The organism is Stenotrophomonas koreensis (assembly GCF_001431525.1).
Taxonomy (GTDB): Bacteria; Pseudomonadota; Gammaproteobacteria; order Xanthomonadales; family Xanthomonadaceae; genus Stenotrophomonas; species Stenotrophomonas koreensis.
This window is the reverse complement of sequence record NZ_LDJH01000008.1, coordinates 1-55,862: the sequence shown is the minus strand read 5'-3', so window position 1 is coordinate 55,862 and position 55,862 is coordinate 1. Positions and strand designations below refer to the sequence as shown.

The 55,862-nt window shown below is 65.8% G+C and carries 51 protein-coding genes (1 of these 51 running past the window's edge); 19 read left to right on the top strand and 32 right to left on the bottom strand.

What is annotated here, in order from left to right; genetic code table 11:
* A protein-coding gene (locus ABB25_RS05405; RefSeq protein WP_057664728.1) for a 30S ribosomal protein THX crosses the window boundary here: on the top strand, positions 1–86 show its end. Its footprint begins 139 nt before the window's first position; 86 of the gene's 225 nt are visible here — the last part of the coding sequence; its start codon lies beyond the left edge, outside the window; it ends in the stop codon at positions 84–86.
* Positions 87–154: 68 nt separating this feature from the next.
* Here the strand turns inward: ABB25_RS05405 and ABB25_RS05400 are convergent, their stop codons facing one another.
* On the bottom strand, positions 155–1,399 hold the full coding sequence (locus tag ABB25_RS05400) for an alkaline phosphatase family protein (protein ID WP_057664726.1): 1,245 nt from the start codon (positions 1,397–1,399) through the stop codon (positions 155–157).
* A gap of 120 nt (positions 1,400–1,519) precedes the next feature.
* Between ABB25_RS05400 and ABB25_RS05395 the strand changes: the two genes are divergently transcribed.
* A complete protein-coding gene (locus tag ABB25_RS05395; protein WP_083488124.1) occupies positions 1,520–2,677 on the top strand; it encodes a hypothetical protein in 1,158 nt (385 codons plus the stop codon).
* On the opposite strand, the gene ABB25_RS05390 is transcribed toward ABB25_RS05395, so the two are convergent.
* Positions 2,650–3,168: a methylated-DNA--[protein]-cysteine S-methyltransferase gene (locus tag ABB25_RS05390; protein ID WP_057664724.1), complete on the bottom strand. Its 519-nt coding sequence runs from the start codon at positions 3,166–3,168 to the stop codon at positions 2,650–2,652. The two genes, ABB25_RS05395 and ABB25_RS05390, sit on opposite strands and share 28 nt — an antisense overlap.
* Positions 3,169–3,655: 487 nt before the next feature.
* Between ABB25_RS05390 and ABB25_RS05385 the strand changes: the two genes are divergently transcribed.
* Both ABB25_RS05385 and ubiM read left to right on the top strand, forming a co-directional pair.
* The gene (locus ABB25_RS05385; RefSeq protein WP_057664876.1) at positions 3,656–4,180 is read left to right on the top strand and encodes a DUF4019 domain-containing protein; all 525 of its coding nucleotides are present in this window, start codon (positions 3,656–3,658) and stop codon (positions 4,178–4,180) included.
* A gap of 87 nt (positions 4,181–4,267) precedes the next feature.
* Complete coding sequence (gene ubiM, locus ABB25_RS05380) at positions 4,268–5,431, top strand: 5-demethoxyubiquinol-8 5-hydroxylase UbiM (RefSeq protein WP_057664722.1); 1,164 nt, start codon at positions 4,268–4,270, stop codon at positions 5,429–5,431.
* A 37-nt stretch (positions 5,432–5,468) separates the two neighbouring features.
* Here the strand turns inward: ubiM and ABB25_RS05375 are convergent, their stop codons facing one another.
* Complete coding sequence (locus tag ABB25_RS05375) at positions 5,469–5,687, bottom strand: RNA-binding S4 domain-containing protein (RefSeq protein WP_057664720.1); 219 nt, start codon at positions 5,685–5,687, stop codon at positions 5,469–5,471.
* A 199-nt stretch (positions 5,688–5,886) separates the two neighbouring features.
* On the opposite strand from ABB25_RS05375, the gene ABB25_RS05370 reads away from it, so the two are divergent.
* From ABB25_RS05370 to ABB25_RS05360, 3 genes are all read left to right on the top strand, one after another.
* A complete protein-coding gene (locus ABB25_RS05370; RefSeq protein ID WP_057664719.1) occupies positions 5,887–7,893 on the top strand; it encodes a DEAD/DEAH box helicase in 2,007 nt (668 codons plus the stop codon).
* A gap of 180 nt (positions 7,894–8,073) precedes the next feature.
* The gene (locus ABB25_RS05365; protein ID WP_152981036.1) at positions 8,074–9,723 is read left to right on the top strand and encodes a GGDEF domain-containing protein; all 1,650 of its coding nucleotides are present in this window, start codon (positions 8,074–8,076) and stop codon (positions 9,721–9,723) included.
* A gap of 53 nt (positions 9,724–9,776) precedes the next feature.
* Positions 9,777–10,499, top strand: coding sequence for a pseudouridine synthase (locus ABB25_RS05360; RefSeq protein WP_057664715.1), 723 nt, complete (start codon positions 9,777–9,779; stop codon positions 10,497–10,499).
* A gap of 53 nt (positions 10,500–10,552) precedes the next feature.
* Here the strand turns inward: ABB25_RS05360 and ABB25_RS05355 are convergent, their stop codons facing one another.
* The gene (locus tag ABB25_RS05355) at positions 10,553–11,458 is read right to left on the bottom strand and encodes a DMT family transporter (protein WP_057664714.1); all 906 of its coding nucleotides are present in this window, start codon (positions 11,456–11,458) and stop codon (positions 10,553–10,555) included.
* A gap of 108 nt (positions 11,459–11,566) precedes the next feature.
* Between ABB25_RS05355 and rraA the strand changes: the two genes are divergently transcribed.
* A complete protein-coding gene (rraA, locus tag ABB25_RS05350; protein WP_057664873.1) occupies positions 11,567–12,079 on the top strand; it encodes a ribonuclease E activity regulator RraA in 513 nt (170 codons plus the stop codon).
* An 8-nt stretch (positions 12,080–12,087) separates the two neighbouring features.
* Complete coding sequence (locus tag ABB25_RS05345; RefSeq protein WP_057664871.1) at positions 12,088–13,647, top strand: serine hydrolase; 1,560 nt, start codon at positions 12,088–12,090, stop codon at positions 13,645–13,647.
* 80 nt (positions 13,648–13,727) lie between these two features.
* On the opposite strand, the gene ABB25_RS05340 is transcribed toward ABB25_RS05345, so the two are convergent.
* The 4 genes from ABB25_RS05340 to ABB25_RS05325 form a co-directional block, all read right to left on the bottom strand.
* Entirely contained in the window at positions 13,728–14,240 is a 513-nt protein-coding gene (locus tag ABB25_RS05340; protein WP_057664711.1) for a DUF1993 domain-containing protein, read from the bottom strand.
* A gap of 139 nt (positions 14,241–14,379) precedes the next feature.
* A complete protein-coding gene (locus tag ABB25_RS05335; protein WP_057664709.1) occupies positions 14,380–16,176 on the bottom strand; it encodes a DUF885 domain-containing protein in 1,797 nt (598 codons plus the stop codon).
* An 85-nt stretch (positions 16,177–16,261) separates the two neighbouring features.
* Positions 16,262–16,558 carry a hypothetical protein gene (locus ABB25_RS05330; RefSeq protein WP_057664708.1) on the bottom strand — a complete coding sequence of 99 codons (297 nt, stop codon included), beginning with the start codon at positions 16,556–16,558 and terminating at the stop codon, positions 16,262–16,264.
* Between the two features lie 103 nt (positions 16,559–16,661).
* Complete coding sequence (locus ABB25_RS05325) at positions 16,662–17,597, bottom strand: peptidylprolyl isomerase (protein WP_057664706.1); 936 nt, start codon at positions 17,595–17,597, stop codon at positions 16,662–16,664.
* Between the two features lie 212 nt (positions 17,598–17,809).
* Between ABB25_RS05325 and ABB25_RS05320 the strand changes: the two genes are divergently transcribed.
* Entirely contained in the window at positions 17,810–18,169 is a 360-nt protein-coding gene (locus tag ABB25_RS05320; protein WP_057664704.1) for a PadR family transcriptional regulator, read from the top strand.
* Between the two features lie 55 nt (positions 18,170–18,224).
* Positions 18,225–19,088, top strand: a complete 864-nt coding sequence (locus tag ABB25_RS05315) for a sensor domain-containing protein (protein WP_244477760.1) — start codon at positions 18,225–18,227, stop codon at positions 19,086–19,088.
* Positions 19,089–19,181: 93 nt separating this feature from the next.
* Here the strand turns inward: ABB25_RS05315 and ABB25_RS05310 are convergent, their stop codons facing one another.
* Entirely contained in the window at positions 19,182–20,495 is a 1,314-nt protein-coding gene (locus ABB25_RS05310) for a polyhydroxyalkanoate depolymerase (protein WP_057664702.1), read from the bottom strand.
* A gap of 64 nt (positions 20,496–20,559) precedes the next feature.
* Positions 20,560–21,156 (bottom strand): class I SAM-dependent DNA methyltransferase, encoded by a 597-nt coding sequence (locus ABB25_RS05305; RefSeq protein ID WP_057664700.1) that lies wholly within the window; start codon positions 21,154–21,156, stop codon positions 20,560–20,562.
* Positions 21,157–21,220: 64 nt separating this feature from the next.
* Between ABB25_RS05305 and ABB25_RS05300 the strand changes: the two genes are divergently transcribed.
* Positions 21,221–21,676, top strand: coding sequence for a CopD family protein (locus ABB25_RS05300; RefSeq protein WP_057664698.1), 456 nt, complete (start codon positions 21,221–21,223; stop codon positions 21,674–21,676).
* A gap of 10 nt (positions 21,677–21,686) precedes the next feature.
* Here ABB25_RS05300 and ABB25_RS05295 read toward each other — a convergent pair whose 3' ends face one another.
* Positions 21,687–22,250, bottom strand: coding sequence for a DUF922 domain-containing protein (locus ABB25_RS05295; RefSeq protein WP_057664696.1), 564 nt, complete (start codon positions 22,248–22,250; stop codon positions 21,687–21,689).
* A gap of 83 nt (positions 22,251–22,333) precedes the next feature.
* On the opposite strand from ABB25_RS05295, the gene ABB25_RS05290 reads away from it, so the two are divergent.
* On the top strand, positions 22,334–23,278 hold the full coding sequence (locus ABB25_RS05290; RefSeq protein ID WP_152981034.1) for a hypothetical protein: 945 nt from the start codon (positions 22,334–22,336) through the stop codon (positions 23,276–23,278).
* 22 nt (positions 23,279–23,300) lie between these two features.
* Here the strand turns inward: ABB25_RS05290 and ABB25_RS05285 are convergent, their stop codons facing one another.
* From ABB25_RS05285 to rpsB, 17 genes are all read right to left on the bottom strand, one after another.
* Entirely contained in the window at positions 23,301–24,260 is a 960-nt protein-coding gene (locus tag ABB25_RS05285; RefSeq protein WP_057664692.1) for an acetyl-CoA carboxylase carboxyltransferase subunit alpha, read from the bottom strand.
* Positions 24,261–24,345: 85 nt separating this feature from the next.
* A complete protein-coding gene (gene dnaE / locus ABB25_RS05280) occupies positions 24,346–27,936 on the bottom strand; it encodes a DNA polymerase III subunit alpha (RefSeq protein ID WP_057664689.1) in 3,591 nt (1,196 codons plus the stop codon).
* Between the two features lie 120 nt (positions 27,937–28,056).
* Positions 28,057–28,704: a ribonuclease HII gene (locus tag ABB25_RS05275; protein ID WP_057664688.1), complete on the bottom strand. Its 648-nt coding sequence runs from the start codon at positions 28,702–28,704 to the stop codon at positions 28,057–28,059.
* Positions 28,704–29,867, bottom strand: a complete 1,164-nt coding sequence (gene lpxB / locus ABB25_RS05270; RefSeq protein ID WP_057664686.1) for a lipid-A-disaccharide synthase — start codon at positions 29,865–29,867, stop codon at positions 28,704–28,706. The genes ABB25_RS05275 and lpxB overlap by 1 nt, the downstream gene beginning before the upstream one ends.
* A complete protein-coding gene (gene lpxA, locus ABB25_RS05265) occupies positions 29,864–30,655 on the bottom strand; it encodes an acyl-ACP--UDP-N-acetylglucosamine O-acyltransferase (protein WP_057664684.1) in 792 nt (263 codons plus the stop codon). The genes lpxB and lpxA overlap by 4 nt, the downstream gene beginning before the upstream one ends.
* Before the next feature lie 22 nt (positions 30,656–30,677).
* A complete protein-coding gene (fabZ, locus tag ABB25_RS05260) occupies positions 30,678–31,136 on the bottom strand; it encodes a 3-hydroxyacyl-ACP dehydratase FabZ (protein ID WP_057664682.1) in 459 nt (152 codons plus the stop codon).
* The gene (gene lpxD / locus ABB25_RS05255) at positions 31,133–32,146 is read right to left on the bottom strand and encodes a UDP-3-O-(3-hydroxymyristoyl)glucosamine N-acyltransferase (protein ID WP_152981053.1); all 1,014 of its coding nucleotides are present in this window, start codon (positions 32,144–32,146) and stop codon (positions 31,133–31,135) included. Before lpxD ends, fabZ begins: the two co-directional genes overlap by 4 nt.
* Before the next feature lie 119 nt (positions 32,147–32,265).
* Positions 32,266–34,692, bottom strand: a complete 2,427-nt coding sequence (bamA, locus tag ABB25_RS05250; RefSeq protein ID WP_057664678.1) for an outer membrane protein assembly factor BamA — start codon at positions 34,690–34,692, stop codon at positions 32,266–32,268.
* A gap of 78 nt (positions 34,693–34,770) precedes the next feature.
* The gene (rseP, locus tag ABB25_RS05245) at positions 34,771–36,123 is read right to left on the bottom strand and encodes an RIP metalloprotease RseP (RefSeq protein ID WP_057664676.1); all 1,353 of its coding nucleotides are present in this window, start codon (positions 36,121–36,123) and stop codon (positions 34,771–34,773) included.
* A gap of 28 nt (positions 36,124–36,151) precedes the next feature.
* Entirely contained in the window at positions 36,152–37,345 is a 1,194-nt protein-coding gene (locus tag ABB25_RS05240; protein ID WP_057664674.1) for a 1-deoxy-D-xylulose-5-phosphate reductoisomerase, read from the bottom strand.
* Position 37,346: 1 nt separating this feature from the next.
* Positions 37,347–38,168, bottom strand: a complete 822-nt coding sequence (locus ABB25_RS05235; RefSeq protein WP_057664671.1) for a phosphatidate cytidylyltransferase — start codon at positions 38,166–38,168, stop codon at positions 37,347–37,349.
* Entirely contained in the window at positions 38,165–38,911 is a 747-nt protein-coding gene (gene uppS, locus ABB25_RS05230) for a polyprenyl diphosphate synthase (RefSeq protein ID WP_057664669.1), read from the bottom strand. The genes ABB25_RS05235 and uppS overlap by 4 nt, the downstream gene beginning before the upstream one ends.
* 13 nt (positions 38,912–38,924) lie before the next feature.
* Positions 38,925–39,482: a ribosome recycling factor gene (gene frr, locus ABB25_RS05225; RefSeq protein WP_057664668.1), complete on the bottom strand. Its 558-nt coding sequence runs from the start codon at positions 39,480–39,482 to the stop codon at positions 38,925–38,927.
* A gap of 82 nt (positions 39,483–39,564) precedes the next feature.
* Positions 39,565–40,293 carry a UMP kinase gene (pyrH, locus tag ABB25_RS05220; protein ID WP_057664664.1) on the bottom strand — a complete coding sequence of 243 codons (729 nt, stop codon included), beginning with the start codon at positions 40,291–40,293 and terminating at the stop codon, positions 39,565–39,567.
* Between the two features lie 109 nt (positions 40,294–40,402).
* Positions 40,403–41,911, bottom strand: coding sequence for a GGDEF domain-containing protein (locus ABB25_RS05215; RefSeq protein WP_057664662.1), 1,509 nt, complete (start codon positions 41,909–41,911; stop codon positions 40,403–40,405).
* A 147-nt stretch (positions 41,912–42,058) separates the two neighbouring features.
* A complete protein-coding gene (gene tsf / locus ABB25_RS05210; protein ID WP_057664661.1) occupies positions 42,059–42,943 on the bottom strand; it encodes a translation elongation factor Ts in 885 nt (294 codons plus the stop codon).
* A gap of 137 nt (positions 42,944–43,080) precedes the next feature.
* Complete coding sequence (rpsB, locus tag ABB25_RS05205; RefSeq protein WP_057664659.1) at positions 43,081–43,884, bottom strand: 30S ribosomal protein S2; 804 nt, start codon at positions 43,882–43,884, stop codon at positions 43,081–43,083.
* A 335-nt stretch (positions 43,885–44,219) separates the two neighbouring features.
* Here rpsB and map point away from each other — a divergent pair, with 335 nt between their 5' ends.
* The 5 genes from map to dapE all read left to right on the top strand — a co-directional run bounded on the left by map (position 44,220) and on the right by dapE (position 50,609).
* Positions 44,220–44,996 (top strand): type I methionyl aminopeptidase, encoded by a 777-nt coding sequence (gene map / locus ABB25_RS05200; protein WP_083488123.1) that lies wholly within the window; start codon positions 44,220–44,222, stop codon positions 44,994–44,996.
* Positions 44,993–47,611, top strand: a complete 2,619-nt coding sequence (gene glnD, locus ABB25_RS05195) for a [protein-PII] uridylyltransferase (RefSeq protein ID WP_057664655.1) — start codon at positions 44,993–44,995, stop codon at positions 47,609–47,611. The genes map and glnD overlap by 4 nt, the downstream gene beginning before the upstream one ends.
* A gap of 119 nt (positions 47,612–47,730) precedes the next feature.
* On the top strand, positions 47,731–48,945 hold the full coding sequence (dapD, locus tag ABB25_RS05190) for a 2,3,4,5-tetrahydropyridine-2,6-dicarboxylate N-succinyltransferase (protein ID WP_057664869.1): 1,215 nt from the start codon (positions 47,731–47,733) through the stop codon (positions 48,943–48,945).
* Positions 48,946–49,008: 63 nt separating this feature from the next.
* A complete protein-coding gene (locus tag ABB25_RS05185) occupies positions 49,009–49,368 on the top strand; it encodes an arsenate reductase (protein ID WP_057664867.1) in 360 nt (119 codons plus the stop codon).
* 113 nt (positions 49,369–49,481) lie between these two features.
* Positions 49,482–50,609 carry a succinyl-diaminopimelate desuccinylase gene (gene dapE, locus ABB25_RS05180; RefSeq protein ID WP_057664653.1) on the top strand — a complete coding sequence of 376 codons (1,128 nt, stop codon included), beginning with the start codon at positions 49,482–49,484 and terminating at the stop codon, positions 50,607–50,609.
* 40 nt (positions 50,610–50,649) lie between these two features.
* Here dapE and ABB25_RS14880 read toward each other — a convergent pair whose 3' ends face one another.
* Both ABB25_RS14880 and ABB25_RS05170 read right to left on the bottom strand, forming a co-directional pair.
* Complete coding sequence (locus ABB25_RS14880; RefSeq protein WP_244477756.1) at positions 50,650–51,654, bottom strand: hypothetical protein; 1,005 nt, start codon at positions 51,652–51,654, stop codon at positions 50,650–50,652.
* Between the two features lie 32 nt (positions 51,655–51,686).
* Positions 51,687–52,148 carry a hypothetical protein gene (locus ABB25_RS05170; RefSeq protein WP_083488130.1) on the bottom strand — a complete coding sequence of 154 codons (462 nt, stop codon included), beginning with the start codon at positions 52,146–52,148 and terminating at the stop codon, positions 51,687–51,689.
* Between the two features lie 470 nt (positions 52,149–52,618).
* Between ABB25_RS05170 and asnB the strand changes: the two genes are divergently transcribed.
* Entirely contained in the window at positions 52,619–54,316 is a 1,698-nt protein-coding gene (gene asnB, locus ABB25_RS05165) for an asparagine synthase B (RefSeq protein ID WP_057664651.1), read from the top strand.
* A 79-nt stretch (positions 54,317–54,395) separates the two neighbouring features.
* On the opposite strand, the gene ABB25_RS05160 is transcribed toward asnB, so the two are convergent.
* Positions 54,396–55,514, bottom strand: a complete 1,119-nt coding sequence (locus ABB25_RS05160) for an alkene reductase (RefSeq protein WP_057664649.1) — start codon at positions 55,512–55,514, stop codon at positions 54,396–54,398.
* A 163-nt stretch (positions 55,515–55,677) separates the two neighbouring features.
* Positions 55,678–55,862 (bottom strand): hypothetical protein (locus ABB25_RS05155; RefSeq protein ID WP_152981030.1); only part of this gene is annotated, 185 nt, incomplete at its 5' end.

The window sequence follows — 55,862 nt, the reverse complement described above, 5'->3', positions numbered from 1 at the left end:
CGGCAGCTCCGGCAGTGAAGAAAGCCGTTGCCAAGAAGGCGGTCGCCAAAAAGGCGGCAGTGAAGAAATCCGCGGCAGCGGAGTGATCCTGCAGATACGGCATAAAAAAACGCGGCGCACAGCGCCGCGTTTTTTTATGCCTTGGCTTGCTTGATCAATCGGCCAGTGCGTTGGCGGTGGCTTCCAGCTCGCCGTCACCATGGGGCAGCTCGATCTGCAGCAGTTTGCCCAGCAGCGGGAAGATGTCGACATTCTCGATCGGCTCGATCACCGTGCGCTGACGGAAGGCCGGGCCGATGGCGATGAACGGTGAGCGCATCGATGGCAGGGCGTTGTCGTAGCCATGCGAGCCGCGCACTCCCGGCCGGCGCTTGGCCAGCACCTGACGGGTGTTGGCATCCCAGCCCTCGTGCATCTGGCAGATGATCGCCGGAATCCGGCGATGGCTGCCGAATTCCCAGCGCTCAGGCAGTTGTTCGCGGGGCCAGCAGTCGTAGTTGCGGTGCTGGCCAACCAGAATCTGCCGCGCCTTGTCTGCATTGCCGGGGGTAGGAGCAAAGCTGATCAGCTGCCCGACGCTGACCGCGCGGGCCAGCTCGGGAGCGATCATGTCTTCCACCGCCACGGTATTGCCGTCCGGCACTTCGGCCATGCCATGGTCAGAGACAATGACCAGGTTGGTATGGGCCAGCATGCCGCGCTGCTCCAGGCCTTGCACCAGCGTGCCGATGGCCGCATCGATCAGTTCGATGGCGCTGGCGTACTGCTCCGAATTGGGGCCGTAGTAATGGCCGGCCTTGTCGACGTGCTCGAAGTAGCCGGCAACGAAATCCGGCCGCTGCTCCTGTTCCAGCCACTGCAGCATCAGTTCGATGCGTTGCTGCGGTTGCATGGATTCATCGTAGGGGTGCCACAGGTCGGCGCGCTGGCCGTCTATGGCGACCTCGCCGCCGGGATAGCTCAGGCTGGCCGTGCGGCGACCGGCACGACTGGCCAGCACCCAGATCGGCAGTGCATCGGACCACCAGCCGGGGGTGCGCACGGCTTCCACATCACTCAGTTCAAAGCGCCCCAGCTCGGGATCTTCCATCTGGTTGTGCACGATGCCGTGGCGGTCCGGGCGTAGTCCGGTGGCCATCGTGTAGTGGTTGGGGAAGGTGATCGAGGGATAGGAGGGTGTCATCCAGCGCGCCTGGACCCCGGCGGCGGCGAGCCGGTCCAGGTTCGGCGTATGCCCCTTGCCCAAGGCACTGGCATTCAAACCGTCGATGGAAAGGAATACCACGCTGCTTCTGGTGGCGCTGGCCACAGTGGCGGGGGCGGAACCGGGGGAGGAGAGGCTGGCGCAGGCCGAGAGCAGCAGGGCGGCCAGGCCGGTCAACAGGTAAGACGCTTTCATCGCACAAGGATACTCGGCTTGCCCGGGAACAGGCATGTGACGATAGTTCAGTCTGTCTGCATTGCAGTCAGGCGACAGCGCCTAGACTGACGGCTGGCACCAAGTTGTGGATGGACCTGGATGAAGCGCGTTGTGCATTGTCTTTTGCCTTTGCTGCTGCTTGGCGCATGCAGTGTCCCGGAGGCCGGGCTGGAGAACCTGACCGACGCCGCGCTGCGCGCGCAGGCTGCTGATGGCGAGCACATGGTCTCGATCAACAGCGCCGACGCGCCGCCATTGCCGCCGCGTCCGCAGACCGATCAATGGCCGGAGGTGGCGCTGGAAGGCAACTCGATCCTGGTCAGCTGCGATGTCGATTACGCCCTGGGTGGCGATGGCCAGGCCTTGGAGGACCTGTCGCGCCCGGCAGTGGAACAGGTGTTGGCACCCTGCCAGGAACGTGGGCTGTTGCGGGTGCGCTATGAGGGCAAGATCACCGGGGTATTTGTCGAGGCGATGTGGCGCATCACCGAAGTGGCCGATGCGCTGCAGATCACCCGCCGGGTGCTGGATCTGGATTCCAGCGGTGGCCAGGTGGAGGCGGCCATCCGTGCCGGCGACCAGATCGGTGAATCGGGATGGACCATATGGGTGCGTGAAGGCTCGGTCTGCCACAGCGCCTGCGTATTCGTGCTGGCGGCCGGTGATAACCGCCTGCTGGCCGGCAAGGTCGGCATCCACCGGATGATGCGCATCTCCTCCAAGGCCACCTCGCGCGCCGAACTCAACGAAGAGCTGCAGCAGGTCTATGCGCGGGTCAAGGATTACCTGCAGCGCAATGGGGTGGCCATCGGTGTGGCGGACCTGATGATGACCGTTCCCAACCGCAGCCTGCGCCTGCTCACCGCCGAGGAGCTGCGTCAGTTTGGCCTGGATGGCACCAATGCGGTGCAGGACGATCTGGAGCGGATCCGGCAGATGCGCAAATGCGGTGCCGATTTTGTCCGCCGCAAGGATGCGTTCCTGGTTTCCTTTGACCAGCGTTGCAAGAATGGCCGCAATGACCTGGAGGCCCTGACCAGCTGTGGCCAGGCGCTGAAGGAACGTTTTGGTTTCCCCGATGCCAGCTGCCCGGAAGAGAGCCCGCTGGCGGAAATCGACAATGGCTCCGACGCGTTGTTGCTGCCCCCGCTGGAACCGGCGGTGGAGGGCGAGGATGCCGATACCGGGGAGGACGGGCAGGCCAGTGCGGCCGCGCCCGAGGCCCCGGCTCAGGAGGGCAGCGCAGCGGGGAATTGAGCCCCGGTGTGGCGGCGTTCCAGCGACAGCAGGGCCTGTTTGACGGCCAGTCCACCGGCAAAGCCGGTCAGCGCGCCCTGGCTGCCGATGACACGGTGGCAGGGCAGCACGATCGGTAGCGGGTTGCGGCCGATGGCCGCGCCCACCGCACGCACCGCCGTGGGCCGGCCGATCTGCCCGGCCAGCTGACCATAGCTCCAGGTGCTGGCAAACGGAATCTGCGCCAGGGTCTTCCATACCTGCGACTGGAAGGGCGTGCCTTCTGGGGCCAGCAGCAGCTCGAAGTGGCGGCGCTGCCCGTGCAGGTATTGAAGCAATTGCCGGCGCGGCTCGATCAATACCGGCGCGTCGGGAGCATGTTGCCAATCGGCCTGGCCCCTGGCCGGGTAACGGTGCTGGGCAAACAGCACCTGGCGCAGGCCGGCCTGATCGGCGGCAATGGTGAGTGTCCCGATCGGGCTGTCAAAGCAGTCGTAAAATACAGTGCTCATGGCGTTGTGGCGGCTTCGGAACAGTGGTGGGGCGAGGCCGTGTTGCCTTGCCGACAGGGCAAGGGTAGGGCAATCGCGCGTGGCCGGTGGTAACGACGACGGCGGGCCAGCAAGCTGGCCGCTGCCAGGCCAGCTTGCTGGCCCGGAGCCGATCATGTCAGCCAGGGACTGCGGCCGGGTGCCGAGGGTGCGGGGGCCGGCCGGGCGGGCGGATCGCAGTGTGTGGCTGCTGGTGCCGGCCGGGAGCGCCAGCAAGCCGGCGAGCTGGCACCGCCTGACCCTGCCATTGCCGTGTCGCGCCCGGAGGTGTGCGACAGCGCGGATGACGCACGGCGCAACATCCTGCCGCCAGTACGGATGGCGGTTGCCGGGAGTGCCGTTCCTGCGGCATGGGCCGGATCGGCAGCGGTGCTTTATGCTGGCCGGATCAGGATGAGCCTGGTCGCCATTGCCGTGGGTAATGGCGTTTTTGATGATCACGGAGTTGATGATGCGTTCGATGTTGTCCATCGTGTTCAGTACCGTTTTGCTGGCAGCGCCGGCGCTGGTGGCGGCGCAGACCACCGCAGGGCCTGCCCGGCCAGCGACTGCACCGGCAGCCGCGCCGGCCGTTGCCGATGCGCAACAGCGTGAGGCGCTGGCGCGGCAGGATGCGCAGATGTCCGCGGCGGCGGCGCGGGTTGCCGGTCTGATCGATGCCGGAAATGCCGGTCAGGTGTGGGACGGCGCGGCGGAAGTGATGCGCAAGGCCACCTCGCGGCCGGGGTTCATCCAGGCGATGGCCGCTGACCGCCAGCGCCTGGGGGCGGTGGTCCAGCGTGGCCAGCCCAGTGTCACCCGGGTCCAGTACGCGGCCGGCGGTGCGGTCCCGCAGGGGGTGTACCTGAATGTCAGTTTCGCCACCCGTTTTGCCAACAGCGCCCAGCCGGTACGTGAACTGGTCTCCTTCCGTCTGGACGAGGACCGTACCTGGCGTGTGTCCGGCTACAGCGTGCGTCCGGTCGGGCAGTAACGTGCGGCCTGCCCGGCGCTGATCCAGATCAAGGCCCGTCCACTCGGTGGCCCCTAGGCTGGCGGCTCGGATTTTTCGGAGCGCTGTATGGACAAGGTGGATGTGGCGATCATTGGTGCCGGCCCGGTCGGGTTGACCTTGCTCAACCTGCTGGCCGGTAGTGGCCTGCGCCTGGCCGTGGTCGAGCAGCAGGCCGCTGCCCTCCTGGCACAGCCGGCCTTTGATGGCCGCGAGATCGCGCTGACCCACGCTTCGCGCAACTGGCTGGAGCAGGCCGGGATCTGGTCCCGGCTGGATCAGCAGGCGATCTGGCCGCTGCGCAAGGCCAGTGTGCGTGACCGTCATCTGCCGTTCGCGCTGGATGTCGACAACCGTGGTGCCCACGACAGTGCACCGCTGGGCTGGCTGGTGTCCAACTGGCGGATCCGCAAGGCGGCCTGGGAGGCTGCCCAGGCCGTAACCGGCTGGTCGTTGATCGACGGCGTGGCGTTGCAGGCGGTGCGTCGGGAAGCGGCTGGCTGGGTGCTGCAACTGGCCGATGGCCGCAGGCTGCAGGCCCAGATCGTGGTCGCCGCCGACAGCCGCTTTTCTGCGACCCGGCGGATGCTCGGGGTGGGCGCACGCAGCCATGAGCACGGTACGGCGATGGTGGTGCGCAACATGCACATCGAGCGCGACCACCAGCAGGTGGCCTGGGAATGGTTCGGCCAGGGGCATACGCGGGCGTTGCTGCCGCTGCAGCCCGGGGTGGCTTCGGCGGTGGTGACCCTGCCACTGCCGCGGGCAAAGGCCTTGATGACGCTGGATGAGCCGGCGTTTGCCGATGCCGTCAGCGGCCTGTTTGAACACCGCTGGGGGCGGATGCGGCCCTGTTCGTCGGCCCATCTGTATCCGATGGTTACCGTCTACGCTGATCGTTTTGCCGGTCCGGGCTTCGCGTTGGCCGGCGATGCCGCCGTGGGCATGCATCCGGTCACCGCCCATGGTTTCAATCTGGGGCTGCGCAGTGCCGGTGCCCTGGCCGGGGCGTTGCGCGCCGCGGGCGTTGGAGCCGCCGCTGACAATGCCCTGCAGCGTTACGCGCGTGAGCATCGTCTGGCGACCGCGCCGCTGTTTGCTGCCACCGGGATGGTTGCCGGCCTGTTTGCCGATACCCGCTGGCCGGCACGCATCGCACGCGGTGGTGCGATGGCTCTGGCGGCGTCGATGCCGCCGTTCAGGCAATTGTTGCGCAGCCACTTGACTGGCTGAGCGGCGCGGCGCGGTGTTTCCGGCCGCCGGCCCGGGTTCAGGGCGCTTCGATCAGGATCCGGGTACCGGCGAACTCGACCACCTGGCCAAGACGGATCTTGCAGGCCTTGCGCGTCTCGACCTGGCCATCCACGGTAACCTGCCCGTCGTCGATGACGACCTTGGCCTCGCCGCCACTGCTGACCAGGTCGGTGAGTTTGAGCAGGGATTTCAGTTCGATGTATTCGCCATCAAGGGCGAAGGCCAGGGTTGTCATGCGGTCGTTAACGCTGCGGTTGGGAGAAATGCATTATCCTCTCAAACCTTGGGTCTAACCGTACTTCCGGCGTGCAGCGGTAGGGCCTGATTGTTCACTTGCCCTGATCGTTTGTCCTGACCGATACCGCGCAGGGCGCACCCATGCGCCTTATCACGCCCGTTGCCGTCCTGGTAGCGGTGCTCCCCGGAGTTACCCCATGTCGCAAGAAACCCCCGCCCTGCGTTTTGCAGACCTTGGCCTGTCTGACGCTGTCATGAGCGCAGTGGCCACGATTGGCTATGAATCCCCGTCGCCGATCCAGGCCGCCACCATTCCGGCCATGCTGGAAGGCCGTGACGTGCTCGGTCAGGCGCAGACCGGTACCGGCAAGACCGGCGCCTTCGCGCTGCCGGTGCTGTCCAATATCGACCTGGCTGCGCACAAGCCGCAGGTGCTGGTGCTGGCGCCGACCCGCGAGCTGGCCATCCAGGTGGCTGAGGCCTTCCAGTCCTATTCTGCCTCGATGCCCGGCTTCCGCGTGCTGCCTGTTTACGGTGGCCAGCCCTATGGCCTGCAGCTGTCGGCCCTGCGCCGCGGCGTGCACGTGGTTGTCGGTACCCCGGGCCGGGTGATCGATCACCTCAACCGCGGCACCCTGGACCTGTCCGAGCTCAAGACCCTGGTGCTGGACGAAGCCGACGAAATGCTGCGCATGGGCTTCATCGACGATGTCGAAGCCGTGCTCAAGAAGCTGCCCGAGCAGCGTCAGGTGGCCCTGTTCTCGGCCACCATGCCCTCGGCGATCCGCCGTATCGCCCAGACCTACCTGCGCGAGCCGGTGGAAGTGACCATTGCTTCCAAGACCACCACCAGTGCCAACATCCGCCAGCGTTACTGGTGGGTGGCCGGCATGCACAAGCTCGATGCGCTGACCCGCATCCTGGAAGTGGAGAGCTACGACGCGATGATCATCTTCGCGCGTACCAAGGCGGCCACCGAGGAACTGGCCGAGAAACTGCAGGCCCGCGGCCTGGCTGCCGCAGCGATCAACGGCGACATGCAGCAGGCCCAGCGCGAGCGCACCATCGCCCAGCTCAAGGACGGCAAGCTGGACATCCTGGTGGCCACCGACGTGGCCGCCCGCGGCCTGGACGTGGAGCGCATCAGCCATGTGCTCAACTACGACATCCCCTACGACACCGAAAGCTACGTCCACCGCATTGGCCGTACCGGCCGTGCCGGCCGCACCGGTGATGCGATCCTGTTCGTGACCCCGCGCGAGAAGGGCATGCTGCGCGCGATCGAACGCGCCACCCGCCAGCCGATCGAGGAAATGCAGCTGCCCAGCGTGGAAGCGGTCAATGACAACCGGATCAGCAAGTTCCTGGCCCGCATCAGTGGCGAGCTGGAGAACGAGCATGGCCTGAAGTTCTTCCGCGAAATGCTGCAGGACTTCATTACCGAAAACCAGCTCGATCCGCTGGATGTGGCCGCCGCGCTGGCCCGCCAGCTGCAGGGCGATACCCCGTTCCTGCTGACCCCGCCGGTGCGCCAGCCGCGCACCGAGCGTCCCGAGCGCAGCGAACGTGCCCCGCGTGAGGGTTTCAGCCGCGGTGCCGAGCGCTTTGAGCGTGCGCCGGCCCGTTTCGAACGTGCCCCGCGCGAAGATCGTTTCGGCAGCGAGGAGCGTCCGCGCCGTGATCCGGCACCGCGTGGCAATCCGGAAAGCGGCATGGAGACCTTCCGTATCGAAGTCGGCTATCGCCACGGGGTCAAGCCGGGCAACATCGTTGGTGCGATTGCCAACGAGGCTGGCCTGGAAAGCCGTTTCATCGGCCGTATCGACATCCATGACGAGCATTCGGTACTGGATCTGCCGGCCGACATGCCCCAGGACGTGCTCGCCCATCTGCAGAAGGTCTGGGTGGCTGGCCAGCAGTTGAAGATGCAGCCGATTGACCCGGCACAGGCGCGTGCCGATTCCGAAGCCAAGGCGCGGGCACCGCGCGACGGTGGTTTCGAGCGTGGTCCGCGCCCGCCGCGTGATGGGGGCTTCGAACGCGGCCCGCGTCCGCCGCGTGAGGGTGGTTTCGAACGTGGCCCGCGCCCGCCGCGCGATGGGGGCTTTGATGCCCGCCCGCCGCGTCGTGAGGGCGGTTTTGAGTCGCGTGGCCCCGGTGCGGCTCCACGCGGCCCGCGCAGCCGCGGCCCACGTGAGTTCTAAGCAGTAGTTGCAATAAACGGCGTCCCTGGTGGCGCCGTTTCTGTATCTTTACAACGCAGGCATGGCAGTACTGGCGTGATACCGCTGGCCGGGCCTGGGCAATCAACGGCCTGCCAGCGCCGGTACGGGTGATCCAGTGAAACAAGGTTGCAGGGGGCAGCAGCGGTGGTAGCGGAATCAGTGATCAGGACCGATAGCTCGACCAGGCCGCTTGCCTGCGCTCTGCTCGCCGTGCTGATGCTGCTGGCCGGTCTGTGGCCGTTGGCGGCAAAGGCGCAGGGCTGGTCTGCCGCTTCGTTCGAGCGCGGCTATGTGCTGGAAGGGCAGGCCAGTGCACACCCGAGCCCGCAGCGGGGCTGTGATGCCGCGCTGATCCAGCAGCTGGACCGCCAGGCCCGGTTGCAGGCCCCGCCGGGGGGCTGGCCGGGCACCCCGCAGGCGGTGCTGGTCTTCAATGTGTTTTCCGGCGAGGTGATGATCAGCCACGGTGAGCGTGTCACCTGTGGCCTGATGTCCGATGCGCGTACGCGCGACTCGCGTTTCCGCAGCAGCGTGGGCCAGGTGGTCGTGCCTACCGCCGGCAACCAGGAGCCGATCGTGGTGGCCTGGCAATCGCCGATCCGCCCGGAATGGATACCGACGATCATGCTCGGTGGCCCCAGCCCGCTGCAGCAGCACGATACCGCCCGCCTGCTGGTGCGTACCTCGTGCATGGCCGTGGGGCTGGCATTGGCGCTGAGCGCGCTGCTGGGCTGGATGGCCAGCCGCGACCGCATGTTCGTGCTGTATACCGCCAGCTGCATGCTGTTCTTCATCTGGCAGGCGCTGATTACCGGATTGTCCGGTTATCCCTACCCGTGGCTGCCGGTATCCAGCTGGCTGGTGCAATGGCAGGCGGTGACCAGCCTGATGGTGGCTGCGCTGATGCTGGCCGGCCTGTGGCTGCTGTGCGCCGGCAGCCAGTTGCTGCCTGGCTCCAAGGTGGTCGTGCAGCGTCTGCTGCAGGCGATCCTGCTGCTGGCTTTTTGCGGCCTGTTGCTGCCGCAAAGTGCCTTGCCGATCCTGGCCATTGCCCCGCAGGTCTTGATGGTGGTCGGCGCGGTATTGGTGCTGGGGGTGGCCTTGCTGGCGCAGTTGCGCGGCCTGCGTGACGGCTTGCTGGGCTGGTTGGGGCTGGTGCCCTTCATGGCGCTGGTGATCGGTGAGCTGGTCGGCGCCCATTGGCTGGTGGTGTACCGGATCGAAATCATGCAGCTGGTGGCTACCTGGCTGCTGTTGATCACCGCGTTCGCCTTCAACCGGCGCCTGGGCCTGCTGCGCGAGCAGCGCGACCAGATGCGTCGGCTGGCCGATACCGATGGCTTGACCGGGCTGCCCAACCGGCGGGTCGGGCTGCAGCGGCTGAACCAGCTGATCACCCAGGCCGGCACGACGGGGGTACTGTCCATTGGTTTTGTCGATGTTGATCATTTCAAGGCCATCAACGATACCTACGGCCATGATGTCGGCGACAAGGTGCTGGTCGAAGTGGCACGGGTGATGGCCGAATCGGTCCGCGCCGATGATGTGGTGCGCATGGGCGGCGAGGAATTCCTGGTGATGCTGCCCGGGGTGGACCTTGCCGGTGCGCGTGCGCGCATGCAGGCCATCGGCGAACAACTGGCGCAGATCCAGCTGCGCTCCAGCGCCCCCGGATTGCTGGTGACCGCCAGCATCGGCATTGCCCAGTACCATCCGGGTGACATGGACATGGCCGCCCTGCTGCGGCGCGCCGACCAGGCCATGTACGGGGCCAAGCAACAGGGCCGCAACCAGGTGTTCGAGGCCTGAATCAGGGCGCTGCTGGTTGCTGTTGGCAGCGGCGTGTTCGGCGATAATGGCGCATGACCAATCGACTCAACAAACACATTGCCGAAACCGGCTACTGCTCCCGGCGCGAGGCTGATCGCTTGATCAGCGCCCGCCGTATCACCGTCAATGGCAAACCGGCCAGCATGGGGACGGTGGTCGAAGAGGGCGATACCGTCCTGGTCGATGGCCAGCCGTTGCGTGCCCGCCAGCTCAGCAAGAGCACCGGGCGCCGTCATGTCTATATCGCATTGAACAAGCCGGTGGGCATCACCTGCACCACGGAAAGTGCGGTGAAAGGCAATATCGTCGATTTCGTCGGCCACGAGCAGCGGATCTTTCCGATCGGCCGCCTGGACAAGGACTCCGAAGGCCTGATCCTGTTGACCAGCAATGGCGACATCGTCAACCAGATCCTGCGCGCGGAAAACAAGCGGCAGAAGGAATATCTGGTCGAGGTCAACAAGCCGGTAACCGATGAATTCCTGCGCAGCATGGCCCGTGGCGTGCATATCCATGACCAGCTGACCTTGCCGTGCCGCACCAGCAAGTTCGCCAAATATGGCTTCCGCATCATCCTGGAGCAGGGCCTGAACCGGCAGATCCGGCTGATGTCCGCGGCGCTGGGATACCGGGTGATCCAGCTGCGCCGGGTGCGCATCGACAACATCAGGCTCGGCGCGCTCAAGCCCGGCCAGTGGCGCAACCTCACTGATGTGGAACTGCGTGGGTTGCTGCCCGGCAACGTGCAGTTCTAGGCGTCCAACCCGGTACCGATGGCAGCGGGCGGCCCTGGGCCGCCCGTAGTGTTTCAGGCCTGGCGCAGGCGCTGCAGTGCGCTGCGCGCCGGGTCATAGAACACCACCGCCAGGATCATCGCCACGCCGGCATAGAAGGCCGGGGTCAGTTCGCGTTGTTCACCCAGCAGGATCATTGCCAGGATGATCGCGTAGACCGGTTCCAGGTTGGTCACCAGCTGCATGGTGTAGGCCGAAAGCTGGCGCAGCGCGACCAGGCACAGCGCAAACGGCAGCAGGGTGCAGACGATGGACAGCAGCAACAGCAGGCCGGTATCGCGCAGGTCCGGAATCACCCACAGCTCACTGGCCAACGCCGGCATCAGCAGCGGCAGCAACGGTGCAATCAGGGTCAGCAGCACGGTGCCGGCCCCCAGTTCCAGGGCGGTGACGGTCAGTGGGTCGGCACGTCCGGCCATGCGTTTGTTGAGCGAGCCGAACAGTGCCACCAGCAATGCCGAGGCCGCGCCCACGGCGACGCCAAGGCGCATGCCATCGGGCACCCCGCCCACCACCAGGGCCACGCCGGGCAACACCGCCACACCCAGCGCCAGCTCGCGCGGGCGGAAAGGGCGTCTGGCCAGCCAGGGTTCGACAATCGCGGTAAAGGCCGGCGCCAGCGCAATGCAGGTGGCCGCGACGGAGGCATTGGCCAGTTTCACCGCGCCATAAAAGGTCAGCCAATGCAGCGCGACCAGGGCGCCGATCAGGCTGTAACCGGCCACCTGCTTGCGGTCCAGCCGGACCAGCCCGCGCCAGACCCGCGGCAACAGCGCCAGCACCACCACCACGATCAGCATGCGCCACCAGACCAGCGGCAGCGCATCCAGGCTGATCAGCTTGCCCAGGATGGCGGTAATGCCCCACAGCAGTACGCACAGGTGGATCTGCAGGTGGGCCGAACGTAATTCATGAGTCATTGCCCATTGTCGCGCTTTCGCGCCCACATGGCAGTGCCTGCGGTGGCAGATTCGCCGCAGCGTGCATCGCCGCTTAAGATCAGCGTTTCCCTTGCACAGGAGCGCGCGATGTCGTGGACCACACCCGATCTGAGTGACCGTTTCCCGCAGGCCACGGTAGTCTGTCTGCCCTGGCGCCACTACGGCGGCCATGCCCGTTTCCACGGCAGGGTGGTGACGGTGCGTGCGCCGGCCGACAATTCGCGGGTGCGCGAGCTGGCCAACCAGCCGGGTCATGGCCGGGTGCTGGTGGTCGATGGCGGCGGCGATACCGCCCATGCACTGCTCGGTGACCTGGTGGCTGCCGCGGCAGTGGCCAATGGTTGGGCCGGTGTGGTGATCCATGGCTGCGTACGCGATGTCGAGGCCGTGGCCGGAATGGCGCTGGGCGTGGCAGCGCTGGGCAGTTGCCCGCGCAAGACCGACAAGCAGGGCCTGGGCGAGGTCGATGTGGTGCTGCAGTTCGGAGGCGCGCGCATCGTCCCGGGTCAGTGGATCTTTGTCGACGCCAGCGGCGTCGTCGTGCTGGACGAACACCAGGCCACTGCGGCGCTGGCTGAAGCAACAGGAGCAACGGTTTGAACAAGTGGATGGGAGGCCTGCTGATGGCCATCGCGATGGGCAGTACGCAGGCGCAGGAGGCGGCCGTTCCGTCGGAACTGGCCTTGCTGGATGCCACCGTCGAGCGCGTGCGGACGCAGTTCCAGGTGCCCGGGATTGCAGTGGCCGTGGTCAAGGATGGCCAGGTCATCCTGGCCCGGGGCTGGGGCGTGCGCGCGCACGGCAAGCCGGCCGCCGTGGATGCCGATACCCTGTTTGCGATCGCCTCCAATACCAAGGCGATGACGGCCACCGCGCTGTCGGTGCTGGCCGAAGAGGGCAAGCTCAGCCTGGATGACAAGGTGATCGATCACCTGCCGTGGTTCCGCATGGGCGATGCCTACATCACCCGGGAAATGACCCTGCGCGACCTGCTGGTCCATCGCAGCGGGCTGGGGCTGGGCGCGGGTGACCTGCTGTTCTGGCCAACCACCGACTACACCACCACCGAGGTCGTGCAGCGCCTGGCACAGGTGCCGCTGAAGGGTGGTTTCCGTCAGCAGTATGCCTATGACAATGTGCTGTATGGCGTGGCGCAGTTGGTGATCGAGGCAGTTTCCGGGCAGTCGTTTGCCGATTTCCTGCAGCAGCGGCTGTTCACTCCGATCGGCATGGCCGATACCCGTTTCAATGCCGACCATCTGAAGCGGGGCGACAAGGTGGCCGTTGGCCATGCGCTGTATGACTGGCGCGAGCTGCGCACGGTGGCACCACTGACCTGGCACAACAATTCCGCTGCCGGTGGCGTCTATTCCAGCGCCAATGACATGGCACGCTGGATGAATGTCCAGCTCGATGGCGGCCGCCTGCCCGGCAGTGATGCACGCCTGTTCGGCGACAAGCGCCAGCAGCAGATGTGGTCGGTGGTGACCCCGCAGGGCATTGCCGAGCCGGTGGTGCCGGAACTGGCGCCGATGCGTCCGAATTTCGCCGGCTACGGCGAAGGCTGGAGCCTGAGTGATTACCGCGGCCAGAAGCTGGTCTGGCATACCGGTGGCTGGCCGGGCATGGTGTCGCGGGTGACCCTGGTGCCGGAGCAGAAGCTGGGCGTGGTGGTGCTGACCAATCAGGAGGTGGGCGCCGCCTTCAACGCCATCACCTACCACGTGCTCGATGCGATGCTGCAGGCACCGGCGCATGACTGGGTGGATGCCTACGCCAAGGCGGTGGCCAAGGGCCGGGAAAAAGCCGACGAACAGTGGGCTGCGCATCAGGCCGCACGGGTGGCCGACAGTACCCCGTCGTTGCCGCTACAGGCCTATGCCGCCACCTACCGCGACCGCTGGTATGGCGATGTGCTGGTCGAGCAGCATGGCCAGCAGCTGCGGCTGCGTTTTTCGCGTACCGCACAGCTGGTCGGCAGCCTGGAGCACTGGCAGCACGATACCTTCATCGTGCGCTGGGATGACCGCTCGCTCAATGCCGATGCCTTCGTCAACTTTGCCCTCGATGTCGACGGCAAGGTGTCGGCGGTGAAGATGCAGGCGGTGTCCTCGCTGACCGATTTCAGTTTTGACTTCCAGGACCTGGACCTGCGCCCGCTGCACTGAGATGGCCCAAAGTGCTGGCGGCCAGCGTGGGGCTGGGCCCAAGGTGGCGGGCAGTGGATGACTGCCCGCGCCTGCCAGGCTCAGTAGCTGCCCATGTAGTCGCGCTTGCCGATTTCCACGCCGTGGTGGCGCGCGATCGCGTAGGCGGTGGTGACATGGAAGAAGAACTGCGGCAGGCCGTAATGCAGCAGGTAGTGGTCGCCGCTCATGCTGCGCTCCTTCGGCGTGCCGGCACGCAGCACGATCTGGCGGCTGTGGGCATCGGCAAACTGCGCCGGCTGCAGTCCGTCCAGATGGGCCAGCGCACGGGCAATCAGTGCCTGCAGGTCTTCGAAGCCGGCATCGGGATTGTCCGGCCAGGAAGGGACCTCCACACCGGCCAGGCGGGCGCTGATGCCCTTGGCAAAATCCACCGCGATCTGTACCTGGCGGGCAAGGGCGAACATGTCCGGTGCCAGCCGCGCCTGCAGGAATACCGTGGCATCGATGTTGCGTGCGGTGGCATGGGTCTGGGTCTTGTCCAGTACGCCGGCCAGGGCACCGAGCATCTGCTTGAGGACGGGGACGGAGGCGCTGTACATCGGGTCGGTCATGGTGTCATTCCAGTGGCAGGGAGCATGGCGGCAGGCAGTGTGCCCGCAACCGGCGCCAGGGGGCGCCGGCTGCCTGCACGGTAACCCAGTTGTGCGCCCGGGTGCTGTCACCGCAGCAGGCCGGCGCTTGCGCAGTGGTTTACTGGATCGGCTGCTCCAGCAGCAGCTGGCGGGCGTAGCGCACCGGCGGTGCGCCGAAGGAGAGCATGCGGTCGTGGTAGGTCTTCAGGTTGAAGTCCTTGCCCCAGGCTTTTTCAGCGGCGGTGCGGGTATCAAAGTGCTCCTGCGCACCGACAAAGTAGGTCGGCAGCTGGGCACTGGTGAGCTGGGCGCGGGTCCATTTGCCGGCCGCTTCGCTTTCCTGCTGGAAGCTGTCGCGCACCATCAGCTGCATCGCGCGGTCGCGGTCCCAGCCTTCCACATGCACGCCCTGGTCCAGCAGCGCATTGGCGATGGTGCGCAGGTAGAACTTCAGCTGCACCAGCTGGAACAGCGGGTCGTTGTCCAGGTAACCGGCCTGCTGCATCATCCGCTCGGTGTAGACCGCCCAGCCCTCGGCGAACAGGCCCGAACGCAGTACCGCACGCAGCATCGACGGGTGCTTGGCCGAGTGCCAGCCTTCCAGGTAGTGGCCCGGGGTGCCTTCATGGATGGACAGCAGGTGGATCATCCGGCTGTTGTATTCGCGCAGGAAGGAGTCGACCTGGCCATCGTTCCAGTCTTCCGGGATCGGGCTGACCGCGTAGAAGGTCTTCAGGTGCTTGTCCAGGGGCCCCGGTGAATCGCAGTAGGCCACCGCCACGCCGCGCTGGAATTCGGGCATCAGGATGATCTCCACCGGCGCATCAGGCAGGGTCATCAGGTCGTGTTCGGCGACAAAGGCGGTGGCCACCTCCAGTGCGGCCCTGGCATCAGGTACCACGGCATCGCGCGCCGGTTTCTGCGCATAGGCCAGTTCCAGCGCCGCTTCAATGGCCTGTTGCTGCTGCTGCGCGGTGGGGTTGTCCGGGGTGGCCGGGGCACCGGGCCGGCCGGCCAGCACGCGCTGGGCAATGCCGTACATCTGGACACGTACCCGGTCCAGCTCGGCCTGGGCACGCTGGCCGATGTCGGCGCGGCTGAGTTCGGCATTCAGGGCAAAACGCAGCTTGGCGTCATACAGCTCGGCACCGATGCGGAAGTCGCCCTTCGCATTGGGTACCAGCTGCTCATCCAGCCACTGCTGGTGCTGGTTGACGGCTGCCTCCAGCGTCGTGATTGCCGCTTCCAGGCGCTGGCGCTGCTGACCCTGCAGCTGGTCCAGGTTCGGGGTGATGAAGGTTGCCACCAAGCTGAGGATGCCGCGGTTCTGCCGGGCCACGGTCTCGGCATGGATCTTCGGCACCCGCGCCGGGTCCAGGTTGGCACGCGCGGCGGCGAAGATCTGCGGGATCTGCTCCATCCGCTCGGTGGCCGCGCGCAGGCGGTCGGGCAGCGGGGCGAAATCCCGTGCCATCAGGCCATAGATCGCACTGCCGGCCAGGCCGCTGTAGAACTGCGGGTCCCACTGCCAGTCGGCCAGGGTGGTGGCGCGGAACAGGTCGCCTTCCAGCTGGTTGCGCAGGATGGCCGCATCGACCTGGTTGTCCCGGCTCAGCTGCTGGGTGTCGATCGCCTCCAGTGCATCGAGCAGGGCGCGGGTCTGCTCGATACCGGCGGCGATGCCCTGTGCACTGACATCGTCGATGCGGTTGTCATACCGGTGCTCGCCGATCTGGGTGGCGCTGATCGGCGAGTGCTGCATCCATTGCCGCAGTGCCAGCTCGGAGAGTGCAGCGAACTGGGCATTGTGGTCTTGCTGGATCTGGACGTTTGGCGTCGTCCCGGCCGGCGAGGCGCTGGGCTGACAGCCACACAGGGCAGCAACAAGGGCAGTGGCGAGAACGGTGGTGCGCATGGCGGCTCGGATTGGCAGACGGTGGCTGCAGCATAGGCCGCCGGCGTGGGCTGCGTCCCCTGCCATTGGCTGGTGGCCGCTGGCCTCAGTCGTTGTCGCTTTCGATCTCCACCACCACGTCCAGCGCCCGCGACAGGTTGAGTACGGCATCACGCACGGCCTGGGTGGCCTCATCGCTGTCGGTTTCCACTTCCAGCGTGGTCAGCTGGCTGCCGCCTGCGTTGTCCGACAGCCCGGCCGAGCTGGAATCGGCATCATCCAGGTGGTCCATCAGGTCATCCACGGGCTCCACCCGTTCCACACCCTCGATACCGTCAAGGTGCTTGCTGATGGTGGAAACAGTGTCAGCATCGCCGGTGATGAGCAAACGCAGCAGGGCCATGGCAGGTCTCCGGAATTCAGGAGGCCAGCATGCCGCTGTCCATGCCAAGACCGGGTGATCCGCCCGTTGCTGGCTGCCGCTTGCCGTTGCCGGGCGCCACCGCTCAGGGCGCGCTGGCCAGGCGGCTGGGTAGCGGAATGTTGCACAGGTCGATATGCCCGGCCGGGCGCCGGTAGAACGCATCGCGACGGTTGCGCCGGGCTTCGGTGGCGGCGGCAAAGCTGGCCGAATCGGTACGCAGTACCTGCAATGGCAGGCGCTGTTCCGGCGGCAGGCTGCTGGCCAGCTGGATCGACGCGATCGGTGTGTCCTGGCTGCGCTGGGGGTAGAAGCCCATCGGCTCCGGGCCGCGCGGCAGCGCCGACAGGTGCTCGATGCCATGGATCACCCGGCCCACCGCGCTCATGTTGCGGTCCAGGTTGCGTGGGGCCTGGCCGATGACCACGTACAGCTCGGCCCCCTGGCTGGAATCGGGCGCATTGTTGCGCCCGGCACCGACCATGCCGTAGCAGTGCGCCATCCAGGTGGTTGCCGACTGGTGGTCGCGGGCAGCGGCAAAGCCGTCGACGAAGCCGGCCGCATCGCTCCAGCCATCCGGGTCGGGCAGGGCAGTGAAGGCCACGCTGCCGGAAGCTACCTCGAACTCGGCCGGCAAGGCGGTAGCGGCCGCACCCAGCGGGCGGGCGCTGGCCGGGTCATCGGCCAATGCATCGCCAAACTGGGCCACGAAATTGTCCTGTACCCGGTACACGCTCAGTCCGTCCCAGAAGCCCTGCCGGGCCAGCTGGCGGATGTTGGCCACATGCCGCGGGGCAAACTGCGGCGCCAGCTCGATCACCACCAGGCCGCCGGGCAGCTGCATATAGAGCAGGTTGTCCGGGTCGGGCGTGCGCCAGGCACTGGCCGGGGCGGCGGCGATGATCTGTGCCGCCGTCATCGGCGCCGGGGTGTTGCGGTCCGGTTCGGCGGCCTGGGCCGTTGCAGTCGTCAGGGACAGGGCAAGCAGGGCGGTGGACAGCAGCAGGCGAGGTGACGACATGGACGGGTCCGGGCAGTGGCAAGCCCTGGATTGTGCGTCAAACCGGCCCGTTTGGCAGCGCACCGGCGGCTGCAGCGGCGATCTGCGCAGTGGCCACGGCATGCCATGCGCGGTGGCGGCATCGTTGCACTGCATCCGGGATGACTATTGGCACATTAGCTATAGCGAGGTTCGTACTAGTATCCACTTCAACCTAGCTGAAGGAGATCGCCATGGCCGATATCGACGGCCTGCAGCGCAAGTTCGAAAAGGAACTCAGCAGTGGCACGGTGTCGCTGGTCCTGCTTGCCGTGCTGGGGCGGGCGTCCGAGCCGCTGTATGGCTACCAGATCGCCAAGGCGCTGGAGGCCGGTGGCGGCGTTCTGGCCGGCAAGCAGAGCGCGCTGTACCCGGTACTGCGCAACCTGGAGGCTGCCGGGCTGCTGGACAGCCATATCGAGCCGTCCGTGGCCGGCCCGCCGCGACGCTACTACCGCATCAACCCCGATGGACGCCAGGTGCTGGCGCAGTGGACCGCCGCCTGGAACACCACCCGAGACAGCGTGCAAACCCTTCTGCAAGGAGAGTCGTGAGATGAACCAGCCTTCCCCGCCGGACCGGCCGCTGCCGGTGACCATCGAGCAGTAGCTGCAACAGCTCAGGCAGGCCCTGAAAGGTGCCGATCCGGCCCTGATCCAGGATGCGCTGTATGACGCGGAGGAATACCTGCGCAGTGAGCTGGCCGAGCAGCCCGGACGCGACCAGGCCGAGGTGATCGCCAGTGTCGCCGGCAGCTACGGCGCACCGGAGGAAGTGGCGCAGATCTACCTGGAAACCGAGGTGACGGTGAACCGGGCGCTACGCGGGCCGGTGCCTGCAGCTGCCCCGGCAGCGGACGGGCTGCTGCGCCGGATGTTCGGCGTCTATACCGATCCGGTCACCTACGGTGCGCTGTTCTACCTGCTGCTGTCGCTGTGGACCGGGGTGTTCTATTTCACCTGGGCGGTGGTCGGCGCCAGCCTGTCGGTCTCGCTGCTGATCCTGATCATCGGTGTGCCGCTGCTGGTGCTGTTCCTGGGCTCGATCCGTGCCCTGGCCTTCATCGAGGGGCGGATGGTGGAGGTGCTGCTCGGTGTGCGCATGCCGCGGCGCTCGAACTGGCAGGATCCACAGACACCGTGGCTGAAGCGGATCGGCGCGATGTTCACCGACCCGCGCAGCTGGGCCACGCTGGTGTATTTCCTGCTGATGCTGCCGCTGGGCACGCTGTACTTCAGCGTGATGGTGACCGGGCTGAGCCTGTCGCTGGGTACCCTGGCCGCGCCGTTGCTGTCGCTGTTCGGTGGCGGTGGCGTGTATGTGGGCGGTACCGATCTGCTCGAGCATCTGTGGAGCTGGCCGTTGCTGATGCTGGCCGGGGCAGTGATGCTGACCGTGACCCTGCACCTGGCCCGTGGCCTGGGCCGCCTGCACGGGCAACTGGCCAAGCACCTGCTGGTCCGCCACGGCTGACGGGCCAGCGCTGCAGCAAACAAGAACGGGCCCGGGTTGATGACCCGGGCCCGTGTTCGTTGGGCAACCTTGCAGCGGTGGCGCGGCGGGACGTCAGCCGGCGGCGCGGCGCGGGCGCAGCGCGGTGACGCTGGCACTGCGGCGGCGGCGCGGCGCCACTTCATCGGCGTGCTGGGCAGCGATGAAATCGCGCACCTGCGGATAGACAAAATCCCGCCAGCGGCGGCCGGAGAAAATGCCGTAATGGCCAGCATCCTTGACCACGATGTGCTGGCGGCGGGCTGCCGGCACCCCGGTGCACAGCCCATGCACCGCTTCGGTCTGGCCGAGCCCGGCGATGTCATCCAGCTCGCCCTCGATACTGAGCAGGGCCGTGCCGGTGATGGCCGAAGGATCGACCCTGGTCCCGTCCACGACCCACTGGCCGCGGGGCAGCAGGAACTGCTGGAACACCACCCGGATCGTGTCCAGGTAGTATTCGGCCGGCATGTCCAGCACGGCGTTGTATTCGTCGTAGAAGGCGCGGTGGGCGGCGGCATCATCCAGATCGCCCTGCACCAGCGAGGTGTAGAAGTCCCAGTGCGACATCAGGTGCCGGCTCGGGTTCATCGCCAGGAAGCCGGCATGCTGCAGGAAGCCCGGATACACCGCGCGTCCGGCGCCGGGGTAATTGCCGGGCACCGGGTGGATCAGGTTGGTTTCAAACCACGACAGCGGGTTGCGCGTGGCCAGGTTGTTCACCGCGGTGGGGCTGCAGCGGGCGTCAATCGGCCCGCCCATCATCACCAGCGAGCGCGGCGTGGCCTGGCCGGCGCTGGCCATCAGCGAGACCGCCGCCAGCACCGGCACGGTCGGCTGGCAGACGCTGACCACATGCAGCTGGGAAGCACCCAGATGCTCGATGAACTGGCGCACGTAGGCAATGTAATCGTCCAGGCCGAACTTGCCCTCGCGCAGTGGCACCATACGCGCATCGACCCAGTCGGTGACATACACCCGGTGATCGCGCAGCAGGGTGCGCACGGTGTCGCGCAGCAGGGTGGCGTGGTGCCCGGACAACGGCGCCACCACCAGTACCACCGGCTGTTGCTTGAACGCCGCCACCTGGGCGGCATCGTTGCTGTGGCGCTTGAAATTGATCAGCCGGCAGAACGGCAGGGCCAGCTCCTCGCGCTCGGCCACCGGTACCGGCTGCCCATCAATCACTACTTCATGCAGATCCCAGGCCGGCTTCTGGTAATCCTTGCCGATGCGATGGAACAGTTCGTTCATCGCTGCCATGCGCTCGGCGCCGGGCATGGCCGACCACCAGTGGGTCTGGTTGGTGAGAAACGCCGCATTGGCCTGTGCCTGGTGGACCCAGGGGGCCAGCAGGTTGCGGGTCATCTCGTGCAACTGATAAAGCATGCCAGTATGTCTGTACTTATGTTGCCTCGCAGCATAACACCAGGCGATGACCGCTGTCTGTCCGTCAGCGCATGGATGTTTCCAGTGCCGAGGTATGCCCGGCCCAGTCCGGCCCCAGCCACAGGTGGCTGCCCAGCGGCTGGAAGCCGACAGCGCGCAGGTTGCGCCGGTACCAGGCACTGTTGCGCTGCTGGAAGCCGTCCTGGTCGCCTTCGAAGGCATCTTCGCTGGTGAAGGTTTCCAGCCAGGCGACACCGGCGCACATCTGCGCCAGGCCGGGCAGGCCGGCGCGCAGTTCGCGGCTGGGCAGGTAATGCAGGACATCGGAGCAGACCAGCAGGTCCACCGGTGCACACGGGCGCAGCCAGGCAAAATCACCGAAACGGGCCTGGTGCAGGTTGCGGCTGCGGCCATAGCGGCCGACCACATAGCTGCTCGGATCAAAGCCCAGGTAGGAAACCTTCGGGCGCAGTTTGCGCAACGGCGCCCGCCATGCGCCTTCGCCACAGCCGATATCCAGCACGCTGCGCACTTCGCGCTGCAGGTAGTACTCGGCGGTGCTCACCGCCAGGGCGACCTTGCGCGCCAGCTGGCGTGGGTCATCCAGGCCCGAGTCGCGGTACCAGCGTTGGAAATAGGCCTGGTCGTAGAGCTTTTGCATGTGCGTGCGTGGTGCGGATCGGTGAAAATGGCGCCCATCCTACGCCAGCCACCGGAGTGCGCGCATGCAAGCTTATTTCTGGGTCAAGACCCTGCACATCGTGATGATGACTGCCTGGATGGCGGCGGTGTTCTACCTGCCGCGGATCCTGGTCAACCAGGCCGAGGCTGCCGGCCAGCCGGCGGTGGGCGAACGCCTGGGCCTGATGGGGCGCCGCCTGTACCGCTTCGGCCATGTGATGTTCGGCCTGGCCTTCCTGCTGGGTCTGGTGCTGTGGCTGGGCTACCACGTGATCGCGGACTTCCCGACCATGGTGGTCAGCGGCGCGGCCGGCTGGCTGCATGCCAAGCTGGGCCTGGTGGCCCTGCTGCTGGTCTACTACATCGTTACCGGGCGCTGGGTAAAGGCGGCTGCGGCCGGGCGTGCACTGCCGTCCTCGCGCGCACTGCGCTGGTTCAACGAGCTGCCGTTGCTGCTGTTCATCGTGGTGGTCTGGCTGGTGCTGGCCAAGCCGTTCTGAGCGACCTGCCTCAGGGCTGCAGGCCAATCCCGCTGCGGGCACCGTAATCACTGTCGAGGTCGAATTGCAGGCTGGCCCTGCGGGCCTGTTGACTGGCTGTGCGCAGGACGACCTGTGCCTGACGGTCGGCCAGGGCGCAGCTGGGGGCTGGCGGTAGCTGCAGCAATTGCCGCTGGGCATCGGCAGTGGCCAGGTGGGCATGGCGTCGGTGTTCAAGTTCGTGGGCAATGATCTGCCGTTGTGCCTGCTGCCATTGTTGGCGCAATCCGGGCGCCGCACCGGCAGTGGCCCGCCATTGCGGCAAGACAATGCGCAAAGCCAGCTCGAGCCGGGGCGCGCGCAGGTGGCATTGCCCGTCGACCTGTTCCAGTTGGTAATGCAAGCGCAATTCCCACTCGGTCAGTCCCCAGGCATTGCGACCACGGGGATGGCGTGGACCATTGCTGGCCATGCTGGCGGTCAACTCGGTGGCTGTCTTGCCGCGGACCGGGTAGTACTCGACCGATTCGCGGATCAGGCTGCCATTGGCGCAGGCCAGGGTGACACTCAGCAGGGTGGCGGTACATGCAGGCATCGGCGCTCCTTGCCGGGCGGGAAGCCGAGCATCGCACGGGCCGGGTCGGATTGCTTGCCGGGCGGCATGGGATGATCAGGGCCATGAAGACATCGCACTTGCGTGTTGACCGCATTCTTGCCTGGGCCGTGCCTGCTTGCCTGATCCTGGTGTCCTCGGTGATCTGGTCGTCTGCCCAGAGCTGGACGGTCAACCCAGAGGCGGTGCGGATGGCCAAGCCCATCCAGTATGGGCAGACGCGATTGTGGCCTTGCCCCGGCCCTGTTGCGGCAGCCGCGGGCAGCTTGCCAGCAGGTGCGCTGGCCATCGATTTCCATCCTCCTTTCGACAAACCCTACGGGTTGCGTCTGTTGGCTGATGGCCAATTGCAGCGGGCACGCGGCAGCGTGGGCTACCGCTTCTCGCCGGTTCCACCGCCGCCTCCGTGGATGGATGGCGCGTGGCGTGAGCAGGGTGTGTATGACTGGCGCGAGGCCTGGCTGGACCAGCCGATCGTGGCTCAATGGTGGATGGGCGGTAACCTGCGCGATGCGCCGGGAGCATGGCGAACGGAAACGCGAATCCCGCCGGCACTGGCAGATAGCGTGTCCCGCAGTGTTTCCAGACAGCTGGCCTGGTTGGAAGCGCCGTCGCTTGACGGCCTCATGCTGCTGGATCCCATGACAGTGGTGATACGTCAGCAGGGTCAGTGCGGGTGGATTCTGGCTCCTGGCGATGCGGCAACCGCTGCTTACCTGCTGCAGTTGATGGCCGATGTGCTTTTCCACGACAAGGCGTATTACAGGCAGCCTGAGCAGGGATTGGCGGCGTTGTCCGCTCGGCTGGATCGCACCCTCGGCCAACAGCCCTGGCTGCAGATGGGTGTTGACCCGGCAATCCCCAAGGCGGCAGAAGACTCTGGGCTGTATGGGCACCGATTGCCGGGGCGTCCACCGTACCGGCCACCAACCGCGCAGGAAGGTCGCTGGCCCGTGCAAGGCCCGTGGCGGCCGGTAATACGACAGGCCGGCATTGCGGCCGGCCTGTGAGAAGCACGAAGCGTCAGAGACTTCAGGCGGCTTCGTAAGCGCCGTAGCTGCGCAGGCGCGCGTAGCGGCGCTGCAGCAGTTCTTCCAGCGGCATCTGTTCCAGCGCCTCCAGCTCGTTGAGCAGCACGGCCTTCAGGCGCTTGCCCATCTGTTGCGGGTTGCGGTGGGCGCCACCGGTGGGCTCGCGCACCACCTTGTCCACCAGCCCCAAAGCCTTCAGCCGCGGCGCGGTCAGGCCCAGCTGTTCGGCCGCATCCTTGGCCCGGCCGGCATCCTTCCACAGGATCGAGGCGCAGCCTTCCGGGCTGATCACCGAGTAGGTACCGTACTGGAGCATCAAGGTGCGGTCGCCGACGCCGATGGCCAGGGCGCCGCCGGAGCCGCCCTCGCCGATCACGGTGCAGATCACCGGGATCTTCAGTTCCGACATCTCCAGCAGGTTGCGGGCGATGGCCTCGGACTGGCCGCGTTCTTCGGCACCGATGCCCGGGTAGGCGCCGGGGGTGTCGATGAAGGTCAGCAGCGGGATGTTGAAGCGCTCGGCCATCTTCATCAGGCGCAGGGCCTTGCGGTAGCCCTCCGGGCGCGGCATGCCGAAATTGCGCGCGACCTTGGTGCGGGTGTCACGGCCCTTCTGGTGGCCGATGATCATCACCGACCGGCCGTTGATGCGGCCCAGGCCGCCGACGATGGCCTTGTCATCGGCATAGGCGCGGTCGCCGGCCAGCTCCTGGAACTCGTCGCAGAACATGCGGATGTAATCCAGGGTGTAGGGGCGCTGCGGGTGGCGTGCCAGCTGCGATACCTGCCACGGGGTCAGGTCGCGGAAGATCAGCGCGGTGCGCTTGCGCAGCTTGTCACTCAATGCATTGACTTCGGCTTCGACGTTGACCGCCGGGCCAGTCGAGGCGTTGCGTAGTTCCTGGATCTTGGCTTCCAAGTCGGCAATGGGCTGCTCGAAGTCGAGGTAGTTCGGATTCATCGGCAATCAACCGGTTGAAAAAGGGGAGTGTAGCTGATGGTGTGAAGACACCCCGTACGAGGGCGTGCGGAAAACCCGGTGGAGGTTACTGCTGCCATGGCGGGCTGTAGCGCACCTGCAGTTTGACAATGGCCGGATCGCTGCGCAGCTGCTGCAGCAGGGTGGGCGAAACGGTCACCGCGCCGGCAGCAGGCAGGTCCAGCATGCCGGCCACCGCCGAATGCTCATCGCCAACGATCAGGTCCAGCCGCAGCGGAGTGCGGCCGGGACGGGCGGCAGCAAGCAGTGCGCTGATCCGCGGCCAGCTGTCGGCCTGGCGCAGGTCGGCGCGCAGCTGCATGCGCGCGGCATAATCGCGGCATACCTGCTCAAAATCCCAGCACTGGCGCAGGCGCAGTGCATAGCCGCCATTGAATTCGTCCTCGCGCAGGCCGCCCTTGACCACCAGCACCCGGTCCTTGACGAGCAGGTGGCCGAACTCGGCGATGCCATCGGAGAAGGTGCTGCATTCGACCTTGCCGCGGCCGTCTTCCAGGGTCACGAAAACCTGGCTGTCGCCCTTGCGGCGCACGCCGGTGACCAGGCCAGCCAGCACCACCGGTGATTCGGCACGCCAGGCGCGCTTTTCGCCATCGCGTGCCGGGCGGGCCGGGGCAATCAGGTTCTCCAGCCCGCCCAGGTCATTGGGCACCAGGTCGCGGACATCAGCGGCATGGGTATCGAAAGGATGGCCGGACAGGTAGAACCCCAGGGTGTCGCGCTCGGCGGCCAGCAGCTGGCCCAGCGGCCACTCGGCACATTCGGGCAGGTCCAGCTGGGCGGCGGTGCTGACCGGGTCGGGTGCGCCAAACAACGAGACCTGGCCGGAAGCGCGCTCGCGGGCCAGCTGGTCGGTGGCCTTGAGCACCTCGGGCAACTGCAGGGTCAGCGAGGCGCGGTTGGGTCCCAGGTCATCCAGTGCACCGGCATTGATCATCGCCTCCAGCGTGCGCCGGTTGAGCTTGGCCGATTCGCAGCGGGTGCAGAAATCCAGCAGCGAACGATAGGTGCCGGCGCGTTCGCGCTCTGCCACTACCGCCTCGCAGGCGCCCTGGCCGACGCCCTTGATCGCGCCCAGGCCGTAGCGGATGGTGCGCGCGTCGCTGGCCTGGAACATGAAGGCCGAGGCATTGACCTTGGGCGGCAGCACGGTCAGCCCGAGCTGGTCCACTTCGGCCAGGAAACCGACCACCTTGTCGGTGTTGTCCATGTCCGAAGACAGGGTCGCGGCCATGAATTCGGCCGGGTAATGGCATTTGAGCCAGGCGGTCTGGTAGGAGACCAGTGCGTAGGCGGCGGCGTGCGACTTGTTGAAGCCATAGCCGGCGAACTTCTCCATCAGGTCGAAGATCTCGTCGGCCTTGGTGCCGTCCACGCCGCCCTTGGCCGCGCCCTCGCGGAAGATCTCGCGGTGCTTGGCCATTTCGGCCGGCACCTTCTTGCCCATCGCACGGCGCAGCAGGTCAGCGCCGCCCAGCGAGTAGCCGCCGACGATCTGCGCCATCTGCATCACCTGCTCCTGGTACACCATGATGCCGTAGGTGTCCTTCAGGATCGCTTCGGTGCGCGGATCGGGATAGATGATCTCTTCCTGCCCGTGCTTGCGCGCGTTGAAGGAGGGGATCAGGTCCATCGGGCCGGGGCGGTACAGCGAGACCAGTGCGATCAGGTCCTCGAAGCGGTCAGGGCGTGCATCCTTCAGCAGCCGGCGCATGCCCGAGGATTCGAACTGGAATACCGCGCCGGTGTTGCCGTTGGCAAAGATGGTGCGGTAGGTGGCCTCGTCATCGAGCGGGATCTGGCTGATGTCCACCGGCGGCAGGCCCTGGCCGGCGCGGCGCTGGTTGATGGCCTTGACCGCCCAGTCGATGATGGTCAGCGTGCGCAGGCCGAGGAAGTCGAACTTCACCAGGCCCACTTCTTCGACGTCGTTCTTGTCGAACTGGGTGACCGGGTTCTTGCCGCGGCTGCCTTCATCATGTTCGGCATACAGCGGGCAGAACTCGTGCAGCGGTTCCGGGCCGATGACCACGCCACCGGCGTGCTTGCCGGCGTTGCGGGTCAGGTCTTCCAGCTGCAGCGCCAGGTCGATCAGGTCGCGCACATCCTCCTCGTTCTGGTAGCGCGCGATCAGCTCGGGGCTGGCCATTTCCGAATCCGGTCCTTGCTTGCCGCGGCCCAGCGCATCCTTCAGGCCGATGCCCAGGATGTTGGGGATCAGCTTGGAAACGCCGTCGACCAGGCCGTAGGGGAAGCCGAGCACGCGGCCGGAATCACGCACCACCGCCTTGGCCGCCATGGTGCCGTAGGTGATGATCTGGCCGACCTTGTCGCGGCCATATTTGCGCGCGACGTAGTCGATGACCTCTTCGCGCCGGTCCATGCAGAAGTCGATGTCAAAGTCGGGCATCGACACGCGTTCGGGGTTGAGGAAGCGCTCGAACAGCAGGTTGTAGGGCAGCGGGTCCAGGTCGGTGATCTTCAGTGCCCAGGCCACCAGCGAGCCGGCACCGGAGCCTCGGCCCGGGCCGATCGGGATGTCCTGGTTCTTGCCCCACTGGATGAAGTCGGCAACGATCAGGAAGTAGCCGGGGAAGCCCATCTTGATGATGGTGTCCAGCTCGAATTCCAGTCGCTCGAAATAGTCCTCGCGGCTCTTGCCCGGGGCCAGCGGATTCTTTTCCAGCCGCTCGGTCAGGCCACGGCGCGCTTCGGCCTGGATCCAGCTGTTGAGGTCCTCACCTTCGGGCACCGGGTAGTCGGGCAGGAAGTAGGTGCCCAGGCGCATTTCCAGGTTGCAGCGCTGGGCCAGCAACACGGTGTTTTCCAGCGCATCGGGGATGTCGGCAAACAGCTCGCACATCGCCTCGGGTGATTTCAGGTACTGCTCGCGGCTGTATTCGCGCGGACGCTTGGGGTCATCCAGTACCCGGCCGGAGGAAATACAGGCCCGCGCTTCGTGCGCTTCAAAGTCATCGGGCGACAAAAAGCGCACATCGTTGCTGGCGACCAGCGCGATCTGGCGTTGTGCCGAGGCCTGCAGCGCGAAGCTGATGAAGGCGGCCTCGCCCTCACGGCCGGTGCGGGTCAATTCCAGATGCAGGCGGTCGCCGAACACAGCCTGCCAGTCGGCCAGCTGCTGGCTGGCCAGATCGGTGCGCCCGCTCAGCGCCAGGCGCCCGGCCAGGCTCTGCCGGCCCATCAGTGCGAACAGGTCGCCGTTGTGCTCACGCAGCCAGTCCGGATGCACCGCGATGCCGCCATCGTTGTGGTGGCCTTCCAGCCAGCCGCGGCTGAGCAGGCGTGACAGGCTCAGGTAGCCATCGCGGTTGCGGCACAGCAGGGTCACCCGCCAGGGGGCCTGGCCCTCCTCGGTGACCATCACATCGGCACCGGCAATCGGCTTGATGCCCACGCCCTGGGCGGCCTTGTAGAACTTGACCAGCGCGCACAGGTTGGACAGGTCGGTGACCGCCAGCGCCGGCATGCCCATTTCCACCGCGCGCGAGAGCAGGTTGGCCTGCTTGGCCTTCTTCGGATCTGCCTGATCGGGTTTGGCCGGTACCCGGATGGTCGAATCGACCATCGAGTATTCGGTATGGATATGCAGGTGGACGAAGCGGTTGCTGTAGGTCATGCCGGTACGCAGTGCGGTGCCCGCGGACGGGCAGCCGGTAAACGGGGCCCCGGCGCCGCATCGACGGCGCACGAGGGCAGGTTGTCTAGGGTAGCGCCAAAGCGCTGGATGTGAGCCGACTCAGGCCGGCTTCATTGCCGCCTGCCGCACCGGGGCAAAACTGTGCCGGTGCTCGGGGCAGGGGCCGTGTTCTGCCAGCGCCTGCAGATGGACGGCGGTGCCATAGCCCTTGTGGCGGTCAAAGCCGTAGTGCGGGTAGCGCTGGTGCAGCTGCAGCAGGTAATGATCGCGGCTGACCTTGGCCAGGATCGAGGCCGCGGCAATGGCGGCATCCTTGCCATCGCCGCCGATCAGGAACTGGCCCGGCAGGCACAGCCCGGGCGGCACCTTGTTGCCATCGATCAGCGCACTGCGCGCCACGTGGGCGACCCCGGCCACGGCCTGGCGCATGCCCTGGAAGGTGGCCTGCAGGATGTTGAGCCGGTCGATCTGCGCCGCGCTGACCAGCACGATATGGAAGGCGGCGGCATGTTCGATGATCTGCGGGTACAAGGCTTCACGCCGCGCCTCGGACAGCTGCTTGGAGTCATTCAGGCCGGCGATCGGGCGGGCGGGATCCAGCACCACCGCGGCCACCGCGACCGGGCCGGCCAGCGGGCCGCGGCCGGCTTCATCGACCCCGGCCACCGGGCCGGGCAGGCCGGGATCGGCGCTGTCGGCGGCAAACAGCGGCAGGCTCGCGGCAGCAGCGCGCTTGCGGGTGGCCATCAGCGTCGGACCAGGTCCAGCACGGCGGCTGCAGCGCTGGCGCTGGCATCACGGCGCAACTGCTGGTGCAGGGCAAGGTAGTCGTGCTGCAGTGCTGCCACCGCCGCCGGAGTATCCAGCCAGTGCGCCACGGCTGCCGCCAACGCGGCCGGGGTGCACTGTTCCTGCATCAGCTCCGGGGCCAGATCCTTGCCGGCCAGTACGTTGGGCAGGGCAAAACGATCGACCTTGAGCAGACCCAGCGCGCGCACGAGGCCGGCGGTGAGCGGGGCAACCTTGTAACCGACCACCATCGGCCGTTTGACCAGCATGGTTTCCAGGGTGGCCGTGCCCGAGGCGAGCAGGACCACATCGGCCGCCTCCATTGCCAGGCGGGCCTGGCCATCGAGTAACTGCACGCGCTGCGCTGGCAGCTGCTCGGCCGCCAGCAGCGGCTCCAGTTGCGCGCGGCAGGCCGGGCTGGCGGCCGGGACCAGTACCTGCAGCTGCGGGTAGCGGGCGCATAGCTGCGCGGCGGCGGCCAGGAACGGCTCGCCGAGACGGGCGATTTCGCCCTGGCGGCTGCCCGGTAGCACGGCCAGCACCCGTGCTTCGGGCCCGATTCCCAGCTGCTGGCGGGCGGGCGCGGCCGGGGTTTGCAGCGCAATCGCATCGGCCATCGGATGGCCGACAAAGCGCGCATCCACGCCATGCCGGGCATAGATCGCCGGTTCCATCGGGAACAGGCACAGCACACGGTCGGCGCTGTTGCCGATCTTCTGCGCACGCTTCTGCCGCCACGCCCAGACCGAGGGGCTGACGTAATGCACGGTGGTGATGCCGCGCGCCTTCAGCCAGGCCTCCACCGGCAGGTTGAAATCCGGCGCGTCGATACCGATGAACACGTCCGGCTGCCAGTCCAGCACGCGCTGCCGGAATGCCTTGCGCAGGCGCAGCAGGCGTGGCAGGTGGCGCAGCACTTCGGTCAGCCCCATCACGGCCAGTTCGCTGGCATCGAACCAGGCCTGGCAGCCGGCCTGGCGCATTGCCGGGCCGGCGATGCCGGCAAACTCGGCATCCGGATGGTGCTGGCGCAGGGCCGCGATCAGCCCGGCACCCAGGCCATCACCAGAGGTTTCACCGGCTACCAGGGCAATGCGCAACGGCCGCTGCTGCACACTCATCGCAGCAACGGGCGTTCGGCCTGCTCGATGAACTCGAGCATCTCGCGGACATCGTCGCTGGCTTCGGCCTGCAGCGACAGCTGGGACTTGGCCTCGGCCAGCGGCAGCCCGGCCACGTACAGGGTGCGGTAGGCGCGCTTGATCGTGCTGATCCGGTCCGGGGCGAAGCCACGGCGCTTGAGGCCTTCGGAGTTGATCCCGCGCGGGCGGCCGAGCGAGTCGCTGCCGACCATGGTGAACGGCGGCACATCGCCATTGACCAGCGCCCCCATGCCGAGGAAGGCATGGTCACCGATCCGGCAGAACTGGTGGGCACCGGCAAAGCCGCTGATGATCACCCAGTTGCCGACGGTGACATGCCCGGCCAGGGTGGTGTTGTTGGAGAACACGCAGTGGTCACCGACTACGCAGTCATGGGCGATGTGCACATAGGCCAGGAACCAGTTGTCGTGGCCGACCCGGGTTACCCCCGAGCCGGTGAGCGTGCCGCGGTTGATGGTGACGAACTCGCGCACCACGTTGCGGTCGCCGATGATCAACTCGCTGCGCTCACCCTTGAACTTCTTGTCCTGCGGCTCGCCACCAATGGCGGCGTGGCCGATGAAGCGGTTGCCACGGCCGATGGTGGTCGGGCCGTGGATCGTGCAGTGCGGCCCCACCTCGGTGTCATCGCCGATCACCACTTCCGGCCCGATGTAGCTGAACGGGCCGACGCGGACGTTGTTGCCCAGGCGGGCGCCGGGATCGACCACCGCCGAGGGGTGGATCAGTGGGGAATGCTCGCTCATCGATGACTCCGGGAATACATGCTCAGCCACGGGTTCCTGCGCACAGGACCTCGGCGCAGGCGACCACCTCGCCGTCGACCTTGGCCTCGCCGTAGTACACGGCCATGTTGCGGATCATCCGCTTCACTTCCACATGCAGTTCCAGCACATCGCCCGGGACCACCTGCTTGGTGAAACGCACGTTGTCCACCTTGACCAGGTAGAACAGCTTGGACTGCGCATCACGGCCGAGCGAGAGCTGGGTCAGCACGCCACCGGCCTGGGCCAGCGCCTCGATGATCAGCACGCCGGGCATGATCGGGCTGCCCGGGAAATGGCCCTGGAAATACGGCTCGTTGTTGCTGACGCACTTGACGCCGACAATCTTCTTGGCCTCGATGTCCAGTGCGGTGATCTTGTCCACCAGCAGGAACGGATAGCGGTGTGGGATCAGCGTCTGGATGGTGGCAACGTCGATCGGCAACTGAATCTGGGAACTCATTCCTTCTCCTTGCTGATGGCGCCGAGTTTGCGTGCCATCGTGTCGAGCTGTTTGAAACGGGCCGCATTCTTGCGCCACGTACGGTTGTCGGTGAGCGGGGTGCCCGAGGAATACTCGCCCGGCTCGGTGATCGAATTGCGCACCACTGATTTGCCGGTGACCACGACCTTGTCGCAGATTTCCAGGTGGCCGACGACGCCAACCGCGCCGCCGAGCAGGCAGTAGCGGCCGATTTTCGCGCTGCCCGCGATGCCGGTGGAGCCGGCGATGGCGGTATGGGCGCCGATCTGCACGTTGTGGGCGATCTGCACCAGGTTGTCCACCCGCACGTCCTCATCGAGCACGGTGTCTTCCAGCGCGCCGCGGTCGATGCAGGTGTTGGCGCCGATCTCGCAGTCATCGCCGATGCGTACACCGCCCAGCTGCGGCACGTTTACCCAGCGTCCGGCCTCCATCGCCAGGCCGAAGCCGGCTGCGCCGAGCACGGCGCCGGGATGGATGCGCACGCGCTTGCCCAGGCGTACCCGGGCCACCAGGGTGACGCGGGCAATCAGTTCGCTGCCGGCACCGACCACGCAGTCCTCGCCGATCACGCAGCCGGCACCGATGACCGCGCCGTCCTCGATCACCGAGCCGGCGCCGATGCTGACAAACGGACCGATGTGCACGTTGTCGGCGACCTGTGCAGCCGGGTCGATCACCGCGCTGGGATGGATGCCGGCAGTGCGCTGCGGCAGCTTTTCAAACAGCGCGCTGATCCGGGCGTAGCTGGTGTACGGGTCACGGGCAATCAGCGCGGCGTGCGGTGCATGCGCGGCGTCCTCGGCGCGCAGTACAACGATGCCGGCCTGGCTGCCTTCCAGCTGGCTGCGGTAGCGCGGGTTGGCCAGAAAACTCAGCTGGCCGGGGCCAGCATGGGCCAGGGTGGCGACGCCGGTTACGGCGGTGTCGCCGTCACCATGGAGTTCCAGCCCGAAGCGCTGGGCCAGCTCGGATGCGGTATAGGAAATGGTATTCACGCGGGCAAGTGTAGCCGGATAGATCACAGCGGTCATGGCAAGGCCCGGACGTGCCGGGCCTTGCGGGTCTTGCAGATCAATGCGTTGGGGTACGGATCAGGGTGGATCGATCAGAACTGGCCACCGAAGTTGAACTGCAGGCGTTCGATTTCGTCACCGTCTTCCTTCTTCAGCGGGAAGGCGTAACTGATCGAGATCGGGCCCACCGGGGCGCGCCAGAGCAGGGCCACGCCGGCCGAGGCGCGCAGTTCCTTGGCCTTGGCTTCGTTGGTCGAGCTGAACACGTTGCCGACGTCGATGAAGGCCGACACGCGTGCCGAAGGGCTGTCGAACAAGGTCGGGAAGTAGGCTTCGATCGAGCCGACGGTCTTGACCGCGCCACCCAGCGGCTGGCCCTCGTAGTAGTACGAGGTTGCTTCCGAGCGCGGCCCCAGCGTGTTGTCCTCGAAGCCGCGTACCGAGTTGGTGCCGCCGGCGTAGAAGTTCTCGAAGAACGGCAGGCCCGAAGCGGTCACGGTCTTGCTGTTCTGGTAGGCGCCGGCGCAATCGACCACATCGGAGTAGCCGTAGCTGGTATCGGTGGCCGGCACGTCGTTCCAGCAGATCGTGCGGCTGATGTCCTTGCCATAGCTGTCGCCGTAGCCCAGGTCCACGCGGGTGTTCAGCACCAGCGCACGGTGTACTGGCCAGTACTTGGAGAACTGGTAGTTGAGCTTGTAGTACTCCACGGTCGAGCCGGGCAGGGTTGCCTCCAGGCCGATGCGCTGGTAGGTGCCGCGGGTCGGCATGAAGTAGTCGTTGCGGGTATCGCGTGCCCAGCCGGCCTCGGCGCGCCAGCTCTTGAAGGTGCGGGTGCCGATGGCATCGATGTAATCGATGATCGTCTGCGGGGTTGAACCCTGGTAGGTGGTGATCTGGTTGGAATCGATGCCGAACATCACCGAGACGGTGTCGTTTTCAGTGATCGGCACCCCGAACACGACCTGGGCCGAACCGTTGGTGCTGTTGTACTGGGCGGTGTTGAAATCGCTGTAGTCCAGCTCGCGCCAGGACAGGTTGTAGCCCAGCGAGATGCCGTCGTCGGTGAAGTACGGGTTGGTGTAGGAGAAGCCGTAGCGCTGCAGATAGCTGGAGCGCGAGGCATCAACCGAGACCCGGTTGCCGCCGCCGAGGAAGTTGTTCTGCGACAGCTGGATCGAGGTGGTCATGCCGTAGGACTGGGAGTAACCCAGGCCGAAGGTGAACTGGCCCGAGGTGGTTTCCTTCACCGTGTAGACCACGTCGACCTGGTCAGCCGAGCCGGGCACGGCCGGGGTTTCGACCTCGACCGATTCGAAGAAGCCCAGGCGCTGCAGGCGGATCTTGGAGCGGTCGATTGCCGCCTGCGAATACCAGGCGTTCTCGAACTGGCGCATTTCGCGGCGCAGTACTTCATCGGAGGTGCGGCTGTTGCCGCGGAACTCGATCCGGCGCACCTGCACGCGCGGGCCGGGGACGACCTGCATGTTGACTGCAACGGTCTGCTCGGCACGGTTCGGGGTCGGGATCGGGTTGACCTTGGCAAAGGCGTAGCCGATGTTGGACAGCGAATTGGTGATCGCATCGGCGCTCCATTCCAGCAGGCCACGCGAGAACACCTGGTCGGCCTTCTGGATCACCATGCGCTCGACATCCTCCTGCGGCAGCACGGTGTCACCGGTGACGCGGATCTCGGAGATCTTGTACTCCTCGCCCTCGGTGATGCTGGTGGAGATGAACATGTCGCGCTTGTTCGGGCTGATCGCCACCTGGGTGGAGTCGATGCTGAAATCGACATAGCCACGGTCCAGGTACCAGGAATTGAGCTTTTCCAGGTCGCCGGAAAGCTTTTCCTTGGAGTACTGGTCGTCACGGCGGTACCAGGAGGCCCAGCTGCTTTCCCTGGATTCCCATTGCTCCAGGATTTCCTCCGAATCGAACTTCTCGGTCCCGACCAGGTTGATATGGCGGATCTTGGCGGCCTTGCCTTCTTCAATGGCCAGGGTCACATCGACGCGGTTGCGGTCCAGCGGGCTGGCGGTCGGGGTGATCGACACGGTGTACTTGCCGCGGTCGTTGTACTGGCGCTGCAGTTCCTGGGTCACGCGGTCCAGGCTGAGGCGGTCAAAGGTGCCGCCTTCGGTCAGGCCGATGTCCTTCAGGCCGGCCATCAACTGCTCGGTCTTGATGTCCTTGTTGCCGGTGACGGTCAGCTTGTTGATCGAGGGCCGCTCACGCACGGTGACCACCAGGATGTCGCCCTGGCGATCGAGCCGGATGTCTTCGAAAAAGCCGGTGCGGTACAGGGCGCGCACGGTGTCGGCGATCTTGGCGTCATCAATGCGGTCGCCACGCTCCACCGGGAGGTAGGTGAAAACGGTACCGGCAGCAATGCGCTGCAGGCCGTCGACGCGGATGTCGCTCGCGGTGAAGGGCTCGGCGGCCAAAGCCAGTGCCGGGGCGCTCAGGCCAGCGGCGAGGGCGAGGGCTAGCAGGCGGCGATGAGGAAGTCGCGTCATGTCACGTCCGGTTGGAGTCGTTATCGTGGTACAGGCTTGCCGCGGTTGAGACCGTGCCAGGCCAGAAAAGTTCTGGGTTCAGAACAGGCCAAGGATGTCGTTGTAAAACGCCAGCCCCATCAGCCCGGCCAACAACGCCAGACCGATACTTTGACCCAGAGCCATGGACTTCTCGCTCAGCGGGCTGCCCTTGACCAATTCAATAAGGTAATACAGCAGATGCCCGCCGTCCAAGATCGGGATCGGCAGCAGGTTGATGATGCACAGGCTCAACGACATCAGCGCCAGGAAATAGACAAACCAGTCGACGCCGCGCTTGGCCGAGGCATTGGCCACGCGGGCAATGGTGACCGGGCCGGAGATGTTCTGCAGCGAGGCATTGCCGGTGACCAGCCGGCGCATCATGCCCAGCGTGTCGGCAGCCAGCCGGGCGGTTTCGCGCAAGGCCGCCGGCAACGCTGCGACCAGGCCGTAGCGCTGGCTGGCGTCATGTTCGGGCATTGGCACCGCGGCAAACTGCACCCCCAGCAACCAGCGCGGGTTGTCGGCCTGGCTGCGGTCCTGCTGCGGGCTCAGTTCCAGTGCCAGACGTTGGCCGCTGCGCTGCACCTCGATCAGCCCCGGATGGCCGGCGGTACCGAGCTGGTTGATCAATGCCGGCACCTGGCTGGCATCCTCCACCCGCTGGCCATCGATGGCCAGGATCAGGTCGCCGGGCAGCAGCACGCCTTCGGCAGCGCCGCCGGGCACCAGTTGCCCGATGCGTGCAGGCACGGCCATGAAGGCCCAGTTCAGGCCGGCCAGTGCAGTGACCTGGCGTTCATCGAAACCTTCGGGCAGGCGCGACAGCGGCAGTTGCCGCTGGCTGCTGCTGCCATCGGCCTGGCGCAGCTGCACGCTGGCGTCGCGGCCATCCATCGCGGCCATGGTCAGTGCCATCGTGGCCTCGGACCAGGTCGTGATGCGGCGCCCGTCGATCTGCTCGATCCGGCTGCCCTGGCCCAGCCCGGCTTCAGCCGCCAGGCCAGTGCTGACCCCGAGCGTGGCCGAGTAATCCTGCCGGCCGATCACGAACACCAGCCAGAGCAGGGCGATGCACAGCAGCAGGTTGGCGGCCGGGCCGGCAGCGGTGATGGCGATGCGTTGCCAGACGCTCTTGTTGTTGAAGGCGTACTGGCGCTGCCCGGCGGGCACTTCGTACTCGCGCTCGTCGAGCATCTTGACGTAGCCGCCCAGCGGAATGCTGGCAATGGCAAATTCGGTGCCGGCGGCATTGCGGCGCATCCACAGCGGCCGGCCAAAACCGACCGAAAAGCGCAGCACCTGCACCCCGCAGCGGCGTGCGACCCAGTAGTGGCCGAATTCGTGGAAAGTCACCAGGATGCCCAGGCTGACAACCATCCACCAGATCGAGCCGAGCAGATCCATCATTGCGGGGTACTCCCTGTGCTCACCGGCTTCACCCGTTGGAGAGGCTGGAAATGGCGCTGCTGGCCGCCTGTCGGGCGCGCAGGTCGGCATCGAGCAGGGCTTCGATGCTGTCAGCCTGGCCGTCGGTCACCGCGGCCAGGGCCTGTTCCACCACCACCGGGATGCCGGCAAAGCCAATGTTGCCGCCGAGGAAGGCCGACACCGCGATCTCATTGGCGGCGTTGAGCACGGCCGGGGCGATGCCTCCGTCCTCCATCGCCTGCCAGGCCAGGTCCAGGCACGGGAAGGCCTTGCGGTCGGGGGCTTCGAAATCCAGCTGGCCCTGGGTCAGCAGGTCCAGCCCGCTGACCCCGGAGTCGATGCGTTGTGGCCAGCCCAGGCCAACGGCCAGGCTGGTGCGCATGTCCGGCAGGCCGAGCTGGGCCAGCAGCGAACCATCGATGAACTCCACCAGCGAGTGCACCAGGCTCTGCCGGTGCACGACCACCTCGATGCGCGAGCTGGGAATGTTGAACAGGTGGTGGGCTTCGATGACCTCCAGGCCCTTGTTCATCAGGCTGGCCGAATCGACCGAAATCTTTGGCCCCATGCGCCACTTGGGATGGGCAACCGCCTGGGCCGGGGTGACATCGGCCAGTTGTGCCGCGCTCCAGCCGCGGAACGGGCCGCCAGAAGCAGTCAGGATGATCTTGCGCACGCCGGCCTCGGGCGAGGCATCGCGCGAGCGCAGGCACTGGAAGATCGCGTTGTGTTCGCTGTCGATCGGGATGATCTCGCAGCCAGCCTGCTGCGCGGCTGCCATCACCAGGTGCCCGGCGATGACCAGTGACTCCTTGTTGGCCAGCAACAGGCGCTTGCCGGCCCTAGCCGCGGCCAGGGTCGAGGCCAGGCCGGCCGCACCGACAATGGCAGCGACCACGGTGTCGCAGCTGTCAGACGCCGCCAGCGCGGCAATGGCCGCTTCGCCGGCGTGTGCCTGGGTGTCCAGGCCGGCAGCGGCCAGGCCATCGCGCAGGTCCGCGTACTGGCTGGGGTTGGCGATCACCGCATGGTCGGGACGATGGCTGGCGCACAGGGCAATCAGCCCGCGTACGTTGCTGCCGGCCACCAGCACGCTGGCGCGCATCTGCTGCCGGTGGCGGGCAATTACATCCAGTGCCGAGGTGCCGATGGAGCCGGTGGCGCCAAGCACTGCGACCCGTTGGTAGTGCTGTTGGTGCATGTCAGAAACCCGCAATTTCCTTGCCGATGGCAAATACCGGCAGCGCGGCCAGTACGCCATCGATACGATCCAGGACGCCACCGTGACCCGGGATCAGGGTGCCCGAATCCTTGGCGCCGGCCTGGCGCTTGAGCAGGCTCTCGATCAGGTCGCCTTCCACCGAGACCAGCGTGGTGAACAGGGCCACCAGGATCAGGCCCGGCAGGTCCTGGCCCTGGATGCCGGCAATCTGGCCAAAGACCAGGGCGATCACAATGCCGGCGGCAACCCCGCCGAACAGCCCTTCCCAGGTCTTGTTCGGGCTGATGGTCGGTGCCAGCTTGTGCTTGCCCAGGGCGCGGCCACAGAAGTAAGCCCCTGAGTCGGCCGCCCACACCGTGGCCAGTGCCGTCAGCAGCCACAGCGGGCCACTGCTGCCCTGCATGTGCAGGGAAATCAAGGCCGCCCAGGCGGGGATGATCGCCCAGCTGCCGGCCAGCAGCTTGGCCATCCGGCCGCCGCTGCCCTGGCCACTGCCGGCGCGCGGGAAGCGCAGCCAGGCCAGGCCGACCACCCAGCCGATGATGCCGATCAGGCTGGTCAGCTGGTACAGCGCGGCATCGCCGGCCGCTGCCCAGACCAGCAGCACCATCAGCAGCAGGTTCAGGGTCAGCAGGATGGTGCGCGGCAGGCCATCGATACCGGCCAGGCGCAGCCATTCCCACAGCCCGGTCAGGAAGATCACTGCGGCGGCAGCGGCCAGCCAGTTGGTCGGCAGCAGCACGATTGCCGCAATCGCGGCCGGCGCCATGATCAGGGCGGCGATAACGCGGGTCTTGGTCATAGCGGGGTGCTCTCCTGTTGGCCGGAGGCAACCTGTGCGCTCGTGAGGCCGTAACGGCGCTCGCGGCGCGCATAGTCATCCAGGGCCTGCTGGAACAGGTCCTGGTCAAAATCAGGCCACAAGGTCTGGGTGAACCACAGTTCGGTATAGGCCAGCTGCCAGAGCAGGAAGTTGCTGATCCGGAAATCACCGCCGGTACGGATGAACAGGTCCGGTGCCGGCAGATCGCTCAGGGCGGTGTGCGCGCCGAGCAGGGTCTCGTCGATCGCCTCCGGGTCCAGGCGGCCGGCAGCCACCTCGCGCGCGAGCGCGCGCGCGGCCTCGGCAATGTCCTGGCGGCCGCCATAACTGGCAGCGATGGACAGCTGCAGCACCTGGTTGCCGGCGGTCAGGGTCTCGGCATTGGTCATGCGTTGCCTGATGGCCTCGGCAAAGCGGCTGCGTTCGCCGATAAAACGGATACGCACGCCGCGCCGGTGCAATTCGGCAACTTCGCGTTCCAGTGCGCCCAGGAACAGCTTCATCAATGCATCGATTTCCTGGCTTGGCCGGCCCCAGTTCTCGCTGGAGAAGGCAAACAGGGTCAGCGCGCCGATACCGCGCGCGATGCAGAAATCAATGCATGAATTCACCGCGCGGGCACCGGCGCGATGGCCGATCACCCGCGGGCGGAAACGCTGCTGGGCCCAGCGGCCGTTGCCATCCATGATGATGGCAACGTGGCGGGGCAGAGGGACAGTCATGAGCGTTCCCGGCTCAGACAGCCATCAACTCGGCTTCCTTGTGCTTGACGACCTCGTCGATGTCCTTGATCGCCTTGTCGGTGATCTTCTGGATCTCGTCCTCGCTGCGGCGAACGTCGTCTTCGGTGATTTCCTTGCTCTTGAGCAGGTCCTTCACGGCCTGGTTGGCATCGCGGCGGATGTTGCGCACGGCAACCTTGGACTCCTCGCCTTCCTTCTGCACCTGCTTGGTCAGGTCACGGCGACGTTCTTCGGTCAGCGGCGGCAGGTTCAGGCGGATCACGGTGCCCATCACGGTCGGGGTCAGGCCCAGATCGGAGGCGTAGATCGCCTTTTCCACGTCCTTGATCATGTTCTTGTCGAACAGGGTGATCACCAGCGAGCGGCCTTCGGACACGGCGATGCTGGCAACCTGGTTGAGCGGGGTGTCGCTGCCATAGGCCTTGACGCGGATGCCGTCGAGCAGCGCCGGCGATGCGCGACCGGTGCGGATCGTGGTCAGGGTATGGCGGAGGGCATCAATGCTCTTGCCCATGCGCGCCTGCGCGTCTTGCTTGATTTCATTGAGCATTGTCTGGATTCCTGGCAGGTGCTGAAAAGCGCACGATTATAGGCCAAGCCGACAGCAAGGGGCTGTCGGCAGGGGTTACGTCTCAGTGGTGATTACGACCACGCACCAGGGTGCCGATCGGCTCGCCCTGCAGGATGCGCAGCAGTTCGCCCGGCTGGCTCATGTCGAACACGCGCAGCGGCAGGTCACTGTCACGGGCCAGGGCGAAGGCGGCCGTGTCCATCACTTCCAAGCCGTTGTTGATCACCTCGTCGTAGGTCAGGGTGTCATAGCGCACGGCATCGGGATGCTTTTTCGGATCCTTGTTGTAGATGCCGTCCACCTTGGTGGCCTTGAGCAACAGATCGGCGCCGATCTCGATGGCGCGCAGCGCCGCACCGGAGTCCGTGGTGAAGAACGGGTTGCCGGTACCGGCGGCGAAGATCACCAGCCGGCCCTTTTCCAGGTGGCGGATCGCGCGGCGACGGATGTAGTCCTCGCACACGTCATTGATCTTGATCGCGCTCATCACGCGGGCCTTGCCGCCGAGCTTTTCCAGCGCGTCCTGCATGGCCAGGGCGTTGATCACCGTGGCCAGCATGCCCATGTGGTCACCGGTGACCCGGTCCATGCCGCCAGCAGCCAGGCCGGCGCCGCGGAAGATGTTGCCACCACCCACCACCAGCGCGATTTCGCAGCCGGCCTGCTGGGCTTCCATCACCTCGGCGGCGATGCGGTGGATGATCTTCGGGTCAATGCCGTAGTCCTCATCTCCCATCAGCGCCTCCCCGGACAGTTTGAGCAGGATGCGGCGATAGGCGAGCTTGGACATAAGGACCTCAGAAGACGGGATTACCCGCAGATTCTACCGGAAGCCATGCGCGGCCGGATGGCTGGATTGCAATCGAGCCCGCCCTGCGGCGTTGTGCCGCTGGCCGCATTCAGGCTTGCGGCACGGGAATGTGTTCCTGGACATGCACCACGACCCGGTTGCGGCCCCGGTCCTTGGACTGGTACAGGGCGCGGTCGGCCGCATCGAGCAGGCTGCGCGCCGAGTTGAACGGCTGCAGGGGCTGGTGGCAGGCGATGCCGGCGGAGAAGGTCACGTGCAGCATCTGGCCATCGATCTCGGCCACCGGCTGGGCGCTGAGGCTGTGCAGCACCCGGTCGATGGTGGCCTTGGCGCTGTCCAGTGCGGTGTCCGGGAAGATGATGACAAACTCCTCGCCGCCAAAGCGGGCCACGGTATCGATCGTGCGCACCCGGCTTTCCAGGTGCTGGGCAACACTCTTGAGCACATCATCGCCAATCAGGTGACCGTGGCGGTCGTTGATTTTCTTGAAGTCGTCCAGGTCGATGAAGGCCACCGACAGTGGCTGTTGGCGCTGGATGGCGTGGTCGAAGGCAGTCAGCAGGATCTTGTCGAAGTGGCCGCGGTTGATGGTGCCGGTAAGGGAGTCGCGGCTGGCCATCGTGCTCAATTCCATCGCCTGCCTTTCCAGGGCCTCGGAACGTTGCTGCAATGCCTCCTCGGCCAGCTGGCTCTGGCGCAGCTGGCGCAGCTCATGGATTTCCCGGGCCTGTTGCAGCAGGGCCGCCACATGCTCGGGCGTGGGCAGCACGGTTTCAAATACGCTGGCTGCATCGGGCAGCAGTTGCGCCACCCGTGCAAACACCTCCGTCAGTGCCTCCTGGTCCAGTCCGCAGGCTGCGGCCAGGCGCTGTTGCGCCGGCTGTGCTCCGGGGCCATCGAGCCAGATGTCGGCCAGGCTGCCGGAGGCATGGACGCAGCGCAGGAAGGTGTCCGTAGCGGGCGTGGGCGGCGTTTCGCTGCCGGCGATGGCATCGACCAGATACGCCGGAAGATTCCATTGCCGGGCCAGTTCGGCACCGATCGCGGCGTGGTCGGTGCCAAAATGCGTGTTTTCCAGCGCCAGCAGGCGCTGGTTGTCGCCGGTGGCCTGTGTGCTGAGGGATTGGTACAGCTCCGGCTGGCTCTGCATCAGGAACAGGCCGCCGATGTCCTGCAGCAGTCCTGCCAGCAGCAATGCGTCGGGCTGCTGCAGGTTCAGTGCCTCGCCCAGGGCGCGGGCGGCGACTGCGGCAATCAGGCTGCGCCGCCAGATGCGTTCGTGGGCGCTGTGCAGGCTTGCATCGCCCCGCAGGTTGCTCAACAGGCTGAAGCCAAGGGCGATCTGCAGGGTAGGGTGCAGGCCGAGCTTGTTGATCGCCTGCTGCAGGTTGTCAATCCGGCGGCGATTGGCAAACAGCGGTGAATTGGCCAGGCGCAGGATCCTTGCGCTGAGTGCCGGATCCATTGCGATCAGTTCGGCGGCGGTGCCGAGCTCGGCATCCGGATCCTGGGCCAGGGCGATGATGCGCATGGCGATGCCGGCCGGTGTGGGCAGGTTGCGGCACAGCAGTACTGCTTGGGTCAGCTCGGGCGACATCGGCCGTTCATGGAGTGTTTGTTTTCGTAGGATACAAAAATGCGCCCGATAAAGCAGGTCTTGTGACCGATATCATGTTTTTGGGCACAAAAAAGCCGCGGATGGCCGCGGCTTTTTTGCTGTAACGGTAGCGTCAGTCGCTGTTGCTTAGACCTGCATGGCCTTGGCAACTTCGGCCAGGTAGTCTTCCTGCACCTTCTCGATGCCTTCGCCGACGACCAGGCGGGTGAAGCCGATGACGTCGGCGCCAGCAGCCTTGACCACGGCTTCAACAGTGCGGCCGTCGTTGTCCAGCACATAGCTCTGGCCGTACAGGGTCACGTCGTTGACGATCTTGGCGGTCTTGCCGGCCATGATCTTTTCCAGGATTTCGGCCGGCTTGGACTTGTCCTTGTCGGACATCTTGGCCAGTTCGATTTCCTTTTCCTTGGCGATGTACTCGGCCGGAACGTCAGCGGCCTTGTTGTACGGCGGGTTCATCGCGGCCACGTGCATGGCCAGGCCCGAAGCCAGCTCGTCCGAACCGTTGCTCAGCTCGACCAGTACACCGATCTTGCCGTTGGTGTGGACGTAGCTGCCGATGGTGCTGGCACCTTCGACCTTGACCAGGCGACGGATCTGGATGTTCTCGCCCAGCTTCTGGATGGTGGCGGTGCGGGCTTCTTCAACGGTCACGCCGTCGCCGAAGGCGGCGGCCTTCAGGGCTTCCACGTCAGCAGCGCCGGAGGCCAGGGCGGCCTGGGCGACGGTGTCGACGAAGGTCTTGAAGTTGACGTCGTTGGCAACGAAGTCGGTTTCGGAGTTGACTTCGACCAGGACGGCCTTGCCACCTTCGGAAGCCACGCCAACGCGACCTTCGGCGGTCACGCGGTCGGCCTTCTTGTCGGCCTTGGCAGCGCCGGACTTGCGCAGGGCTTCAGCCGAAGCGTCGATGTCGCCGTTGTTTTCGGCCAGTGCCTTCTTGCACTCCATCATGCCGGCGCCGGTGCGCTCGCGCAGTTCCTTGACCAGGGAGGCGGTGATTTCTGCCATGGGAATTACCTCGGGGATTTGAAATGGGTAGGCCGGCGTCAGTGTCGCCGGCCTGTGTTGCAGTTCCGTGCAGCACCCGGCTTTCAAGGGCCGGATACAGGACCGGGCGTGAGGATCACGCCCGGTCGGAGGCCGGATCAGGCAGTGGCGTCGTCGCCCTTCTTGCCCTTCTTGGCCGGAGCGCGGCGGGCTGGCTTGCCTTCTTCCTCGGCAGCCACTTCAGCGAACTCTTCCTCGCTCACGGTGGCGGCGTGCGGAGCAGCGGCCTTGCCTTCGAGCACGGCGTCAGCAGCGGCGCGGGCATACAGCTGCACGGCGCGGATGGCGTCGTCGTTGCCCGGGATGGCGTAGTCCACCAGTTCCGGGTTGTAGTTGGTGTCCACCACGGCGATCACCGGGATGCCGAGCTTCTTGGCTTCCTTGATGGCGATGTCTTCGTGGCCGATGTCGATGACGAAGATGGCGTCCGGCAGGCGGTTCATTTCCTTGATGCCGCCCAGCGAGGCTTCCAGCTTGTCGCGCTCGCGGCGCAGGCCCAGCACTTCGTGCTTGACCAGCTTGTCGAAGGTGCCGTCGGTTTCACCGGCTTCCAGTTCCTTCAGGCGGGCAACCGACTGCTTGACGGTGCGGAAGTTGGTCAGGGTGCCGCCCAGCCAGCGCTGGTTCATGAACGGCATGCCGCAACGCTCGGCTTCTTCCTTGATCGACTCACGCGCGCTGCGCTTGGTGCCCAGGAACAGGATGGTGCCGCGCTTCTGGGCAATCGAGGAGATGAAGTTCATCGCATCGTTGAACAGCGGGACGGTCTTTTCCAGGTTGATGATGTGGATCTTGCCGCGGGCGCCGAAGATGTACGGAGCCATCTTGGGGTTCCAGTAGCGGGTCTGGTGGCCGAAGTGGACGCCGGCTTCCAGCATCTGACGCATGGTGACCTGGGGCATTGCAAAACTCCTTGGATGGGAATCTCCTGCCCGAAAGGAATAGGAAGGGCAGGCCGCGACGCGGCTGAAAGATTCCGGGGTTGGGCCTCCCTGCCGCGCCGTGGCCGAACCCCTCATGGAGGCACCCCGGCACGGGTTTGGGCAGCAGGTGTGTATTCACCGGTCACGCCCGGTGTTGGCGGTTTCCTGTGGCCAGGGCCGTGAAAACCCGTCGAGTATGGCAGCCAATGCCGTGCCAGGCAAGTGTCTGCGCCGCCCGAGGTGCGCCTGTGCGGTCGCGGGCCCATGGCCGCAGCGATGGCGCCAGCGTGCGCTGGATGGGTGATAATGGCGCGATGAGCGTGAACCTTAAAACCCCAGAAGAAATCGAGATGATGCGCATCGCCGGCCGCCTGGCGGCCGAGGTGCTGGACATGATCACCCCGTTCGTGAAGCCGGGCGTGACCACCGAAGAGCTGGACCGGATCTGCAACGAGCACATTGTCAACGTGCAGAAGACGATCCCGGCCAACGTCGGCTACCACGGCTTCCCGAAGACGGTCTGCGCGTCGGTCAACAACGTGATCTGCCATGGCATTCCCAGCGACAGCAAGGTCCTGAAGGACGGCGACATCGTCAATATCGACGTCACCGTGATCAAGGATGGCTGGCATGGCGATACCTCGCGGATGTACTACGTCGGCACCCCGTCGGTGATGGCCCGGCGCCTGTGCGAGGTCACCTACGAGGCGATGTGGCGTGGCATCCGTGCGGTCAAGCCGGGCGCGACCCTGGGCGATGTCGGTCACGCGATCCAGGAATATGCTGAATCCGAGCGCTTCAGCGTGGTTCGCGAGTACTGCGGCCATGGCATCGGCAAGGTCTATCACGACGAGCCGCAGGTGTTGCATTACGGCAAGCCGGGCACCGGGCTGGTGCTCAAGCCGGGCATGACGTTCACCATCGAGCCGATGATCAATGAAGGCACCCGTTACACCAAGGTGCTGCCCGATGGCTGGACCGTGGTCACCAAGGACCGCAAGCTGTCGGCGCAGTGGGAGCATATGGTGGCGGTGACCGAAACCGGGGTGGATGTATTGACCCTGGCTGCCGGCGAAGTGCCGCCGCTGTGAGCCGCGACCTCGTTGCCTCGCGGGCCGACGCCCAGGTCGACCCCGCCGGTGACGGGGCCTGGTCGACGCGTGCACGCGAAGTGCTGGTCGAGGCCGAGGCACGGCTGGACCGTCGCTTCGGCCAGACGGAAAACCCGGAAAAGCTGATCGCGCTGCGCGCGCGCGCGGTGGACCAGTTGCTGCGCAATGCCTGGGTGCAGTGCCTGCCTGCGGACAGCGGGCTGAGCCTGTTTGCGGTGGGTGGTTATGGCCGCGGCGAGTTGTTCCCGCACTCGGATATCGACGTGCTGGTGCTGGGTGAGCCGGCCGACCAGCTGGCGCATGCCGATGCGATTGCGCGCCTGTTTGCGATGCTGTGGGATGCCGGGCTGGCCATCAGCCATGCGGTGCGCTCGCTGGAGCAATGCGCCACGGCTGCGGCCGACCAGACCGTGATGACAGCGCTGATCGAGGCGCGCCCGCTGGTGGCAGACGCGGCCACCCGCAAGGCACTGGCCGCAGCAATTGCGCCGGAGAAGATGTGGCCGGCGCGCGAGTTCTTCCTGGCCAAGCGCGAGGAGCTGCAGGCCCGCCATCGCCGCTTTGGTGACACCGCCGACAACCTGGAGCCTGACATCAAGGAGGGCCCGGGTGGGCTGCGCGACCTGCATACCCTGGGCTGGATGTCGCTGCGCGCCTTCGGCGTGCGCGATATCGAGGCGCTGGTGGGGCTTGGGCATGTCGGCCTGGACGAGGCGGCCGCGCTCAAGCGCGAGCGCATCGTGCTGTCGCGTCTGCGTTATGGGCTGCACCTGGTGGCGCGGCGAGGCGAGGAACGGCTGCGCTTTGACTACCAGAAGGCGCTGGCCACGCGTCTGGGCTATGCCGATGACGATGGCAGCCTGGCGGTGGAAAAAATGATGCAGGGCTTTTACCGCGCTGCCGCGGTGATCCGCCGGGTGTCAGACCGCATGCTGCAGCGTTTTGAAGAACAGTTCGATGGCAGTGGCCTGGCGCAGCCGCTGCAGCGCGGCTTCAGCCTGCGCAATGGTTACCTCACTGCCGATGACCCGGCCTGGCCTTACGGCCGGATGGCCGACCTGTTTGACCTGTTTGCGGTCTGGGCCGCTACCGACGGGGTGCGTGGCCTGCATTCGTTGACGGCGCGCGCGGTGGCCGAGTACCTGGATGAAATGGCCGCCTATACCGCCGTCGACCAGCCCACGCGCGACCGTTTCCTGCGTTTGATGCGCGGCCCGCAGCCGGCGCAGACCCTGGCGCGGATGGGCCGGCTGGGGGTGCTGGGGCAGTGGATACCGGCCTTTGCCCAGGTGTCCGGACGCATGCAGTTCGACCTGTTCCATGCCTACACGGTGGACCAGCACACGCTGATGGTGCTGCGCAATATCGGCCAGTTTGCTTCTGGCCAGGTCGATGAGCGGTTTTCCATCGCCCATGCGGTCTGGCCACGCCTGAGCCAGCCTGAATTGCTGCTGCTGGCCGGCCTGTTCCATGACATCGCCAAGGGCCGCGGCGGGGATCATTCCGAGCTGGGCGCGGTCGATGCCCGCGATTTCTGCCAGGCCCATGGCCTGGATGCGCACGATACCGAGCTGGTGGCCTGGCTGGTGGAGCAGCACCTGCGCATGTCGGTGACCGCGCAGAAGCAGGACATTACCGACCCGGAGGTGGTGCACGCCTTTGCCCGTCTGGTCGGCAGCCGCGAACGGCTGGATTACCTGTACCTGCTGACCTGTGCCGATATCGCCGGTACCAGCCCGAAGTTGTGGAATGCCTGGAAGGACCGCCTGCTGGCTGACCTGTATTTCGCTACCCGGCGTGCGCTGCGTGAAGGCCTGGAGCCGCCATTGCCTGAATCCACCCGGGTGGCGGCAGCACGGCGCGAGGTGGCGGCTTGGCTGCAGGAGGGCGGCTACAGCACCGAGCAGGCAGCCGGCCTGCTGGCGCGGATGCCCGATGAAGCCTTTGTCCGCTTCCGGGTCGAGCAGCTGCTGTGGCAGGCACAGGCGCTGGCCGAAGTGGCACCCGGCGAGGTACTGGTGCGGGCGCGTCCGATCCAGCACGGCGCCAATGCGCTGGAACTGCTGGTGCATTCGCCCGACCGCGATGGCCTGTTCGCGGCCATCGTGATCAGCCTGGACCGGCTGGGCTTTGCCATCCATCGTGCGCGGATCCTCGACGGCCCGGACGACACCGTGCTCGATACCTTCGAGGTCAGCCCGGCCGACAGCTTTGCCGATCCCGATCCGCAGGCGCTGGTGGCCAACCTGCAGCGGGTGCTGTCCGCACCGCTGGATGCCCTGCGCCCGGTGCGCCGGGTGGTGCCGCGGCAGCTGCGCCACTTCCGTTTTGCGCCGCGCATCGAGTTTCCCGAGGCGGGCGAAAGCCACTGCACCTTGTTGAACCTGGTGGCGACCGACCGCCCCGGCCTGCTGGCCGATGTGGCCGAAGTAGTGCGCGACCAGAACCTGCGTGTGCATGACGCACGCATTGCCACTTTCGGAGAGCGGGGCGAGGACCAGTTCCTGCTCACTGATCATCAAGACCGTCCCCTGGACGAAACTGCCCGCCAGGCCTTGCGCGAAGCGCTGCTGGCCGCGCTGGCCCCCCGTTGAACTGGAGCCCATCCCCCATGGCAACCCGCAAGACCGCCACTGTGACCAAGACTGCCGCTGCGAAGGCGGGCGCGAAAAAAGCACCCGTGGCGAAAACGGTTGCTGCGCGCAACGCCGCAGTGAAAACCCCGGCCGCCGCCAGGCCGGCCGTGACCGCCGCTCCGGCCAGGCCCGCACCGCGCAAGGCCTCCGGCAAGACGGCGGTGGCAACGAAGGCCATCGCCAACAAGCCGGCCGGCAAGAAGGCCGCTGCCAGCAAGCCGCAGGCTGTGGCCAAGCCAGTGGTGGCGAAGGAATCGGTGGCAAAGAAGGCTGTGACCAGGAACCCGGTTGGCGTGAAGACGTCCGCCGCCAAGGCACGCAAGCCGGTCGCCAAACCGGCTGCCGGCAAGGCAGTGCCTGCCAGGCGTGCCGCTGCGCGTCCGGCCAGGGTGCCCGTTGCCAAGGCAGCGCCGCGCAACACCGCCGCGCGCAAGCTGGCCGCGCAGTTCAATGCCTTGAGCGTGGAACAGCTCAAGGCCCGTATCGAAGTGGTATTTGACGCCCGTGCCGCGCTGACCGCCGCCCAGATCAAGGCCGAGGTGGCCCCGCTGGTCAAGCGCGTGGTCACCGGTCTGGAGAGCGGTGAGTTCCGCGTGGCCCAGCCGCTGGACGAGGGGGGCTGGCAGGTCAATGAGTGGCTGAAGAAGGCCGTGCTGCTGTACTTCCGCATCAACGACATGGTGGTGACCACCGCCAGCCCGGCGCCGTACTGGGACAAGGTGGAGGCCCGCTTTGCCGGCTACGATGCCGCCAAGTTCCGCGAAGCCGGCGTGCGCGTGGTGCCCGGTGCAGTGGCCCGTCGCGGTACCTACTTCGGCCGTGACGTGGTGCTGATGCCCAGCTTCACCAATATCGGCGCCTACGTGGGCGAGGGCACCATGGTCGATACCTGGGCCACGGTAGGGTCGTGCGCGCAGATCGGCAAGCACTGCCACCTGTCCGGTGGTGCCGGTATCGGTGGTGTGCTGGAGCCGCTGCAGGCATCGCCCACCATCATTGAAGACCACTGCTTCATCGGTGCGCGCTCGGAAGTGGTGGAGGGCGTGATCGTCGGCCACCACTCGGTAATCGGCATGGGCGTGTTCCTGAGCCAGTCCACCCGCATCTACAACCGCGCCACCGGCGAGATCAGCTATGGCTACATCCCGCCGTACAGCGTGGTCGTGTCCGGCTCGCTGCCGAGCAAGGACGGCAGCCATTCGCTGTACTGCGCGGTGATCGTCAAGCAGGTGGATGAAAAGACCATCGGCAAGACCAGCATCAACGAACTGTTGCGCGGCCTGGCCGACTGATCCACCCACGGCCGGGTCCGTCCCGGCCGTTTTGCATTTGAGCGAATCCATATGACCGCCACCATGAGCGCCACGATCTTTGGCCTGAAGAACTGCGACACCTGCAAGAAAGCCACCAAGTGGCTGGACCGCTTCGGTGTGGCCTACACCTTCGTCGATTACCGCGACAACAAGCCTTCGCCCGAAACCCTGTTGGAATGGGCCGCCCAGCTCGGCGGTTTGGGCGCGATGGTCAACAAGTCCTCCACCACCTGGCGCCAGCTGCCCGACAACCGCAAGGCCGCCGCCAGCGATGCCGAATGGAAGCTGCTGCTGCGCGAATACCCGCAGCTGATCAAGCGCCCGGTCGTGGTCACTGCCGATGGCGTCGTCAGCCAGGGCTTTTCCGACAACGGCTTCAAGAAGCGCTTCAACATCGATTGACCGGCGGCAGCTTTGCTCCTGCTGTTGCAGGGGCGAGTCAGCCCGCCGCTTTTGCCTTTGCCTTTGCCCTGTGGGAGCGCGCCTGCGCGCGATGAGCCAATTCCTGGAATGCCATGTCCTGTGTCCTTGACCTTGCCTGCGAGCTGATTGCCCGCCCGTCCATCACCCCGGATGACGCCGGCTGCCAGCAGCTGATCGCTTCGCGCCTGGCCGCTGCCGGCTTTGCCATCGAACACCTGCGCCTGGGCGAGGTGGATAACCTCTGGGCCACCCATGGCCAGGGCGAACCGGTACTGGTGCTGCTCGGTCATACCGACGTGGTGCCGCCGGGCCCGCGCGAGGATTGGGTCAGCGATCCGTTCACCCCGGAAATCCGCGATGGCGTGCTCTACGGCCGCGGCGCGGCCGACATGAAGGGCAGCGTCGCCGCCTTTGTCGTTGCCGCCGAAGCGTTCGTTTCCGCTTATCCGCACCACACCGGCACTCTGGCCGTGCTGGTGACTTCTGATGAGGAAGGCGACGCGATTGATGGCGTGCGCCATGTCGCCCGCCTGTTTGCCGAGCGTGGCCAGCGCATCGACTGGTGCATTACCGGCGAGCCGTCATCGACCGCCGTGCTGGGCGACCTGCTGCGCGTGGGCCGCCGCGGCTCGCTCACCGGCACGCTCACCGTGCGTGGCGTGCAGGGTCATGTCGCCTATCCGGACAAGGCCAAGAACCCCATCCATCTGGCTGCACCGGCACTGGCCGAGCTGACCGCCCGCCGCTGGGATGACGGTTTTGAAAGCTTCCCGCCGACCAGCCTGCAGGTGTCCAACATCAACGCCGGCACCGGCGCCTCGAACGTCATCCCTGGCACGCTGGAGGTGATGTTCAACCTGCGCTACACCCCGCTGTGGAATGCGCAGAAGCTGGAAACCGAAATCCATACCCTTTTCGACGCGCACAAGCTGGATTACGCGATCAAATGGCACCGCAGTGGCGAGCCGTTCTACACCCCGGAAGGCCGCCTGCGTTCGGTTGCCCGGCAGGTGCTGGGCCAGTTTGCCGGCAAGGCGCCGGAGGAAAGCACCGGCGGCGGCACCTCCGATGCCCGCTTCATCGCCCCGCTGGGCGCGCAGTGCATCGAGGTCGGCCCGGTCAACGCCACCATCCACCAGGTGGATGAGTGTGTGCGGGTGGAGGATTTGGAGAAGTTGCCGGAGTTGTACCAGCAGTTGATCGCGCGGTTGTTGGATTGAAGAAAAACCCGGCGAAAGCCGGGTTTTTGCTGCACGGGCGTCAACCTGCGCTCATTGTCATGCGGGTTTCATGTGCTTGCAGCTGCGTCAGGTTATCTGCTGTCTGTTGAACTTTGCACTGGCGCGCAAGTTCGGCGTGCTCAAGGTTTTCATCGGCAGATTGTGTTGCGGCAATGCGGCCATCAATGTGGGTACGGAATATGCACCCATCGGTTCCTGTTGGGCTATACGCAGCAAAAACATTCTGCGCACCATCCTTTCCCATTCCTCCCATCACGTGGTCTACCTGCTTGATGGATGGGTCGTCCAGCTGCTTTCGGTATAGCGCCGCACTGACGTTGCGCGCCTCTGACTCCGACCAATTACCGGTGCCTACTACCCAGTCGTGAATCTTCTTGTAGGTGGCATGGTTGGCATGTGCTGGATCGTTTGCAAACAGCCTTGCGTCCACTGATGGCGAGTCGTTGTTGCTCGGTTGGTGTGCGGCAATTTTGGTAGGCTGTTCCGGCGCGGTGTATTTCAGTTTTTCTATCCGCTCCGGGCTGAGCATCCTGTTTTCGATGCCGGGCTCCACCCTGCCAGGGAAGTCATGAACCGGCACATCCATCAATTCGCCGAAAGTGCGATAGGCGGAGTTGCTATTGATGGTCTCAGCAAACACCTTGAAGCCGTAATTGGGATAGTTCAGATCCAACGCGTTGAGTTCTTGCACGGCATGGGCGGCGGCATTCCAGCGGCCCAGTACTTCATCCTTGGTGCCGGTGGCGACGGTGCGCGCTGGCTGGTCCTGTGCAATGTATGTGGTCGTATCTACCTTGGCGCCTATGCTTGCGGCATATTCCGCATCATGTGCGTAGTGCCACGCTCGTAGTGAATGCCTGGACTCATCGGATCCGATGGGGATGGCAGTTCCGGAGTCCCTGTCAGTAGCCAATCCATGCAGCTCGGCCAGCGCCTTCCCATGGTGGTCGCGTAGTACCCAATAGTTGTGTCCCGCAATGCCAGCAACGCCCAGCGATCTCGCTTCAATGGAATAGGTGTCCATCTTGATATCTCATCTCCGGGAGGGGGCAGTATTCAGTCTGCTTTGATGCATTCATCGACTTTACGCGTCAGGTCGTCGATGGCCTTCTGCACCCCAAGGTCCACGTAATAGGCCCCCGCGCCTTTGAGATGAACTCGAATGCCAGTGCCGGCGTTGATACGTTCAAGCCGCATGCGGAATCCCGTCTTGTCGTCGGCAGGATAGTCCCCCGATTCCAGCACCCCTTTGCTTTCGTCCCTCAGGGTGATCTTGGGCCAGGAGCTGCTTGTCTGCGACAGATCGCTCACAGCGGCTTCGGCGCAGTCAAAAATTCTTGCGTTCGATAGGTCGGCAGGTGTGGAAATGGATGCGCTGGCCATAGGCATTTTTGATGCGGACTGCGTCATGGAACATGCTCCGATTGCTGTTGCTGAAAAGGCTAAACAGGCAGCTGCTGCCGTTCTGGTGCGCCAATGACGTTGTTGGTTTGTCGCACCGAGAGTGAGTTCGTGCATACCGGGTCTCCTGTACTGCATGCCAGAATCAGAAGCTAAACTGTAATCAATTGAGTTTGTATGATGGTGTTCACCGATTGCCTGATTGGTTACATATTGCGTACGGAGGTCGCCGCCTTCCTCGGTCTCCTGCTGCGAGCAAATTTTTGAGGTTGGCAACAGCAGGTTGCCAATGAAACCGTTGCAACCCCCTGATCTGCCGGGTTAGTGTCGTCCCATGCACGCCGTCCTCAACGCCAACGTGGCCAATCCGAACAATCGCAACAATGCGATTGGGAACGATCGCGTGGGCAGGATGCGGGCCCGCGCACTGGCTTGAGGCACCGAGCCAGATCAACAAAACCCGCATCGCCCGATGCGGGTTTTTTGTTGGGCGCAGCGCAAGCCAGCAGCACCGCCACACGCTCCATCGCAACACCGCCGTACTTCCGTAAAGCCTTCGTCTTCCCCCACGTTTTGGAGTACCACCCATGTGTTCGATCTTCGGCATCTTCGGCCTGCAACCCGGTGACGACCTGGCCGCGTTGCGCCGCCAGTCCCTTGAGCATTCCCAGCGCCAGCGCCACCGCGGGCCGGACTGGAGCGGCGTGTATGTCGATGACGGTGCGATCCTGGTGCACGAGCGCCTGGCCATCGTCGACCCGGCCGGCGGCAGCCAGCCGCTGCTGTCCGAGGATGGCCAGCTGGCACTGGCGGTGAACGGGGAGATCTACAATCACGTCACGCTCAAGGGCCAGCTTCGCCAACCGTATGCCTTCCAGACCGCTTCGGACTGCGAGGTGATCAACGCGCTGTACCGCGAAGACGAGCCGGGCAGCTTCCTCAACCGCCTCAACGGTATCTTTGCCTTTGCCCTGTGGGACAAGGCCCGTGGCCGCGTGCTGATCGCGCGCGATCCGATCGGGGTGGTGCCGCTGTACTGGGGCCATGACAGCCAGGGCCGCCTGCGGGTGGCTTCGGAAATGAAATCGCTGGTGGATACCTGTGCCGATGTGGCCCAGTTCCCGCCCGGCCATTGGTATGACAGTGCCACCGGCCTGCTGACCAAGTACTACAACCGCCCCTGGCGCGATTACGCCGCCGTGGAGAGGGTTGCGGCCGATACCACCAAGCTGCGCGAGGCCTTCGAGGCGGCCGTGCACCGCCAGCTGATGACCGACGTGCCTTATGGCGTGCTGCTGTCCGGCGGGCTGGATTCCTCGCTGGTGGCAGCGGTAGCCGCACGCTATGCCCGCCACCGCATCGAGGATGGCGACCAGAGCGAGGCCTGGTGGCCGCGCCTGCACAGCTTTGCCATCGGCCTTAAAGGTTCACCGGACCTGGCCGCTGCCCAGGTGGCGGCCGATTACCTGGGCACCGTCCACCACGGCTTTGAATACACCTTCGAAGAAGGCCTGGACGCGCTGCCCGAAGTGATCCGCCACATCGAAAGCTATGACGTCACCTCGATCCGCGCCTCCACGCCGATGTTCCTGCTGGCCCGCCGAATCAAGGCGATGGGGGTGAAGATGGTGCTCTCCGGCGAAGGCAGCGATGAGATCTTTGGCGGCTACCTGTACTTCCACAAGGCACCGGACGCGCGCCAGTTCCACGAGGAGCTGATCCGCAAGCTCGATGCCCTGCACAACTACGATTGCCTGCGCGCCAACAAGTCGATGATGGCCTGGGGCGTGGAGCCGCGGGTGCCGTTTTTGGACCGTGAGTTCATGGACGTGGCCATGGCGTTTGATGCCAGGTACAAGATGGTCGACAAGGCCAGTGGCGGAGTGCAGCGGATGGAGAAGGGCATCCTGCGTGCGGCATTCGAAGGCTATCTGCCCGATGAGATCCTGTGGCGGCAGAAGGAGCAGTTCTCCGATGGCGTCGGCTATGGCTGGATCGACGGACTGAAGGCGCATGCCGAAAGCCAGGTCTCCGACCGTGAGCTGGCCGCCGCCGACAAGCGTTTCGGCGTCAACCCGCCGCAGACCAAGGAAGCCTATTACTACCGCAGCCTGTTCGAGCAGTTCTTCCCGACCCCGGCCGCGGCCGAAACCGTGCCCGGTGGCAAGTCGATTGCCTGCTCGACTCCGGCCGCACTGGCCTGGGATGCCAGCTTTGCCGCGATGGCCGACCCGTCGGGGCGCGCCGTGGCTGGCGTGCATGACCAGGCGGTGGCGAAGATCTGATGCCACGCCCTGCCGTGGGCTGAAACGACACCGGGCCGCATCACGCGGCCCGGTGTCTTGTTGCACGCTGCTGCGGCCCTCAGGCCGGCGAGCCGTCCGCCAGCGGGTAGTCGGTATACCCGTGTGCATCGCCACCGTAATACGTATCACGGTCCGGTTCGGTCAGCGCCAGACCCTCGCGCAGGCGGCGCACCAGGTCCGGGTTGCTGATGAATGGCTGGCCGAAGCCGGCCAGGTCGATCAGTCCGGCATCGACCAGGCGCTGTGCGCGCTCGCCGGTCATCTTTCCGGCCAGGATCAGGGTCGGGCTGAAGGTGGCGCGGAATTTTGCCAGCAGCGCCTCGTCGATCGCATGCGGTTGGCCGTCGGCGGTGCCGTTGTCGGACAGGTGCAGGTAGGCGATGTTGCGCGCACCGAGCTCTCCGGCCAGGTACAGGTAGGTCGCCTCGTTGTCCTCGTAGGGGCGCATGTCGAAGACGAAACCGTTGGGCGCCAGGCGGATGCCGACCTTGTCGGCACCGATCCGGGCGATGGCCGCATCGACCACCTCCAGCGTGAAGCGGGCACGGTTTTCGCGGCTGCCGCCGTAGCGGTCGCTGCGCTGGTTGACGTTGGGGTTGAGGAACTGCTCGAACAGGTAGCCATTGGCGGCGTGGATCTCCACCCCGTCAAAGCCGGCGGCGATGGCATTGGCTGCCGCGTCGGCGAAGGCCTGCACCAGCTGCTCGACCTCGGCCGTTTCCAGTGCCCGCGGCGGGGTGGGTGCGGCGCGGCCGGCGCTGCCATCGGGCAGGTTGATGAAGCACTGGCTGTAGGGACTGTCGGCCACCGGCACCGCGCTGGCGCTGAGCGGGGCGCCGCCATCGGGCTGCAGCGAGGAGTGCGACATCCGGCCCACATGCCAGAGCTGGGCGAAGATGCGCCCACCGGCGGCGTGCACGGCATCGGTGACCAGCTTCCAGCCGGCGACCTGGGCCTGCGACCAGATCCCCGGCACGCCGACATAACCCTGGCCGGACGGAGTGACCGGGGTGCCTTCGGTAACGATCAGGCCGGCACTGGCGCGCTGGGCGTAGTACTGCGCGGTGAGCGCGTTGGCGATGCAGTCCGGGTTGCGTGAGCGCGTCATCGGCGCCATCACGATGCGGTTGGCCAGCGGGGTGCCGGCCATCGAGTAGGGGGTAAACAACGAAGTCATCAGGGCATCCTGAAATCAGTGGGGATGGCCGGCAAAGCGTTGCACAGGGCCACGATCCTGTGGGTGATGGCGGTGCAATGCACTGTTCCGCGCGTCTGCGCGTGTGCTTGCCGGTGCTGCTGCCGGCAACCTGCGGACCAGCGGCTGCCCGGCGTGACCAGGCTCAGCCGGGCGGGGCAAGGGTCAGTGTGTACAGGGCCGGCCCGGGCAGGAACGGGGTGGGGCGGCCGGCGACCCAGTCATCATGGCCTGCGCCCCAGAACGGCGACAGCGGGTGCCCACTCTGGCCGCCGGGCATGTGCACGATGCCATCGCGTTCGTGGCCGGGGGCCACGAACGCGATGGCAT

Coding starts and splice junctions, on each gene's coding strand:
- tsf (WP_057664661.1), bottom strand. CDS start 42,943: ATGGCAGAAATCACCGCCTCCCTGGTCAAGGAACTGCGCGAGCGCACC.
- ABB25_RS05345 (WP_057664871.1), top strand. CDS start 12,088: ATGGGAGGCCTGCTGATGGCCATCGCGATGGGCAGTACGCAGGCGCAG.
- ABB25_RS05320 (WP_057664704.1), top strand. CDS start 17,810: ATGGCCGATATCGACGGCCTGCAGCGCAAGTTCGAAAAGGAACTCAGC.
- ABB25_RS05360 (WP_057664715.1), top strand. CDS start 9,777: ATGACCAATCGACTCAACAAACACATTGCCGAAACCGGCTACTGCTCC.
- ABB25_RS05375 (WP_057664720.1), bottom strand. CDS start 5,687: ATGACAACCCTGGCCTTCGCCCTTGATGGCGAATACATCGAACTGAAA.
- bamA (WP_057664678.1), bottom strand. CDS start 34,692: ATGACGCGACTTCCTCATCGCCGCCTGCTAGCCCTCGCCCTCGCCGCT.
- fabZ (WP_057664682.1), bottom strand. CDS start 31,136: ATGAGTTCCCAGATTCAGTTGCCGATCGACGTTGCCACCATCCAGACG.
- ABB25_RS05235 (WP_057664671.1), bottom strand. CDS start 38,168: ATGACCAAGACCCGCGTTATCGCCGCCCTGATCATGGCGCCGGCCGCG.
- ABB25_RS05185 (WP_057664867.1), top strand. CDS start 49,009: ATGAGCGCCACGATCTTTGGCCTGAAGAACTGCGACACCTGCAAGAAA.
- ABB25_RS05290 (WP_152981034.1), top strand. CDS start 22,334: ATGAAGACATCGCACTTGCGTGTTGACCGCATTCTTGCCTGGGCCGTG.
- ABB25_RS05330 (WP_057664708.1), bottom strand. CDS start 16,558: ATGGCCCTGCTGCGTTTGCTCATCACCGGCGATGCTGACACTGTTTCC.
- rraA (WP_057664873.1), top strand. CDS start 11,567: ATGTCGTGGACCACACCCGATCTGAGTGACCGTTTCCCGCAGGCCACG.
- ABB25_RS05355 (WP_057664714.1), bottom strand. CDS start 11,458: ATGACTCATGAATTACGTTCGGCCCACCTGCAGATCCACCTGTGCGTA.
- pyrH (WP_057664664.1), bottom strand. CDS start 40,293: ATGTCCAAGCTCGCCTATCGCCGCATCCTGCTCAAACTGTCCGGGGAG.
- map (WP_083488123.1), top strand. CDS start 44,220: ATGAGCGTGAACCTTAAAACCCCAGAAGAAATCGAGATGATGCGCATC.
- frr (WP_057664668.1), bottom strand. CDS start 39,482: ATGCTCAATGAAATCAAGCAAGACGCGCAGGCGCGCATGGGCAAGAGC.
- ubiM (WP_057664722.1), top strand. CDS start 4,268: ATGGACAAGGTGGATGTGGCGATCATTGGTGCCGGCCCGGTCGGGTTG.
- dapE (WP_057664653.1), top strand. CDS start 49,482: ATGTCCTGTGTCCTTGACCTTGCCTGCGAGCTGATTGCCCGCCCGTCC.
- lpxB (WP_057664686.1), bottom strand. CDS start 29,867: ATGAGTGTGCAGCAGCGGCCGTTGCGCATTGCCCTGGTAGCCGGTGAA.
- ABB25_RS05340 (WP_057664711.1), bottom strand. CDS start 14,240: ATGACCGACCCGATGTACAGCGCCTCCGTCCCCGTCCTCAAGCAGATG.
- ABB25_RS05370 (WP_057664719.1), top strand. CDS start 5,887: ATGTCGCAAGAAACCCCCGCCCTGCGTTTTGCAGACCTTGGCCTGTCT.
- ABB25_RS05385 (WP_057664876.1), top strand. CDS start 3,656: ATGATGCGTTCGATGTTGTCCATCGTGTTCAGTACCGTTTTGCTGGCA.
- rseP (WP_057664676.1), bottom strand. CDS start 36,123: ATGATGGATCTGCTCGGCTCGATCTGGTGGATGGTTGTCAGCCTGGGC.
- ABB25_RS05325 (WP_057664706.1), bottom strand. CDS start 17,597: ATGTCGTCACCTCGCCTGCTGCTGTCCACCGCCCTGCTTGCCCTGTCC.
- ABB25_RS05295 (WP_057664696.1), bottom strand. CDS start 22,250: ATGCCTGCATGTACCGCCACCCTGCTGAGTGTCACCCTGGCCTGCGCC.
- ABB25_RS05160 (WP_057664649.1), bottom strand. CDS start 55,514: ATGACTTCGTTGTTTACCCCCTACTCGATGGCCGGCACCCCGCTGGCC.
- ABB25_RS05275 (WP_057664688.1), bottom strand. CDS start 28,704: ATGGCCACCCGCAAGCGCGCTGCTGCCGCGAGCCTGCCGCTGTTTGCC.
- rpsB (WP_057664659.1), bottom strand. CDS start 43,884: ATGCCCCAGGTCACCATGCGTCAGATGCTGGAAGCCGGCGTCCACTTC.
- ABB25_RS05215 (WP_057664662.1), bottom strand. CDS start 41,911: ATGTCGCCCGAGCTGACCCAAGCAGTACTGCTGTGCCGCAACCTGCCC.
- ABB25_RS05305 (WP_057664700.1), bottom strand. CDS start 21,156: ATGCAAAAGCTCTACGACCAGGCCTATTTCCAACGCTGGTACCGCGAC.
- ABB25_RS05170 (WP_083488130.1), bottom strand. CDS start 52,148: ATGCACGAACTCACTCTCGGTGCGACAAACCAACAACGTCATTGGCGC.
- asnB (WP_057664651.1), top strand. CDS start 52,619: ATGTGTTCGATCTTCGGCATCTTCGGCCTGCAACCCGGTGACGACCTG.
- ABB25_RS05395 (WP_083488124.1), top strand. CDS start 1,520: ATGAAGCGCGTTGTGCATTGTCTTTTGCCTTTGCTGCTGCTTGGCGCA.
- ABB25_RS05240 (WP_057664674.1), bottom strand. CDS start 37,345: ATGCACCAACAGCACTACCAACGGGTCGCAGTGCTTGGCGCCACCGGC.
- ABB25_RS05285 (WP_057664692.1), bottom strand. CDS start 24,260: ATGAATCCGAACTACCTCGACTTCGAGCAGCCCATTGCCGACTTGGAA.
- uppS (WP_057664669.1), bottom strand. CDS start 38,911: ATGACTGTCCCTCTGCCCCGCCACGTTGCCATCATCATGGATGGCAAC.
- lpxA (WP_057664684.1), bottom strand. CDS start 30,655: ATGAGCGAGCATTCCCCACTGATCCACCCCTCGGCGGTGGTCGATCCC.
- dnaE (WP_057664689.1), bottom strand. CDS start 27,936: ATGACCTACAGCAACCGCTTCGTCCACCTGCATATCCATACCGAATAC.
- ABB25_RS05390 (WP_057664724.1), bottom strand. CDS start 3,168: ATGAGCACTGTATTTTACGACTGCTTTGACAGCCCGATCGGGACACTC.
- ABB25_RS05300 (WP_057664698.1), top strand. CDS start 21,221: ATGCAAGCTTATTTCTGGGTCAAGACCCTGCACATCGTGATGATGACT.
- ABB25_RS05400 (WP_057664726.1), bottom strand. CDS start 1,399: ATGAAAGCGTCTTACCTGTTGACCGGCCTGGCCGCCCTGCTGCTCTCG.
- ABB25_RS14880 (WP_244477756.1), bottom strand. CDS start 51,654: ATGGACACCTATTCCATTGAAGCGAGATCGCTGGGCGTTGCTGGCATT.
- ABB25_RS05310 (WP_057664702.1), bottom strand. CDS start 20,495: ATGCTTTATCAGTTGCACGAGATGACCCGCAACCTGCTGGCCCCCTGG.
- ABB25_RS05335 (WP_057664709.1), bottom strand. CDS start 16,176: ATGCGCACCACCGTTCTCGCCACTGCCCTTGTTGCTGCCCTGTGTGGC.